The sequence below is a fragment of the Xanthomonas sp. Leaf148 genome (assembly GCF_001423585.1).
Taxonomy (GTDB): domain Bacteria; phylum Pseudomonadota; class Gammaproteobacteria; order Xanthomonadales; family Xanthomonadaceae; genus Xanthomonas.
Genome location: NZ_LMOP01000008.1, coordinates 1551424 through 1608125, shown reverse-complemented (window position 1 = coordinate 1608125; position 56702 = coordinate 1551424). Strand labels below are relative to the sequence as shown.

The following is a 56702-nucleotide window of genomic DNA, read 5'->3' as shown; positions in this document are numbered from 1 at the left end:
CGCATGCCCTCATCGCCCGGCACGAAGTATGGCGAGATCACCTTCAACTCGCGCTGCGCATGCGCCATTTCGCCGATCAACACCGGCGTCATCCAGTCCGCTTGCGGCTGGGCGCCATCGGCTTTTTCCGGCGGGTCGGACACGATGCGCGCATGGGCAAGCCAATGCACCGGGCGGTCGCCCTGCATCAAGGCCTGCACGCTGGGCGACCGGCGCAAGCGCTCCACATACGGATGCGCGCGTGCAGACGCCATACCGGCATCCAGGCTGCCACGCAGCGCTTCCAGTGCCTGCGGCGTTGCGGTCACCAGCGCGGCCAGCGGCAAGGCGTTCGGGCTGTTCCAGTACGCATCGAAGTTGCGTTCGGCCTGCTGCACCGTCGGCCCCATCACGGCCGCGTCCATGTCCATGAAATTGGTATCGCGCGCGGCATCGAAATATTCGTCGCCCACATTGCGCCCACCCACCACCGCAATGCGTCCATCGGCAATCCAGGCCTTGTTGTGCATGCGTCGGTTGATGCTGAACATGCGCAGCACCATCTCTACGCCGCGCATCAGCGTGCCTTCGCGCGCGCGGGTGGGATTGAACAGGCGGATCTCGATCATCGGGTGGCTGTCGAGCGCCGCCAATACCGAATCGCTGCCATGGATATTCATGTCGTCCAGCAGCAACCGCACGCGTACACCGCGGTCGGCCGCGCGCAGCAGCTCGTTGTGCAACAGATTGCCGGTGAAATCGGCATGCCAGATGTAGTACTGCAGGTCCAGGCTGCGCCCGGCCGCACGCGCGGTGAGCGCACGCACCGCAAATGCATCGATGTTGTCGGACAGGATCACCATTCCGGTCTGGTCGGCATGCGCGTGCTGCAACGGCGCAACCACCCGGTCGATCGGTGTCGCCACGGCGGTCGCCGGTAACGCGTGACTCACCGGGCCGCGTTGGCGATCGGCAAAACGGCCATAGCCGTACAACGACAGCGCGCTGCCCAGCACAAACACCAGCATGCCGATGCCGGTCCATTTAAAGACGTTACGCTTGGTCACTGCCGGGCCCGGAATTGCCAGCGCCGCAGTGTAGATGCTGCACAGCGAGCTGCGTGTGCAGAGGCTGACACGCAAGCGAGCTCAACAACCCTGCAAAACAAGCGGTTTTGCGTTGGAGGCCATCGCTGCGACTGCTGCCAGGCCACCTCTGCGCCGACGAGCAAGCACCGATTCCGCCGACATATTCTGTGGCCCACCTTGACGGTTGATGTCGGCACGGCAAACAAGCGACCGCTTGATCACTGCCGCGATCAGGAAACGATTGCGCACACACAGGCGGGCGCAATCGTTCAAACACCTGCGCTTACCAGATCGCCACGCGATCCTTGTCCGCACGCACCATCGCATCGCCGGGCTTGCACTTGAACGCCTGCGCAAACGCCGGCATGTTCGACGGCGCGCCATTGGCACGGAAATTCGCCGGCGCATGCGGGTCGGTGTTCAAGCGCACACGCAGTTCGCCATCGGTGAAGTTGCGACGCCACACCGTTGCCCAGTTCATGAAAAAGCGCTGATCCTGGGTATGGCCATCGACGTCCTTGTTGGCCTCCGGCTGCGCCTTCAGCGCCATCTGCAAGGCATCGTAGGCGACGGTCAGGCCGCCCAGGTCGCCGATATTTTCACCAAGCGTCAGCTTGCCTTTGACGTGCTCACCGGGGATCGCTTCATAGCCATCGAACTGCGCCACCAACTGATCGGTGCGCTGGGTAAACAGCTTGCGGTCCGCGTCGGTCCACCAGGTGTCGAAGTTGCCCTTGGCATCGAACTGGCTGCCCGAGTCGTCGTAGCCATGCATCATCTCGTGGCCGATCACCGCGCCGATGCCGCCGTAATTGAGCGCCGGGTCGGCCTTGGGATCGAAGAACGGCGGCTGCAGGATCGCCGCCGGGAACACGATCTCGTTGCGGGTGGCGTTGTAGTACGCGTTGACCGTCTGCGGGGTCATATGCCACTCGCGCTTGTCGACCGGCTTGCCGATCTTGTCCAGCATGTAGCGATAGTTGAATGCCTGCGCAGCCTGCATGTTGGCCAGGAATCCATCGCCGCGCGTCTCCAGGCCCGACCAATCGCGCCATTGATCCGGATAGCCGATCTTGGGCGTGAAGCTGGCCCATTTTTCCAGCGCGCGTTGCTTGGTGTCCGCGCTCATCCAGTCCAGCTTTTCCAGCCGTGCCTTCAAGGCGGCCGACAGGTTCTGCACCAGCTGCTGCATCTGCTCCTTGGATTCGGCGGGGAATGCGGACTGCACATACAGCTGGCCCAGCGCCTCGCCCATCGCTTCGTTGACCGCATTCAAGGTGCGCTTCCAGCGTGGCAGCATGTCCTGCTGGCCACGCAGCGTTTTCGAATAGAAATCGAAGTTGGCCTGCTCGAACGGCTTGGCCAGATACGGCGCCGCCTCGTCGATGCTGTGGAAACGCAGGTACGCCTTCCAGGTCTCCACCGGTGTGTCTGCAAACATCGCATCGAGCTCGGCGAAGTAGCCCGGCTGGCTCAGTGAGAAGGTGCCGGCTGGTACCTTGAGCGCCTTGAAGAACGCCTGCCAATCGAAGTGCGGCGTCACTGCGTTGGCACCGGCCACGTCGACCGGGTTGTAGCGCTTGGCCGGGTCGCGCAACTCGATGCGCGACAGCGAGGCGGCGGCCAGCCGGGTCTCGAATGCCATCACCGCCTTGGCCTGCGTGGCCGCCTGCGCGGCGGGAATGCCGGATAGCTCCAGCACGCGCGCGATGTAGGCCACGTACTGCTCGCGGATCTTGGCCTGCGCCGGATCGGTGTAATAGCCCTTCTCGGGCAGGCCCAGACCACCCTGTCCTGCATAGGCGATCATCTGTTCGGAATTCTTGTAGTCGGCATTGGCACCGAACGAGAACATGAAGCCCTGGCCCTGCGCGTAGCTGTCGCGCAGCCACGCCGCGATGGCAGGCGCATCGGTCAGCGCATCGATAGCCTTCAATTGCGGCTGCAACGGCGTGATGCCGGCCTTATCGATGGCGGCCTCGTCCGAGCCAGTCCGCCACAGGTCGGCGATCTTGGCATCCACCGAGCCAGCCGACAGATTGCCGCGCGCCAACTGCTCCACCAGCGCGTGCTGGATGGTCAACGAGCGCTCGGCGAGCACTTCGAAGCTGCCCCAGCTGCTGCGATCGGACGGCACCGGATTGGCCTTGAGCCACTTCGCGTTGACGAACCCGTTGAGGTCCTGGCACGCGTTGATGGCCGGATCCAGATCGTTGATGCCGAACGCGACGATCGGCGCGTCGAGTTTGGAGACATCCACACGCGCCGGCGCGGTCCGGTTGGCCTCCGGCGCTGCCTTGGCGGTGTCCTCGGAGGCACCACAGGCCGACAGCGTGACCGCAATGGCCACCGCAAGCGACAGCGGTGCGAACTTGCTCAACTTCATTCAATTCTCCAAGGCATGACCGCGCATGCGCGGTCGAAAAAAGTCGGCAGCCCGCCAGGATTCGCTGGCGAAAGGAGGCGCATCAAACAGCGCTCGCATCATCGTCAGTGACTCCGTAACCGGCCGCACCAGATCACTGCAGCGGCACCGCAACGCCCTAACGTCCGCTGCCGCGCTTTATCGAAAGTCATTGCAACCACACACTGCGTGCGCGTCCGTCACCGACGCCGCAACACGCTGCTTCAAGCATCAAGCACCATCGCATGCAGTCAACGCCGCGCGTAGAACGGCGCCATCAATAGGTACACCGGATACGCCAACAGCATGAGTACCAGCGCTACCTCATGCCCGGATGCCGCATCGGCCCACGCCTCCATCTGCGGCGATGGCCCGAACAACCCGAACGCCAGCAACACCACACCAATCACACAGATCAGCAGCGCCACCAACAAGGCGTTGCTGGAGACGCTACCAGCGGCCAACGTCCCGAATGCGGCGCTGGCGCCTGCCAGCAATATCCCCACCGTGACCAGATAGGCGCGGCAGTAGGTGGCGCTCATTTGCTGGTGCTTACGTCTGGCAGACATCCTGTCGTCCCTGCATACGTGATACGCCGGGCGCTGATCCACGCAGCACCCGGCGTACCGGATCGAATCACCGCAGCGCGCTAGCCGCGCTGTGGACACTCCACACCGCGCATGCGTGCGCGGCATTAGGAACAGGTCTACTTCGCCTTGCCCTGATTGGCCACCGCTTCGGCAGCGCGCTTGGCCGCCTCCGGGTCGCCCAGGTAACGGAAACTCTGCACCTGCAGCTCGTCGTCCAGCTCGAACAGCAACGGAATGCCGGTGGGGATGTTGAGCTCCAGGATCTGCTCGTTGGAGACAGCGTTGAGGTATTTGTACAGCGCGCGCAGCGAGTTGCCGTGCGCGGTCACCAGTACGGTCTGCCCGGCCTTCAACTGCGGCGCGATCGCGTCGTGCCAGTACGGCAACACGCGCACCAGCGTGGTCGCCAGCGACTCGGTACCCGGCAATGCATTGCGATCCAGCGTGGCATAGCGACGGTCGTGGCACGGGTGCCCCGGATCGTTGACGTCCATCGCCGGCGGCGGGATGTCATACGAGCGGCGCCAGATCTTGACCTGCTCTTCGCCGTGCTTGGCCGCGGTTTCGGCCTTGTCCAGCCCCTGCAGGCCGCCGTAATGGCGCTCGTTGAGGCGCCAGCTCTTGGACACCGGCAGCCAGTCCTGATCGAGCTCCTTCAACGCGCCCTGCAGCGTGTGGATGGCGCGCTTGAGCACCGAGGTGTGGGCGACATCGAACTGCAGCCCTTCGTCCTTCATCAGCTTGCCGGCCGTCGTGGCTTCCTGGCGGCCCTGCTCGGTGAGTTCCACATCCACCCAGCCGGTGAAACGGTTGTCCAGGTTCCATTGGCTCTGGCCATGGCGCAGCAGTACGAGTTTGCGGGTCACTACGGTTCTCCGATTGGGGGCCGATCAACCTGCGATTGTAGCGGCAGCCAGCGCATCGCTGGCGTGCACGACCCGCCCACGTGCGGCGCGCGATGCTGCGACCATGTCGAACATCGCTCCCGTATTCGCCGATTGGGACGGCAGCGCCGCACAGGCGCGACAGTTGCAGCAGCAACTGGCACACCGCGTGGTGTTGCAGGACGAGGTCGTCGCACCGCCGCAGCTGCTGGCCGGCTTCGATGTCGGCTTTGAAGACGATGGGCAGACCACGCGTGCCGCAGCCGTGCTGCTGGATGCGCAGACCTTGCTTCCGTTGGAAACGCATGTGGCGCGCGTGCCTACCTCGATGCCGTATGTGCCTGGCCTGCTCAGCTTCCGCGAATTGCCGGCATTGCTGCAGGCGCTGGCACTGCTGTCTCGCACGCCGGATCTGGTGTTCGTCGATGGCCAGGGCATCGCGCATCCGCGCAAGCTCGGCATTGCCGCGCACTTCGGCGTGGTGACCGGCTTGCCGAGCATCGGCGTGGCCAAGCAGCGGCTGGCCGGCAGCTTTGTCGACCCCGGCCCGGAGCGCGGCGCGCATAGCCGCATCCTGCTCGGCGGCCTGCAGATCGGCTGGGCATTGCGCAGCAAGCCGCGCTGCAATCCGTTGATCGTCTCGCCCGGGCATCGCGTCTCGATGCAAGGCGCGCTCGACTGGACCCTGCGCACGCTGCGCGGCTATCGCCTGCCCGAACCCACGCGCCTGGCCGATCGGCTGGCATCGCGGCGTGGCGAGATCGATCTGCCTGTACAGGCCAGCCTGCTGTAACACCGATCCAGCGCGCCAGCGCCGTGCAGTCGATCTCGCCACCGCTGCACTATCGCGGCGGCGCACGCAGAACATTCCGTCTTGATCGACGGCACTGCGAGGCTGCCGCGTGCATGCGAAGCTTTGGCTCCCATCGTCACGAGCCACCGCCATGACAACTCTGATCGCCCCACGCGTCCACGACATCGGCGGGCTGCAAGTGCGTCGCGCCGTGCCCACCTTGCAGGCGCGCAGCGTGGGCCCGTTCGTGTTCGTCGACCATATGGGCCCGGCGGTGCTGGAGCCGGACCATGGCATCGACGTGCGCCCGCATCCGCATATCGGCCTGGCCACCGTGACCTTCCTGTGGGCGGGCGAGATCGGCCACCGCGACACGCTCGGCTCGGATCAGGTGATCCGCCCCGGCGACGTCAACTGGATGACCGCCGGCCGCGGTATCGCCCACTCCGAACGCACGCCCGGCCCCGAGCGCGCGCGCGAACACGCGCTGCATGGCATGCAGACCTGGATCGCGCTGCCGCGCTCGGCCGAAGAAACCGCACCGGCCTTCCACCACCATGCCGCCGCCAGCCTGCCGCAGCAGCGCCGCGATGGCGTGTGGCTGCGGGTGATCGCTGGCCGCGCCTATGGCGAAGAATCGCCGGTGCAGGTGTTCAGCGGCACCCTCAATGTGGCGCTGGATCTGGCCCCGGATGCCGAAATCGACCTGGACACCGGGCACGCCGAACGCGCGTTGTACATCCTGGAAGGCGAGGCGCAACTGGATGGTGCCGACGTGCCGGCGCGCCACCTGATCGTGCCCTCGCCCGGCGCGCGTGGGCGCCTGCGCGCCAAGACCCCGCTCAAAGCCATGCTGCTCGGCGGTGAGCCGCTGGATGGCCCGCGTCATCTGTGGTGGAACTTCGTGTCCAGCTCCAAGGAGCGCATCGAACAGGCCAAGGACGACTGGCAGGCCGGGCGCTTCGGCAACATTCCCGGCGACGACAAGGAATTCATTCCGCTGCCCGAAACGCCGGCACCCAACCCGGTCAATTACCCCTGAAACCATGCGCGAATTTGGTGTGGCGAACACAACCGCACCAGGTCTCGCAACGGAGGTGCCCCGCTACACAAGCGATGCCAGCCAGGGATGCGACCCATCTTGAGAACGCCCACAAAACTGTGATAGTGATATCTCCGTAGTCGGAGCACGTCGCGTGGACGGCACGCTCGAGCGGGGAGCTTGAGACGGTGCAGCGGCACGAAAAGACGACGTCGCCCCGCATTGTCATCCATCGCCGGGGAACACTTGAATGAAGTCCGCATCCTGCCTGTTCGGCCTGTCATTGCTGTTGGCCGCCGCAACCGCCCACGCCCAAACCTCGCCGGTCTGCCCGCCCTTGCCGCCCGCGTCGGGACTGCAGTGGAACGAGCTGGCCGGTGCCGACTATTTGGTCTGCAAGGCGGTCACCGCCGACGGCCGCCAGGTGGTTGGCGTGATGCTCACCACCCGCGACCCGGCAATGACCCTGGCCCGCGACCGCCGTGCCGAAAAAGGCCAGCTCCAGCAGGAAGACTTCTACTGGTACAAGCTCGATCTGGGCGGCCGCGAGATTCCGGGCATGGAATCGCGCCGCGTCACCGTGGTGGAACTGGGCAAGAAGCGCTACGCACAACTCTGGATCGACGGTGCCAGCACCGAAGAACTCGCCTCGATGCAATCGCTGGTGCAGGCGATGGACCTGCAGCCGGCCAGTCTTGCGTTGCAGCGCTGAGGCAACGCGGGTCGCTGCGTGGCGTGATGCCGCGCGTGCATCGCGCAGTAGCTGCGCGGCAGTTTAGCGCCTGCCGTGCTGGTGGCCTGACTAATGGCCGCGAGTCACCGCATCCAGACGAGATGCGGTGACGCTCGACACACTCAGGCCGCGGGGTTGCCGGCAGCTTCCGCCGCCTGCAAGCGACTGGAAATACGCACCTCGCCAGTCAAGAGCCGATGGATCGGGCATTTATCGGCCACTTCCATCAAGCGCGCGCGTTGCGCGTCATCCAGTGCGCCTTCGAGCACGATCTCACGGCTGATGTCGGTGCCTGCTGCACCACGTTGGGTGTAATGCAGATGCACGTGCACCGCCGTCAACGGCCACTGTTTGCGTGCCGCCACCATCGACACCGTGATGGCGGTGCACGCGCCCAACGCCCCGAGCACTTGCGACTCCGGATCCGGCCCGGCATCGGTGCCGCCGTTTGCCGGCTGGGTATCGCCCACCCAGCGGTGCTGCCCGTCGTGAATGGTGACGGTGTACGGCACCGCTTCGGTACTGACATGGACGGGGCGGTCACTCATGACACTCTCCTGCGCTGTATGAGGTGGACACGGTTAGAACCGTCCTTCCTGAAAATCGACGAACGCCTGCATCAATTCCTGCTTGGTGTTCATCACGAACGGGCCATGCCGCATCACCGGTTCGTTGAGCGGGCGGCCGGCCACCAGAATCAGCTGCGCGCCCTGCCCACCAGCGCGCAGCGTCAACCGCTCGCCACCGCCCAGCACTGCCAGTTCCTGCGCAGGCAGCGTGCGCGAAGCATCGCCTTCGCCCACTGCAACGTCGCCTTCAAACGCATACGCAAACGCGTTGTGTCCGCCGGGCAGCAGGTAATCCCACGCCGTATCCGGTGCCAGGGCGATATCCAGATACACCGGGCTGGTCGCAGGTTGCACGATCGGGCCGATCACCTCGCCCACGGCGCCGGCAATCACCTTGACCGTCACGCCGGGCGCAGGCTGCGCCACCGGGATATGGTCGGGCGCGTATTCCTGGTACTTGGGCTCGGTCATCTTGTCGCGCGCAGGCAGGTTCACCCATAGCTGAAAGCCGCGCATGCGCCCGGATTCCTGCTCCGGCATTTCCGAATGGATCAGGCCGCGGCCGGCGGTCATCCACTGCACGCTGCCCGGTGTCAGCAGGCCTTCGTTGCCGTGGTTGTCCTTGTGGCGCATGCGCCCGTCGAGCATGTAGGTCACCGTCTCGAAGCCGCGATGCGGGTGGCTCGGAAAACCGCCGATGTAGTCCTCGGCCTTTTCGGTGCCGAACTCGTCGAGCATCAGAAACGGGTCCAGATCCGGCAGCTGCTGGGTACCGATGACACGGGTCAGCTTGACGCCGGCGCCGTCGGAGGTCGGCATGCCGCGGATGGTGCGCAGCACATGCGCCGCGGTCGTGGTGGTGGTGCTCATTGCGTTGTCCCTGTGCAGCGTGTCGGTGCGCCAATGATGGGTGCGCGTGCTGCAGCGCCCAACCACGACGGTTGCAACCGATCGTTCCAAACATCGGCCCCGTGCGGCGGGCGCTAGCGCACCGTGTGCCCGGACACTCTACGACCAAAGTTTTACCCCGCTACAGAACGCTGCCATTGACCGCAGCCGGGCACGGGGGGACCCTTGGGCGAATCGTTGCTGAAGGGGCATGCATGAAAGGGTTCTCGAAGCTGGCCTGGGGCGCGCTCGCGCTGCTGGCCGCGTTCTGTCTGGGTACCGTGGCGCTGCGGCGTGGCGAGCACATCAATGCGCTATGGATCGTGGTGGCGGCGGTGTCGATCTATCTGATCGCCTACCGGTTCTATAGCTTGTTCATCGCCGACAAGGTGATGCAGCTGGACATCACCCGCGCCACCCCGGCGGTGAGCAACAACGACGGCCTGGACTACGTGCCCACCAACAAGCATGTGCTGTTCGGCCACCACTTTGCCGCGATTGCCGGCGCCGGGCCACTGGTCGGCCCGGTGCTCGCCGCGCAGATGGGCTACCTGCCCGGCCTGCTGTGGCTGGTGGTCGGCGTGGTGTTTGCCGGCGCGGTGCAGGACTTTGTGGTGCTGTTTTTGTCCAGTCGCCGCAACGGCCGCTCGCTGGGCGATCTGGTGCGCGAAGAGATGGGCCAGGTGCCCGGCACCATCGCGCTGTTCGGCGCCTTCCTGATCATGATCATCATCCTGGCGGTGCTGGCGATGGTGGTGGTCAAGGCGCTGGCGGAAAGCCCGTGGGGCATGTTCACGGTGATCGCCACCATGCCGATCGCGCTGATGATGGGCGTGTACATGCGCTACATCCGCGTCGGCAAGATCGGCGAGATTTCGGTGGTCGGGCTGATCCTGTTGCTGGGCGCAATCTGGCTGGGCGGCAAGGTCGCCGCCGACCCGACCTGGGGGCCGGCCTTCACCTTCACCGCCAAGCAGATCACCTGGATGCTGATCGGCTACGGTTTCGTCGCCTCGGTGCTGCCGGTGTGGCTGCTACTGGCACCGCGCGATTACCTGTCCACCTTCCTCAAGATCGGCACGATCCTGGCGCTGGCCATCGGCATCCTGGTGGTCATGCCCGATCTCAAGATGCCGGCCCTGACACAGTTCGCCTCCACCGGCGACGGCCCGGTCTGGAAAGGCGGCATCTTCCCGTTCCTGTTCATCACCATCGCCTGCGGTGCGGTGTCCGGCTTTCATGCGTTGATCGCCTCCGGCACCACGCCCAAGCTGCTCGCCAACGAAGGCCACATGCGCTACATCGGCTACGGCGGCATGCTGATGGAATCGTTCGTGGCAGTGATGGCGCTGGTGGCGGCCTCAATCATCGAGCCCGGCATCTACTTCGCCATGAACAGCCCCGCCTCGCTGGTCGGTACCGACACCATTGCGGTTGCGGCCAAGGTCTCCGAATGGGGCTTTGCGATCACCCCGGAGGTGCTGGAAGCCACCGCCAGGGACATCGGCGAGCACAGCATCCTGGCCCGCGCCGGCGGTGCGCCCACCTTGGCGGTGGGCATCGCGCAGATCCTGCACCAGCTATTGCCGGGCGAAGACACCATGGCGTTCTGGTACCACTTCGCCATCCTGTTCGAAGCCTTGTTCATCCTGACCGCGGTGGATGCCGGCACGCGCGCGGGCCGCTTCATGCTGCAGGACCTGCTGGGCAACTTCATCCCGGCGCTGAAGAAAACCGAATCGTGGACCGCCAACATCATCGCCACCGCTGGCTGCGTGGCGCTGTGGGGCTATCTGCTCTACACCGGCGTGATCGATCCGTTCGGCGGCATCCAGACGCTGTGGCCGTTGTTCGGCATCTCCAACCAGATGCTGGCGGGTATCGCGTTGATGCTCGGCACCGTGGTGCTGTTCAAGATGAAGCGCGACCGCTATGCGTGGGTCACCATCGTGCCGGCGCTGTGGTTGTTGCTGTGCACGACCTACGCCGGGCTGATCAAGATCTTCGACAGCAACCCGGCGCAGGGTTTCCTGGCACAGGCGCACAAGTACCAGGCCGCCATCGCCAGCAACACCATCACCGCACCGGCCAAGACCGTGCCGCAGATGCAGCAGATCGTCACCAATGCCTACGTCAACACCGGGCTGACCGTGCTGTTTCTGTTCGTGGTCGGCTCGATCCTGATCTATGCGGTCAAGACGATCGTGATTGCGCGCCGCAACCCGCAGCGCAGCGACCGCGAAACCCCGTACGTGGCCTTGCAGCCACATCAGATGGCGGATCTGTAATGGGCACCCAACTCGTTCTTGCCAGCCAATATCAGGTGCATCGCCGCATCTGGCGGCGGCTCATCCAAACCGCGCGCCTGTGCTGCGGCATTCCCGACTACGACAACTACGTGCGGCACATGCTGGAAAAACACCCCGACAAACCGGTGATGGATTACCCCGCGTTCTTCCGCGAGCGGCAGGACGCACGCTACGGCGGCAAGAGCGGGTTTCGCTGCTGCTGATCGGTTGATCGACCGATGCAAATGCAACAGGGCGCGATGCGAATCGCGCCCTGTTGCGTTCGGGGCTTGCGCGTTACTGCAGGCCTTCTTCCGCCAAACATCGTGAAACTGCCGAGGGCGGAGCGGCTGATCTGCGACGTCGCTACAGGGCGACTCTCGCCCACTGTCGGGGCACGCCTCAAGACAGGACGGCTGATCTGCGATATCACAAAAAGGCGACTGCTCGACTGCTCTTGCAGGACAGTCCATAAAGCAGAACGCTTGATCTGCAGTATCGCTCCAGGCCCCTTGCCCGCTCACCGTCGCGGGACACGCTGCAAGTACGTCCTTGTAAGCTCTTACGCGGCATCCATGCCGCGTAAGGTCCCGCGACGGTGAGCGGGCAAGGACCAGTCGAGATGGTCGATGTGCAAGATGCAAGCAATGCATGAGGTGCTTCTAATTCGCTAACTCTCAATGGAGTTGCGACCCGCAGCAGCAAGCCAATGCAACCAGCGAGATGGCCCGCTTTTCACCTAGCGACCGACCAACGTTCTGGTGCGGTGTCCTCACCGATTGCGGGACCGTGTGGCGGCATGGATGCCGCCACCGAGCCCCCAGGGACGGGTTGACGACGTGTCCCGCAAGCGGTGAGGGCATCGCACGCTCGACCAACTAGGCTTTCGATCCAAGCATTTGACCGCAGCCAAACGATGCTGCGACTCGACATCCTCAACCAGCGCGCTCTTGCGCGAGCCGCGCGAACAACGCGGGCAAATCGCGCATATTGTCGAACACCTCCAGCACGCCGATCCGTCGCAAGGTGTCGCCGTGCCCCTGCGGAATATGGCTGGCACCGGTAAAGCCCAGCACCTGCATGCCTGCCGCCAGCGCAGCGGTCGCGCCGGTGGGGCTGTCTTCGATCACCAGGCACCGCTCCGGCGCCACACCGGCCGTGCGGGCGGCCAGCAGATACACATCCGGTGCCGGCTTGGGTCGCTCCACCATGTCGGCACTGAAGACTCGCCCTGCCGCACGCGCCGTGAGCCCGGCCCGCTCCACCGATGCGATCACGTTGTGGCGGCGGCTGTTGGAGGCCACTGCCAGCGGCAGCGAAATCTGCTCCAGCGCCTCGCGCACGCCGGGAATCGGTTGCACCTCGGCGCTGATCAAGGCCTCGCTGTGTGCCTGAATCTGCGCCAGCAAGGTCTCGGGCAACTGCAGCGCAAAGTGCTCTTCCACCCGCCGCAACACCTCGCGTGTGGTCTGCCCGAAGGTGGTTTCCAGTAGATGTTCCAACGGTTCGGCCGGCACGAACGCCGCCAGCGCCTCGCGCATCACCCGGTCGGCCAGTATCTCGCTGTCGACAAGAACCCCATCGCAGTCACTGATCAGTAGCTCGTACGCCATTGCACCCATCTGCTCGCAAAGCGCCATTATGCCGGCCGTGTCGTGACCGTCGGCTGTGGCGCACTGCACCTGCAGGTGACGAATACGCCCGTACGTTTACATCAAACCGGCCGTCATCAAGCAGACCCGACCGCCCAACCATCCTCCGCGCCATGTCACGAAATCTTACCGCTTGCGATTTTTACAGCTGGTAGGATCGGCCCCGCTGCGGCCGGACTTGCCGCAGCGCCACCAGGAATGCGATCAGGAGAAGGAGATTTCGATGCAGACGCGATTCCCCACCCTGCTCGTTCTTGCGACCTCGTTTTTCGCGGTCTCATGCACCGCCTCGCCGGGTGCCAAGGAGCAAACCACCATGTCAGCTACGCTGCAGGACCACACCGTCGCTTTCCGCGACCCCGGTCTGACCGACATCGCCAACGCCATCGCGCACGGCGACGTTGCGCGGATCAAAACACTCGCCCCCACCGTCGATCTGGCCGCACATGGCGATCAGAACGTGACCTTGCTGGAATGGGCGATCTGGAACGAACAACCACGCGCATTGGACGCCCTGCTCGACGCAGGCGCGGACCCATCGGTGCCGGGCATGGACCAGGAAACGGTCGTGCACATGGCCGCCATGGCGCAGGACCCGGAGTATCTGAAGATTCTGCTGCAGCACAAGGCGCCGATCGATGTGGTCAGCGCGCGTGCCGGCTGGACTCCATTGTTTCGCGCCGTACAGAGCAAGCGCGATGCGCAGATCGGCCTGTTGCTCGATGCAGGCGCCGACGTGAAGCGTGTCGACCACACCGGTAACAGCCTGCTGCATCTGGCCGCACAGAGCGGCGCCGCTAGTCCTGCAGTGCTGCAATTGCTCAAGGCCGGTGTAGACCCCACGGTGCGCAATGCACAGCAGAAAACCTTCCAGGCGTATTTCTTCACCACGCCGGATCGGCTGCTCAATGCCACCGGACAACAGGTCAGATCGGATGTGCGCGCGTGGTTGAGCGCCCACAACATTCCCGTGGAAAGCAGCCGCTAAGCGCGCTTTCCATACGACGCACGCAAGGAGCCGCGCATGCCCCCGTCAGAATCCACTTCATCCACTGCTGCATCCACTCCGTTCGCAGAGTCGATGCGCGGACAACAACCGCAACCACAGGACCGGCAGTTTCCAGAGCTGCTGCAAGATCTCTACGCCACTGCCAATCAACGCCGCGAAGGTGGCGCTGAAACCTTCGCGCCGCTGGCCAACGGCTGGTCGCGCATGGACGACAGCGCGCTGCAGCAGGCCGGTATCGATCCGGCACTATTGCACGACGCCAAAAGCGGCTTCGATGCCGCGTTTTATCGCAACGATCAAGGCCAGGTGGTGCTCGGTTTTTGCGGCACCGACGAAGGCAAGGACTGGAAGCACAACATCGGCCAGGGCTTGGGCTTCGACGATGCGCAATATGCATCGGCCATCCAGCTCGGCAGCCAGGCCAAGCAGGCGTTCGGCGACCAGGTGGTGATCTCCGGTCACTCGTTGGGCGGTGGTCTGGCGTCGGCGTCGGCAATGATCAACGACATTCCCGCAGTGACGTACAACGCCGCCGGCGTCAACGACCGTACCCTCGAACGCCAGGGCCTGGATGCGTCGGCAGCCAAGCAGTACGCCAGCGAGGAGCTGATTCGCGGCTACCACGTCAAGAACGAGATCCTCACCCACTTGCAGGAAGACAGCATTCCGCTGAAGTGGACCATGCCCAATGCGGCAGGTCATCAGATCGAATTGCCGGAGCCGGATCCGCTGTCGTTCGGGCAACGCCTGGTGCCCGGCATGATGCTGAAGCATCGTCTGGACCTGCACGGAATGGACTCGGTGATCAAGGCACAGGACATGCAATCGCCCGATCAGGCACGCGGCGCGGCGCTGCAGCCGGGCAGCCAGTTGTTCAACGACGCTGTGGTGCAACTGGACGGCCAACGCGAGCGGCTGGGGTTGCACGATGACACCGCGTTTATCAACACCGCCGCCAGCGTGGCCGTGCGTGCAGGCAACGACGGCCTGCAGCGGATCGATTACTTGGTCCCTAACCGCGATGGCGACAGCCTGATTGCGGTGCAAGGCCGCATGGACGACCCAGCGCATCTGCGCAGCCATGTGCAGACCGCGTCCGCTGCCAATGAGCCAGCGCAAGGCAATGTCAGTCAGCTGCAGCAGCAGAACCAGCAGCACACCCATCAGCCTGCCCAGCAGCAGGAAGAGCAGCGCCGCGCGATCCAGCAATAACGCACGCGGCAAACCGTGCCGCACGCCGTCTTCGTCAGGCAGACGCGTGCGGTGCGGGAGGGTCGCGCAAGTGACAATCTCGTTGTTGCAGTAAACCGACCGGAGAGGTCATGGAGCTGTTCCAAGCAGCAGCTCCATGACTCTGGCCGCCACGGCACAACGCGGCACTAGCCTGCGCCGGCCATCGCCCGCAAGGTGATGCCGACCAGATACGCCAGATAGGTGCCGGTGGCGTAGCCCATCGTGCCCAGCAACACGCCCACCGGGGCCAACGCCGGGTGGAACGCCGCAGCGACGACCGGCGCGGACGCCGGGCCGCCGATGTTGGACTGCGAGCCGATCGCAAAATAGAAGAACGGCACCCGCAACCAGCGGCCCAGCGCCCACAGCAAGCCGATGTGCACGGCGATCCAGATCAGCCCGAGCAGGAACAGCCATGGCCGATCCAGCAGCGCCAGCAGGTCCATCTGCATGCCAATGCAGGCAATCAGGAAATACAGCAGCAGCGAGCCGATCTTGGACGCGCCCGCGCCTTCCAGGGTCCGTGCACGGGTGAAGCTCAGCAGCAATCCCAGGCTGGTCGCCAGCACCACCACCCACACGAACGGCGCATCCAGACTGAACTGGCCGGCCCAGCTCAGGTGCGCCTTGCACCAGGCCGCCAACGGGCTTGCGAGCGCATGGGCAAGGCCGATGCCGCCGAATGCCACTGCCACGATCACCATCAGGTCGGCCAGGCTGGGGATGCGCGCATGTTCGGCCTGGAAGCGCGCCATGCGCTCCTGCAAGGCGTCCAGCGCACGGGTGTCTGCACCGCTGCGCTCATCGATCTTGCGCGCGCGTCCGGCCAGGAAGATCAGCGCCGCCATCCACACGTAGCCGACGCCCACATCGACCACCGCAAACTGCCCGAACGTGGTCGCATCGACATTGAACACTTCGCGCATCGCCAGCATGTTGGCGCCGCCGCCGATCCAGCTGCCGGCCAATGCCGCCATGCCTGCCCAGGTGTCGCCCGCGACGGTGGCCGGGTGCAGCCATCGCATGACCCAGAAGGCGACCACAGCGCCCAGCATGATGCTCGCCGAGGCGCCCAGATACATGGCGACCAGTTTGGGCCCCAGCCCAAGGATCGCGCGCAGATCGATGCTCAGGGTGAGCAGGATCAATGCGGCCGGCAACAGCACGTCGCGGGCGATGGGGTTGTACAAGCGCGTGTTGGCACCATCGATCAACCCGACGGTGTTGTAGATGCCGGGCAGCAGATAGCACAGCAACAAGGCCGGTACCACGGCATAGAAGCGCCGCCACGGGCCTTGCTCGCGCGATGAAGTCCAGAACACCGCACCCAGGGTGGCGGCAATCAGGCCGAAGACGACGATATCGTTTTGAATCAGTGCAGACGCAGGCGCATTCACCGCAGGCGGTCATCCGGACAGAGGGCCGCCAACGCGGATCGAACCAGGAGCGGCCGATAACAACGAATCTAGCCGACCGCGTTGGTGGCGCAAACCCCACCGACGCATCCGACAACGGCCGTGTGAGGTGATCGAGCACGGTCCATGCGCTACCGCGGTGCCTGGCTAGGCAGGGACGACCTGGCGATATTGCACGCTCGGTTGAGCACGACGCTCCTGCCTCAGGCCGCAAGACGGCAGCCACTTGAACTCAGCACAGCGTCGTCAGCATGCGGCTCCATCCACACCGATCAGGCAGCCCTGCCGGCCTGGCCCCGGCAATCGACGCTGGACGCAAGACCAACCCTCAGCCGTAGCGCCGCACCACGCGTTCGCCGTCGGCGGTATCCAGCACCACGCCGCTGGGCTGGCCAGTGGTCAGGCAGTGCAGTTTGGCCATGAGTTCGGCATTTTCCAGGGCGCCCTGCTCGCGCAGGTAGCGCAGCGGCGACCATTCCGGACGGGTCACCCACCAGCCGCCTTGTTCGGGATGAATGCGTACGACGTAGCGGGACTGGTCCATGTGGCCTCCGGCCGGTGGGTACAGCGGTCAAGCACAGGTGCGAGTGCGCCGAACAGGCGCATCACGCGAGAGATTGCGGCAAGCCATGCCGATCCGTAAGCCAACAGGCCCTTACTCAAGGGGCCGCGGGAGAGTGGCCGGTGGCCCCGCGTTTGGCATAGCCAGCATGCGGTTTTACGCATTTCCCGACTGTCGGGCGGACACTGGCATCCGAGTAAGAAAATTCTTACGTGACACAGTTCACGTCGAGCGCTACATTCGGCTGCAAGGGTGAAGAAATCTTCACAAGCGGCCGTCACAAGAGCGCAGACGGCTTGCAGGGGATCACGGCGCGCTCGGACGAGACCTTGGGGAGGGTTGGCATGTATCTGCTCAGAAAGTTCCAGTTTCCGGTCAAGACCGCGATGGTGGTGGGCTACGTTCTGGTCGTCAGGGAAGCCTTGGTGCTCTGGTCCTGATCGGCGTCGGCGATTTGCCTAATAGGGTGTCGGGGATCGCTGGCCGATACCCGTCATCGCGTCTCAATCTTGGTCCACCCACCCGCGTTGTTGCGCTGCCGCCAGATCGGCAGGCGTATCCACATCCAGCGCCAGCGCCGGTGCGCTGACGCAGCCCAGCGTTTGGACATCCAGGCTGGCGAACAGCGCGCGCAAGCCGTTATCGCCCTGCAGCGCAACGTCCGCCCAGGCAGTGTGCGTTACCACCGCGGGAATACCGCGCACGCCGGCGTAGCCGCTGGTGGCGCACCCCGACGCGGCACGGTCGGCTTCGTCCAGCAAGGCACGCAAGTGCGGCGCCTCCAGTGCCGGTTGGTCGCACCCCAGAATCAGGCTGCGTCGCAACGTCGCATCGTCCTGCACATGCCGGCGCAGCGCTGCCAGGCTGGAGCCCATTCCAGCAGACCAGTCGGCGTGCCGCAGCACTTCCACGTCCAGTCCCTGCAGCACAGCGGCCAGCCTGTCGGCATCGGCGCCCAGCACGACGACGCAGCGGCGTGGTGCGGTTTGCAATGCGATACGTGCAGCGCGACGCAGCAACGGTTCGCCATCGCGCATCAGCAATTGTTTTGAGCGGCCGAGCCGGCTCCCCGCACCTGCTGCCAACACCAGTGCGGCGTGGTCGCTGCTCATATGCAAGGCCTGGTCAGCGCGTGACAACTGCCGCATGCACCACCGTGACTGCGCGCAGGATGCAACCTGCGTGCGTCGCTAAGCATTGCGTGCAAAAAGCCACCAATACGAGGCGATTCCACAATGGACATGTCGCAAAACACGGCGTCATCAGAGAAGAGATCAGGAGACATGGCGACGTCGTGCGTAATGGAGACCGCCTCAGCGTAGAGGCCGCGTTGTGCGTGCGGAGTGACTGCACGACGCATCGACTGCGTGAAGCGCACGCGCCATGCGTTCATGCGTCGCAAGCAGCAACGCGCGACAGATGCATCACCGGGATTTTATCGACGTTGTCGAAATGACCGATGCGCTATGCGTAGTGCAGATTCCTATGAATCGCGCGCACGCGCATGGCTTTTTCCAGAAGCATCGCTTGCACGAAGCACAACTGCTGGCGAAAACCAAAGGCGCACAAAGCGCGACGCAACAAACCAGACAGCAGACCCACAACGGCCTAAGAGCGGCTAAAAAAACAGAGCGAGCAGTCGTCAGGTGGGTGCGGACGGCGCGAAGAAACCGGAGTGTACAAGTGGTACATGCGGATTCCGAGCACCGGCGGCGCCCGCTAGCGGCTGCACAGTGGTTTTGTAAGCTGCTCTAAGCCGTAGCCGCAACGATCTGCAGATCCGCTACAGCCTGCGTCGCTTCGGCGATGATGCCCAGTGCGATGGTGTGCGGCGATGAGCGACCCATCCGCCAACCCGCAGGCAAGCGCAGACGCGCAAGCGCGGCATCGTCATGCCCCAGCGCGCGCAATGCCTGCAGACGGGTGTCGCGCTTGTTCCGGCTGCCCAGGATGCCGATACATGCCGCATCGGATGCCAGGCCGCGGCACGCGACCTGCAAATCGACCTCGCTGTCGTGCGCCAGGCTGTACAAGGCAGTGCCGGCATCCAGCTGCACATCGTGCAACGCATCGCGTAGCGCACGGCGATCGTAGTGTTCCGGCGCAAGACCGGGCGGCGGCTCGCTGGGGCCGTGCGGGCGCAGCACGCGCGTCTCGATGCCCATTTGATTTGCCAACGCCAGCAGCACCAGCAATGCCGGGTCCGCGCCGACCAGGACCAGCCGCAGTGGCGGGCGATGGACGCGCAGAAATTCGCCTGGACGGGCGTCATGCACAGTCGATAGGTAGCGCACGCTTCCGGTACTGTGATCCAGCGCCACATGAAACGCGCGGCGGTGGTGGCGCGCATTGCGCGAGCGCGCCAGATATTCGGACAGATCCGGCACCGGCCAGACCAGCACACCGATGCGACCGCCGCAGCTGAGCTGGATGTCCAGCACCTCGCTACCCTCGCCGTAGTCCAGCCACCGCGGCTGCCCGTCGCGCAACGTGGCCATGGCTTCATGCGCCACGGCCGCTTCGACGCAGCCGCCGGACACATAACCGGCAACCCGGCCATCTGCCCCGATCGCCATTTCGCTGCCCAGGGGGCGCGGCGAGGAGCCCTGCACCTCCATCAATGTCGCAATCGCAACCCGCTGACCGGCGCGGTGCCACGCCGTCAGCACCGGCAGCAGATCGTCATGCAATGCGTAGCTCGGCCATGCCGGCCACGCCGGCTCGGCCGGCGCTGCATGCGTGGCCGGAGCGACGACCGCGCTCACGCGCGCAGCTGCTCGGGCAGGTGCGGCAGCAATTTTTCCAATGTCACCGGGTAATCGCGCACGCGCACACCGGTGGCGTTGTAGACCGCGTTGGCAATCGCCGCCGCCACGCCGCAAATCCCCAACTCGCCCACGCCCTTGGCCTTCATCGGCGAGGACATCGGGTCGCTTTCTTCCAGGAATATCACTTCCTGGTGCGGGATGTCCGCATGCACCGGCACTTCGTAACCGGCCAGGTCGTGATTGACGAAGAAGCCGAAGCGCTTGTCCACCGCCAGCTCTTCCATCAATGCCGCGCCCGCGCCCATGGTCATGCCGCCGATCACCTGGCTGCGTGCCGATTTGGGATTGAGGATGCGTCCGGCCGCGCAGACCGCGAGCATGCGGCGGATGCGCACCTCGGCCGTGGTGACATCCACGCCCACTTCGACAAAGTGCGCACCGAAGGTCGACAACTGATGGGTTTTGGACAGGTCACCGAATTCGATCTTGTCCTCCACCACCAAGGCGCCGTTCGCTGCGGCATCGCCGAGTGGGATGCGCTTGCCGCCGGCACGCACGTGACCGTCGGCAAACTCGGCCTTGGCCGGGTCCAGCCCTAGTCGACCGGCGATCGCTTCGCGCAGCTTGACCGCTGCCGCGTACACGCCGGCGGTGGAACTGTTGGCGCCCCACTGTCCACCGGAACCGGACGATGCGGGGAAGCTCGAATCGCCCAGCCGCACGTCGACCCAGTTCAACGGCACACCGAGCATCTCGGCAGCGGTCTGCGCAATGATGGTGTAAGAGCCGGTACCGATGTCGGTCATGTCGGTTTCCACCACCACGCGGCCGCCTTGCTCCAGGCGCATGCGCGCCCCGGAAGTCATGGCGATGGCGTTGCGGAATGCAGCGGCCACGCCCATGCCGACCAGCCAACGTCCATCGCGGGTACTGCCAGGCGTGCGCTTGCGCTTGGACCAACCAAACTGCTTTGCCCCATCTTCCAGACACTTGACCAGCTGCCGCTGCGAAAACGGCCGCTGCGGATTTTCCGGGTCCACCTGGGTGTCATTGACGATGCGGAATTTGACCGGGTCCATCTCCAGCTTCTCGGCCATTTCGTCCATCGCCACTTCCAGCGCCATCAACCCCGGCGCCTCGCCGGGCGCACGCATGGCGTTGCCCTCGGGAAGATCCATCACCGCCAGGCGCGTTGCGATCAGGCGGTTGGCCCCGGCATACAACAATTGCGTTTGCGAGGCAGCGATTTCCGGCGCACCGCCGGCGAGATCGCCCGACCAGCTTTCGTGTGCGATCGCGGTGATCTTGCCATCGCGCTCGGCACCGATGCGGATGCGCTGCACGGTGGCCGGACGATGAGTGGTGTTGTTGGCGATCAGCGGGCGCGGCAGCATCACCTTGACCGGCCGTTTGACTTCGCGCGCAGCCAGCGCGGCCAGCACCGCATCGGCACGCAAAAACAGCTTGCTGCCAAAACCGCCACCGACGTACGGCGACATGATCCGCACGTTTTCGCGCGGGATGCCCAACGTCACCGCAAGGTCGCGCGCGCCCCAGTTGATCATTTGGTTGGATGTCCACACGCTGAGCTTGTCGCCGTCCCACATCGCAGTGGACGCGTGCGGCTCCATCATGGCGTGCGAGTGATCGGGTGTGGTGTATTCGGCATCCAGCTGCACCGGCGCTGCAGCGAAGGCGCCATCGAAGTCGCCGACGGCGCTATTGGGTGCGCCGCCTTCCTTGGTGACCTTGGCGCCATCGCGCGCTTTTTTCAGATCGTATACGCCGACCTGGCGGCCGTATTCGACCTTGATCAACTGACCCGCTGCGCGTGCCTGCTCGAAGGTCTCTGCAACCACCACCGCAATCGCCTGGTGGTAGTGCTGGATCTCCGGGCCGCCCAGCAATTTGGCGGTATTGAGCTTGCCCTTGTGCAGCTTGCCGGCGTTCTGCGCAGAGACGATACCGAGCACACCGGGCGCGTTGCGCGCCGCGCTCAGGTCGATGCTACGGATCGTGCCCTTGGCGATCCCCGCCCCCACGACGTGGCCGTAGGCAGCGCGGCCTGGCAGATCGTGATGTTCGTAGGCATACGGCGCTTGGCCGGTGGTCTTGAGCGGCCCGTCGATGCGATCGACGGGCTTGCCGACGACCTTGCCTTGATCGATGGGATTGGTACCGGCAGGAGTGTCGAATTTCATATCAGGCCCTCGCGTCGGCCAGGATCGCGGTCAACGTGCGTTCCACCAGCGGCACTTTGAATGCGTTGTGTTCGGTGGGCTGTGCGCCGTCCAGCAGCACAGAAGCGATGGCGCGTGCACCCTGGCGCGACTGCGCTTCGGCAGCTTCGCTGCGCCACGGCTTGTGCGCCACGCCACCGACGCCGATGCGCGCGGCGCCGTCGCGCTGCACGACAGCGGCAACCGAGACCAAGGCAAAAGCGTAAGACGCACGGTCGCGCACCTTGCGATAGACATGCGTTCCGCCAAGCGGCTTGGGCAAGGTGACGGCGGTGATCAGCTCGCCACGTTCCAGCGCGGTCTCCATATGCGGCGTCGTACCTGGCGCGCGATAGAAGTCGGCCAACGGCAGCGCGCGCGTCTGTCCATCCGGGCGCACCGTTTCCACCGTGGCATCGAGCACACGCATGGCGATGGCCATATCGCTGGGATGGGTGGCGATGCAGGCTTCGCTGGTGCCAATGATGGCCAGCTGACGGTTGAAGCCGCCGATCGCCGCGCAGCCACTACCAGGCAGGCGCTTGTTGCACGGCTGATTGGTGTCGTAAAAATACGGGCAACGCGTGCGCTGCAGCAGATTGCCCGCCGTGGTCGCGCGATTGCGCAGCTGGCCGGACGCACCTGCCAGCAGCGCGCGCGACAGCACCGCGTAATCGCGACGAACACGCGTATCTGCCGCAAGATCGGTATTGCGCACCAGCGCGCCGATGCGCAAACCGCCGTCCGGCGTTGCGTCGATGGTGTCCAGGCTTAAGCCATTGACGTCGATCAGATGCGATGGCGTTTCGATCTGCAACTTCATCAGATCGAGCAGATTGGTGCCGCCGGCGATGAACTTGGCGCCCGGCTGGCGCGCGGCTTTGGCCGCGGCATCTGCCGCCGAGGTAGCGCGCTCGTAACTGAAAGCCTTCATGCGCGTTCTCCGGCAACTTCGTTGATCGCTTCGACGATGTTGGAATACGCACCGCAGCGGCAGATATTGCCGCTCATGCGCTCCTGCAGTTCGGGCGTGGTGAGCCGGGTCTTGGCCGTCAGGTCCTCGGTCACATGGCTGGGAATGCCGCGTTTGACTTCATCCAGCACGGCCACTGCCGAACAGATCTGCCCCGGCGTGCAATAGCCGCACTGATAGCCATCGTGTTTGACGAAGGCCGCCTGCATCGGATGCAGTTTGTCCGGTGTGCCCAGGCCCTCGATGGTGGTGACCTTTGCGCCCTGATGCATCACCGCCAGCGACAGGCAGGAATTCATGCGCTGCCCGTCGACGATGACCGTACACGCGCCGCACTGGCCGTGATCGCAGCCCTTTTTGGTGCCGGTCAACTGCAGGTGCTCGCGCAATGCGTCCAGCAAGGTGGTGCGGTTATCCAGTGTCAGCGTCACCGGCTTGCCATTGACTTCAAAGGCAACCTGGCTGGACGCGTTGGCAGGCTCCACTGCCTGACGTTGCGACACGGCAGTGGCAGCCATCGATTGGGTTGCGGCAACACCGGCTGCCGATGCCGTGCCAGCGATCAGTACTTCGCGACGGGTCATCTTGATGTTTCTCATGGCTGGCATCTCCAACAATGCTGGCTAATACAGTTCTTTATCAATGTGCAGGGCCGTCGGTCACAAGCGCGTGAGTGCGGCACTTGGGAGCGATGCAATCGGTCGTTACCCGATTCTAGTTGTCGCCTGCCCGTGCATTGGCGTTGGAGCTGGCATGCGTCTATGAAACGTGCTCATCACTGTGCGGCGTGATTGGAGCGCGCCGCAGCGATACAACGGATTTCTGCATCATCCGCTGCGCGCGTGATCACATGCCGACCGCGACGCGCACCACCACCCCACCGTTATGAAACCGTGTTCGGCATCAGCAGATGCGTTGCGGGTGCTGATGCTGCAACGCATGAAAACGTGCTTGCCTGGGCGCGCTGGCGTCGGCGTTGCAGCCAGCGCGCAGGAATCCATTCTTAAAACTCCAGCACGATCTTGCCCAGATGCCCGCCGGCCTTCTGCAAGGCAAACGCCTCGCCGATCTCATTCAACGCATAGCTGCGGTCGATGACCGGGCGCAGCGGCAGCCCGTCCAGTGCGCGCACCAGCGCTTGCTGATGCCGGCGACTGCCGACCACCAACCCTTGCAGACGCTGCTGACGCCCCATCATCTCGGCGGTCGGCACCGGGCCAGCCGCACCGGTCAACACGCCGATCAAGGCGATGTGCCCGCCCACCCGCGCGGAACGGATCGATTGCGCCAGCGTGCCGGGTCCACCGACCTCGACCACATGATCCACCCCGCGTCCGTCGGTGATCTCCAGCACCTGCCGCGACCACTCGGCGTGCTGCCGATAGTTGATGACGTGATCGGCACCGAGCGTGCGGACCTTTTCCAGCTTCTCGTCGGACGAGGATGTGGCGATCACGCTCGCGCCCATCGCCTTGGCGAACTGCAACGCAAAGATCGATACCCCGCCGGTGCCCAGCACCAGCACGGTATCGCCCGCTTTCAGGCCGCCGTTGACAACCAGCGCCCGCCAGGCGGTAACGCCAGCGGTGGTCAAGGTGGCCGCCTCGGCGTGGCTGTAACCGACCGGCGCATGGGTAAATGCCTGCGCAGCGGCCACAACCGCGGTACGTGCATACCCATCGACGCCATCGCCTGGCGTGGTCGCAAAACCGGCGTGCAGCGGCTCGCCATCCAACCACTGCGGGAAAAAGGTGGACACCACGTGGTCGCCGACGGCGAACTCGTCGACCTCCGGGCCGATCGCTTCGATCACGCCGGCACCGTCGGACATCGGGATGCGTCCATCGGCCGTCGGCATCTGACCGAGCACAACGCCCAGGTCATGGAAATTGAGCGAGCTCGCATGCAGACGCACACGGATCTGCCCGCGTGCAGGCTGGCCCGGATCGGGCAATTCGACCGACTGCAGTGCGTTCAGACCGGCGGGATGCGAGAGACGAATGGCGCGCATGGGGGAACTCCTCAGATGATGATTCGAGCCCAGGGATAGCACGCGTACCGTGATGCGAATGCAGTCGAGCTGGCTTGAAAAGGCTGCAGCATGTTGCCTGTCGGTGACTCGCTGCCGATGGCGCGATACCAGGACCCGCAACGGGATCTGCGTGCTGCGCCGCATTGCCGCGTACCGGTTTGCCGCGCTCCAATGCGCTGCAAATCACAAAATCGCATTGCGCAACCGCGTTTGCACGCGGTAGCGACCGCAGCGACGCGTAGGCTGGCACACCGGTTGCATCGCTCAGGTGTCTGGACAGGTAGCCACAGTGACATCACCCACCAAGCGGCGGCGGCAACGTGCACAACGCATTGCGTTGCACTTCGTGCTGACCATGGCGTGCATGCTACTGCTCGGTTCGGAGTACTGGTCCATCCATGAAGAACGTGCATCCGCGCTGCGCGGTGCCGAAGCGCAGTCGTTGAACCTTGCTAACTCGCTGGCGCAGCATGCCAGCGACACCATGTCGATCGCCGACGCAGTGCTGTCCGGCCTGGTCGCGCGCGTCGAGCACGACCAGGGCAATACCAGCGCGCGCGCAGCAATGCACGAATTCCTGGTGCGCGAGGCAAGGCGTTCGGACCGCCTGCATGGCATCTTCATCTACGCGGCAGATGGCAGCTGGGTCAGCTCGTCGCTGGATAGCACCCCCAAGACGCATAACAACGCCGACCGCGCCTACTTCAAGTATCACCGCGACCATCGCGATGCGTTGTCGCTGGTCGGCGCACCGGTCAAAAGCCGCTCCGATGGCAGCTGGGTGCTGACACTGAGCCGCCGGCTCAACGGCCCGGACGGCGACTTTGCCGGGGTGGTGCTGGTGACGCTGCAGCTGAAGTATTTCCAGCAGCACTACAGCACCTTCGACGTCGGCCCGCACGGCACCATCGGCATGATCAACGACGATGGCATCGTGCTGTTACGCCGGCCCGACAAGCAGGGCGTGATCGGCAGCTCGATTGCCGGCACCTCGATCTACGTCAACATGCGCGCGCGCCGACATGGCACGGCGACCTATCGCTCGCCGATCGATGGCGTGGAGCGCATCTCCAGCTTCGCCCCGGCACGGCCGTATCCGCTGAGCGTGCTGACCGGCGTGTCGGTGGACGATGCGCTGGCCAATTGGCGGCATGCCGCGGACCAGCGCATCGTGATCGCCACGCTTGGCTGCGCCCTGCTGCTGGGCGTGGGCATCTGGCTGGACCTGCAGCTGCGCCGCATGCATCGCAACGAAGCCAAACTCAGTTCCGAGGCCTGGGTGGATGCATTGACCGGCGTCGCCAACCGACGCGCGTTCGATTATCGGTTGTCGCAGGCCTTGCAGGATGCGGTACGCCTGCAAGCGCCGTTATCGGTGCTGATGATCGATGTCGATCACTTCAAGCTCTATAACGACACCTATGGCCATGTGAATGGCGACGCCTGCCTGCGCCTGATTGCCGGCGCCATCGCCGGCTGCTCGCGGCGCAGCAGCGACGTGGCGGCGCGGTATGGCGGCGAAGAGTTCGGCATGATCCTGCCGCATACCGATGCCGCCGGTGCGCTGCGCCAGGCCGATGCCGTGCGCAGCGCGGTGGCCGAACTCGGCCTGATGCATCTGCCGAGCCCCACCAGCGCGCACGTCACCGTTAGCGTCGGCGCCGCCACCTTCGAACCCGGCGAAGCACCGTTGACCCCCGACGCCATCGTGCATGACGCCGATTCGGCGCTGTATCGCGCCAAGCAGAGCGGGCGGGATCGTACGTCGGCCTGATCCAGATTACGGCTCTGCCGCGTTGCCCGGCCTCACTCCACTGACTGACCCTGCCGTCACCTCGCCCTCGGCGCACCCGTGGATCCGCGCAGCATCAAGCTGAAATCCAGCGTCTGCTGCAGCGGCACGTCCACCCTTTCGATGATGGCGAGCAGCAGGTTGACCGCGCGGACACCGATCTCTCGCATGGGTTGCCGGATGGTCGTCAATGGCGGCGTGAGGTAACTCGACGACGCCAGGTCGTCGAAGCCGACAATGGACAGGTCATCCGGCACGCGGATACCCAGGTCCCGGCAAGCGGCCAGGGCGCCCAGCGCCATTTGATCGCTGAAGCAGAAGATCGCGGTCGGCGCGGGCACACGGGCCAATAGCGCCATCGCAGCCGCATGGCCGGATTCTACGGAGAAGTCGCCCGGCACGACGGTCAGTTTGCGCAGACGGCCGCGTGCCTTGCCGGAGGCCCGGACCCCTTCCAGGCGTTGCTGGTGCAGCGGATTGTCGGGCGGGCCGCCCACCACGGCGACCCGCTCGTGCCCCAGTCCATACAGGTGTTCCATCATGGCGCGCGCGGCGGCCGCGTTGTCGATGTGGACGCTGGGGATGCCAAGCGCCGGGTCGAACTCGCATCCGTTGACCACCGGCGCGGCGGCGCCTAGCTGCTTGACGATCTCACGCGCCGTCGGCGGGAGGCCGTGCCCCAGCACGATCAGGCCGTCTGCCTCGTTACGGAGAAGCATCTGCGCGTAGCGCTCCTCGCGATCGGGCTGGTGCTGGGTATCACCCAGCAGGACGGCGTAGCCGACGGCCTGCGCCGCGTCCTCCGCGCCCTGCAGGATCTGGGCGAAGAATGGATTGGCGATGTCCGGGACGGTGACCAGGAGCTTGCCGCTGCGCTGGGTCTTGAGCGTCCTGGCCACTGTGTTCGGGACATAGCCCAGCGCCGCGGCGGCCTGCTCGATACGCGTGCGCGTGGCGGGCAGGACTTTTTCCGGCCGGGAAAGCGCCCGCGACACCGTGCCGGCGGTGACGCCAACGTGCTTTGCGATGTCGTAGATGGTTGTAGCCATGACCTTGATTCTTCTTTCTGCTGTGCAGTGCACAACGGGTCTTGCGGAAGGCCCATGCTAGGATGATTCAATCGATTGCATGAGGGCGAATTACGTTGAAGACGCTCAAGGGTCCGGCGCTATTCCTGGCACAGTTCATCGCCGACACACCTCCCTTCAATCGCTTGGACACACTGGCCGGTTGGGCTGCGGGCCTGGGGTATTCTGGCGTACAAGTGCCGACCAGCGCGCCGCACCTGTTCGATCTGGCCCAGGCCGCACAGAGCCAGGCGTACTGCGACGACGTCGCCGGCATGCTGGCCGGGCACGGGCTGCAGGTCACCGAGTTGTCGACCCACTTGCAGGGGCAGCTGGTCGCCGTGCACCCCGCCTACGACCAGCTGTTCGACGGATTCGCACCGTCAGACAAACGCGGCAACCCCGCCGCCCGCCAGGCCTGGGCGGTTGAACAATTGCTGTTGGCGGCCAAGGCCAGCCAGCGCCTGGGGCTGACTGCGCATGCCACGTTCTCCGGCGCGCTGGCCTGGCCCTACTTATACCCCTGGCCGCAGCGGCCGCCCGGGCTGGTGGAAGAAGCCTTCGCCGAACTCGGCCGCCGCTGGCGCCCCATTCTGGATGCCTTCGACGCCTGCGGCGTGGACCTGTGCTTCGAGATCCACCCGGGCGAGGACCTGCACGACGGCGCGACCTTCGAGCGCTTCCTCGATGTCGTGGACCACCACCCACGCGCCAAGATCCTGTACGACCCCAGCCACTTGCTGCTGCAGCAGATGGACTACCTGGGCTTCATCGACCGGTATCACGCCCGCATCGGCATCTTCCATGTCAAAGACGCGGAGTATCGCGCCAGTGCGCACAGCGGCGTGTACGGCGGCTACCAGGACTGGATCGATCGCCCGGGGCGGTTCCGTTCGCTCGGCGACGGCCAGATCGACTTCAAGGCGATCTTCTCGAAGTTCGCGCAATACGATTTCCCGGGCTGGGCGGTGCTGGAGTGGGAGTGTTGCCTGAAGCATCCGGAAGACGGCGCACGCGAGGGTGCTGCGTTTATCCGCGACCACATCATCCGCGTGACCGAACGCGCGTTCGACGACTTTGCCGACAGCGGCGCCGATCAGGAATCGCTGCGCCGCATGCTGGGGACATAGAGCGTGTTATGCGTCTCGACGCGCCACAGGACGCTTCGCACTCACCTCAAAGTACATAACACGCTCTAAGCCAATACCGCCTGGGAGGGCAAGCCATGAGGCACACCATGTCGCGCTTGGGCGCGATGATGTTTCTGCAGTTCTTCATCTGGGGAGCATGGTTCGTGACCCTGGGCACGTACCTGGTGCAGGGCCCCCTCAAGGCCAGCGCGAGCCAGGTGGCGACGGCGTTTCTCAGCCAGTCCATCGGCGCCATCTTGGCGCCCTTCCTGGTCGGCTTGGTCGCAGATCGCTACTTCGCGGCGCAGCGCATCCTTGCGGTGCTGCACCTGGCAGGTGCGGCGCTCATGTGGCTGGCGTCCACGGCGACGAGCTTCGGCATGTTCTCCGCCTGCGTCATGGGGTACATGCTGCTGTTCATGCCGACGCTGGCACTGGCCAACAGCGTGGCGATGCGGCACATGCAATCGCCTGAAAAACAGTTCCCGCCAGTGCGGGTAGCCGGCAGCGTCGGCTGGATCGTGGCGGGCGTGATGATCGGCTGGCTGGGCTGGGAACAGGCGCACCGGCTCGAACTGACCTTCCGGATGGCGGCGATGGCATCGCTGGCCCTGGGCCTGTATGCCTTCACCCTGCCGCACACGCCGCCGCTGGCGCAACAGCGCGACGCCGGGCTGGGACAGATGCTGGGACTGGACTCGCTGCGGCTTCTGAAGTCGCGCTCCTATTTGGTGTTCTTCCTGGCATCCATCGCCATCTGCATCCCGCTGGCGTTCTACTACAACTTCACCAACCCGTACCTCAACGATCTGGGCGTGCGCGGCGCGGCCGGACTGCAATCACTGGGTCAGGTGTCCGAAGTGCTGTTGATGCTGGCCATGCCGTTCCTGTTCGTGCGGTTGGGGGTCAAGACGATGCTGGCGCTGGGCATGGCGGCGTGGGTGCTGCGCTACGTGATGTTCGCCTTTGGCGATGCGGGCGGCGGTTTTTCCTTGCTGGTGATCGGCATCCTGCTGCACGGCATCTGCTACGACTTCTTCTTCGTCACCGGCCAGATCTACACCGATGCGCATGCCGGCCCCGCCGCGCGCAGCAGCGCGCAAGGGTTCATCACCCTGGCAACGTACGGCGTGGGCATGTTGATCGGCACGTTCCTGTCCGGCGCGGTCGTGGAGCACTACACCACGGCGGCGGGCCCGGACTGGCAGCAGATCTGGCTGTTCCCGGCAGGCGTGGCGTTGGTCGTGTTGATCGCCTTCCTGTTGCTCTTCCGCGACCGGCCTGTCGTCGCGGCCACGCCCTCCACGCCCTGAGAACCCCACCCGATGAGCAAGCTTGGAATCGCCATCGTCGGCACCGGCATGATCGGCGCCGTGCATCGTCGCGCGGCGCTGCTGGCCGGTGCCGAGGTCCGCGGCATCGCCGCCTCTTCCCCGCAACGCGCACGCGACGTGGCGCAGTCATGGGGTGTGCCGCGCGCCTATCGCGACATCGAGGACGTGGTCGCCGATCCGCAGGTGCAGGTGGTGCACGTCTGCACACCCAACCATCTGCACCGCGCCATGGCGCAGGCGGCGCTGCAAGCCGGCAAGCACGTGATCTGCGAAAAACCCCTGGCCACCACGTTGCAAGACGCCCAAGCATTGGCGGCACTGGCTGCCTCGACCGGGCTGGTTGCCACGGTCCCCTTCGTCTACCGCTATCACCCGGTGATCCGCGAGGCGCGCGCACGCATCGCGCAGGGCGAGCTGGGGCCGCTACGCCTGATCCATGGCAGCTATCTGCAGGACTGGCTGTTGGACCCTGCCAGCAACAACTGGCGCGTGGACCCTGCGCTGGGCGGCGCATCGCGCGTGTTCGCCGACATCGGCTCGCACTGGTGCGACCTGGTGGAATGGGTCGGCGGCGAGCGTTTCGTCGAGGTCAGCGCTGCCTTCGCGACCGTCATCGCCGAGCGCGGCGCCCTCACCGGGCAGAGCTTCAGCACGCCGACGGCGGGCGGCGCGGTGCAGGCGGTCGCGAGCGAGGACGTGGCCGCAGCGATGTTCAGAACCGGCGCGGGCACGCTGGCGTCATTGACGGTCAGCCAGGTCTCGGCCGGACGCCGCAATCGTCTCTGGTTCGAGATCGATGGCGCCAGGGCCAGCGTGGCGTTCGACCAGGAGGACGCCGAACGGCTGTGGATCGGCCTGCCCGACCAGCGCGAGGAAATCTTCGTACGCGGTCCGGGTGCCGGCGGTGCCGAACAACGCCGGCTGTCGACGTTGCCGGCCGGGCATGCGCAAGGCTATGGCAATTGCTTCGAGGCGTTTGTCGCCGACACCTATCGCGCCATCGAAGGGGAGCGGCCGGAAGGCCTGCCTACCTTCGAAGACGGAGTGCGCTCGGCGTTGATCGTCGATCGCGTCATCACATCGGCCAGGACGCGCGCCTGGACGGCCATCGATTGAATCCCGGGAGGACTTCTTCATGCGTACAGCCATATGCAGGACCGCGACCCTCGCACTGCTGCTCTTCGTCACCCTGCCCGCCTTCGCGCGCGACGCCACCGGCCCGCAAAAACCCATCGCAGTGCAGATGTACACGCTGCGCAACGCCGGCTCGCTCGACCAACAGCTGAAGATCGTCCATGACGCAGGCGTGGGCGCGGTGGAAACGGTCGGCATGCACAACGTCAGCGCTGCGCAACTCAAGCAGCTGCTCGACAAGTATTCGATCAAGGCGATCTCGTCGCACGTGCAACTGGCCGAACTGCGCAAGAACCTGGACGCCGTGGTGGCCTTCAACCGGTCGATCGGCAACACGACACTGGTGGTGCCTTACCTGGAAGAGAAGGATCGGCCGACCGATGCCGCAGGCTGGACCGCATTGGGCAAGGAACTAGGCCAAATCGCGAAGCGGCTACGTGCCAAGGGCATGCACCTGGCCTACCACAACCACGACTTCGAACTGGTCGACTTCAATGGCAAGACCGGTCTGGAACTGCTGTTCGCAGCGGCGGGCCCCGATCTCGAGACCGAGTTGGACCTGGCCTGGGTTGCGCGCGCAGGCTACGACCCGGCGGTGATGCTAGGCAAGTTCAAGGGCCGCATGTTCGCGGTACATGCCAAGGACAATGCCCCGAAAGGCCAGGCCGAGGACGAGGGCGGCTTCGCCTCCGTCGGCCAGGGCGTGCTGGACTGGAATGCGATCCTGCCTGCCGCAGCGGGTGCCGGCGTGCGCTGGTACATCATCGAGCACGACCGTCCGCGCGATCCGGCCACGGTTATCCAGACCGGTGCTGACTACCTGCGTGAACACCTGCCCGCCGGCGCGCATCGCTAGCGCGCTAAGGAGCCTCGCTTGAAAACGATCCTGACAATCGCCGTGGCTCTGCTGGGGGCGACGCTTGCGACCACGGCGTGGTGCAAGGACGACCCGACGGCCGGCGCGCAGCTCTACGCAACGCACTGCACGGCCTGCCATGGGGCCAATCGCGCGGGCGTCCCGCCTACGTTCCCCGCGCTTACCGACGTGGGCAAGCGGCTGCCGCCCGCGCAGATCAAGGAAAAAATCAGCAAGGGCGGCGGATTGATGCCACCCTTTTCGCAGCTGTCGCAACAGGAAGTCGACGATATCGCCAGCTTCCTGGCGCAATAAGAGCAACTCACAAAACGACTGCGCAGCCGCGAGGCGGGCGCGGCCTGTGCTCGATGCGGCATGTACCACTCGTACGCTGCGGTTGCTCCGCGCCGCCCACGCCCATCTGACGACTGCTTGCTATGTATTGTTAGCCGCTCTCAGCGACCGGTGCCAACTGCGCGCGGGCGTTACAGCTCGCGCACCCAGATATTGCGGTAGCTAACCTTGGAATCGTGCTCCTGCAGGAAGATCGGCGCGCACGCGTGGGGCGAGTACGACGGGGCGCCGATGTACTCGGTCTTGCCCGACAGGACGGTGTCGTTCTGCACCAGCACGCCGTTATGGAGGACGGTGATGCGGGCGGGTGAGGTGAGCCCGCCCCCCGGCGAGAAGCGGGGCGCCTTCCAAATGATGTCGTAGGCCTGCCACTCGCCCGGCGCACGCGACGCGTTTACCAGCGGAATGGCCTGCTTGTAGATCGCGCCGGCCTGGCCGTTGGCATAGGTCGGGTTGTTGTCGCTGTCGAGCACCTGCAGCTCATACAGTTCCTGCAGGAAGATGCCGCTGTTCCCCCGCTGCTGGCCTTCGAAACCTCGGGTCGCGGTGGGCGTGCGCCACTCGACATGCAGCTGGATGTCGCAAAAGCGCTGCTTGGTCCGGATGCCCTTGCTCCCCGGGACCACGGTCAGCGCGCCGTCGGCAACGCTCCACGGTACCCGACCGCCCTGCTCCGACTCCCAAGCGGAGAGATCTTTGCCATCGAACAGCACGATCGCATCGGAGGGCGCACCGCCAGGGCGCGTGGTCACGATCGCGGGTACGGGCGTCCACGCCTCGGTCTTGGCCGGATCGCGCGACGGGTCGCCGCTGGTCTGCGCTAACGCAGGCGCTGCGGCCAGCAGGCAGGCCACCATCAGCAGGGGCCTGGTCATCGTGTTCCCGGGGAAGTGGCGCATCGGCACATCCTTGCGGTCCATCAGTTGATCGCCCAAGCGGGCGTACCGGGGGTATAGGCCATGTCGCCGTCGTAGCGACCCGGCACGGCGACGTAGCGCAGCACTTCGGTCGCCGCGACCTTCGAGGTGAAGAAGCTGAAAATGGCTAGCTGCTTGATCATGGTGAAGTAATGCGGGATCGCTCCCGCCATTTCGGCGGTGCCGGTATCGGTCGTTTCGACGACATGTTTCCTGGCTTCTGCATCCAGGGCACGCAGCAGCTCGGTGCGCGCCTGCGGCGTCAGCGACACGAATCGGCCGCCGGCGCGTTTATCGATCTCGACCAGCCCGGCGCGGAATGTCGCCTGCTCCCGGGCGGCATAGCAGTCGCTAACGAATTGCGCCATGAACGGGCCAGCGCCGGCGTCCTTCGCCCCCGGCGTTGCGGTCCGCGGCAGGATGGTCTCGGCGATCTCGTCCAGCGTGCCGACCTCGGCGGCGGAGAAGAGCGTCTTCGCCCCCGCGGCCGGCGCCTGCCCATGCACGAGCGCAGGCAGGCCGACCATGGCCGCGCCCGTGGCGGCGACGATCATCTTCAGCAGTTCGCGACGTTCCATCACAGGTTCCCCGCTTTCAGCTCGCGCACGGCGTGATCGGCCGCCCGCGCCGTCAGCGCCATGTAGGTCAGCGAGGGATTCACGCAGGCGCTGGACGTCATGCAGGCGCCATCGGTCACGTAGACGTTCGGCGCGTCCCAGACCTGGTTGTGCTGGTTCAGCACCGAGTTGCTGCGGTCGCGGCCCATGCGGGCAGTGCCCATCTCATGGATGCCCTTGCCCGGGGCGTAGTCGTCATCGTGCATCTGCACGTCCTTGACGCCGGCGGCCTCCAGCATCTCCGCGGCATCCGCGGCCATGTCCTTGCGCATGGCCTTTTCGTTCGCGCGCAGGGACACATCCATCGCCAGCACCGGCAATCCCCATTTGTCCTTGCGCTGCGGGTCCAGGCGAATCGCATTGTCGTGGTGAGGCAGCATTTCGCCGAATCCGGTCATGCCGATGCGCCATTTGCCCGGCAGGGTCAGCGCGTCCTTCAGGTCAGCGCCGATGTTCAGTTCGGCGATCTCGCGCGACCACCCGGTGCGGCTAGCGCTGCCCTGATAGCCGAACCCACGCAGGTAGCCACGTCTGTCCGCGGCGACGTTACGGAAACGCGGAATGTAGAAACCGCAGGGACGACGGCCGAAGTAGTACTTGTCCTCAAAGCCCTCGATCCGGCCGGAGGCGCCCGCGCCGAAATGATGGTCCATCACGTTGTGCCCCAGCTCGCCGGACGAAGAACCCAGCCCGCCTTCCCAGACATCGGTGGCCGAGCTCATCAGCAGCCAGCTCGAGTTGAAGGAGGACGCGTTGAGGAAAATGACCTTGGCCGTGTACTGATAGGTCTGTCCGCTCTCGGCATCGATGATCTCCACGCCCCGCGCACGCTTGCGGTCCTTGTCGTAGAGCACTTCCTTGACGATCGAGAAGGGCCGCAACGTCAGGTTGCCGGTCTTCATGGCCGCCGGCAGCGTCGCCGACTGGGTCGAGAAGTAGGCGCCGAAGGGACAGCCCAGGATGCACTTGTTGCGGTACTGACAGTTGACGCGGCCCTGCTCGACCATGGGCTGGGTGATGTTCGCGGTGCGCGAGTGAATCAGGTGCCTGGTCCCACCGAAGGCCTTCTTGATCCGCGCGGCCACGTCCTTTTCGACGATGTTCAACGGGATCGGCGGCAGGAACTCACCATCGGGCAACACGTCCAGGCCCTCGCGCGTGCCGGCGATGCCGGCGAACTTCTCCACGTAGTCGTACCAGGGCGCAAGGTCGGCGTAGCGGATCGGCCAATCGGTGGCGATGCCGTCCTTGAGATTCGCCTGGAAATCCAGGTCCGACAGGCGATAGCTCTGCCGTCCCCACAGCAGCGAGCGACCACCCACGTGATAGGCGCGGTACCAGTCGAATCGCTTGAGTTCGGTGTAGGGCGATTCCTGTTCGTTTGCCCACATGCCCTGCAGGTTTTCGACCAAGCCGTAGTCGCGCTTCAACACCGGATAGTCGGCCTTCATCGCCTGGGTCGGCCGGTTGTAGTGCGGGAAATCCCACACTTCCTTCATCGCGTTGACATAGTCCTTGACGTGCTCGATGTTGCGTCCGCGTTCCAGCATCAGGACCTTGAGGCCTTTCTCGGTCAGCTCCTTCGCCGCCCAACCGCCACTGATTCCCGAGCCAACGACGATGGCGTCGTAGTGATTGTCTGCCATGGGTTCTACTTCACCTGGGTGGATAGCGTTTCAGACGTCGCAGAGGCGGATTGCCTCGCGCAGCGAGCCAACGGGATCAGGCGCCGTAGGAATGAATTCCTGCGCCAGATAGCCGTCGAAACCGGTATCGCGGATCGCGCGACAGATGGCGGGATAGTGGAGTTCCTGATCGTCTCCGATCTCGTGCCGGCCAGGCACGCCCGCGGTGTGGTAATGCTTGAAGAAAGCGTGATGCTTGCCGATGGTGGCGATAATGTCGCCCTCCATGATTTGCATGTGGTAGATGTCGTACAGAAGGCCGAAATGATCCGAGCCGATGCGCCGGCACAGCTCGACGCCCCATGCCGAGTTGTCGCACAGATAGTCGGGATGATCGACCTTGGAGTTCAGCAGTTCCATCACCAGCACGACGCCGCGCTTCTCGGCATGTCCGAGGATGCGCTTGAGTCCGGCTTCGGCGTGGACCATGCCTTCCTTGGGGTCCATACCGTTGCGGTTGCCGGAAAAACAGATGAGGTTGCGATAGCCGGCATCGGCCACCAGATCGATGTGCCGCGTGTAGCGCTCGACCAGCTGGTCGTGGAACTGGCTGCCGGCGAAGCCCTTGTCCAGGCCCATCTCCGCCCCGTTGCACATCGAGCTGTACACACCATTGGCCTTCAGCGCAGGCCAATCTGCCGGACCGACCAGATCGATGGCGGCGAACCCGATGCCCTTCACCGTCTGGCAAAGCTGGGCGATGGACTGCTGCGGAAACGTCCAGCGGGCCACGGAATGCTTCAGGTTGCTCTTGCGCGGCTCTGCAGCGACAGCGGCAGCCGCAGGCAACATGCCCGCAACGCCGAGGCCAATGCTCCCGGCGACAGCAGCACGCAGCGCATCCCGACGCGTGAACCCCGGGGCCGGCGCCGGCCCGCTCGATTGGATAGACATCCGTTTTCCGGCCTCCCAACCGGTATCAAATGCTAAGGATTCGCCGCGATTCAATCGATTGCACCATAAAGTAGGCAATCGCTTTTTTGCAAGACGCAGTGCACGAAACCCATGCTGCAGAGCAAAACGCCTGTCGCGCCAGCGGTGCATGACGGTGATGGAATGTCGTGCGTCGCAGGAGGTGGACTGCTAGACGATCCCAGTCCATCCAGTCGATGCCGACCGGAGTTTTTGTGTCAACAACGCCGCGCGCAAGCGGGCAACTTGTTAACGCCTACTATCGCTTTAGCGCCGCGTTTCGCCTTCGGTCATCACGCCTATCTCAGCGGACCCTGCCTCGCCCACGAAGCGAAAATTGAGCCGACCTGCTGGAGTTTTCGGTGCGATTCCCCAAGAAACCACCCGGGGCGCCATGAGGATCAGCAACTACTACCAGGGGACTACCGCAGCGGTGACGAGGTCAGCTGCACCTGGAACAGTTCGGGCGGCGCATGGAACCTCCGAATCAGCCATTTTCCGTGGCAATGAACTGTCTAGAAAATCCTGTGCGTGTCAAAGACGAGTCGTCGGACCTTGTTGGAAATCGTTAACAACAAAAAAAGGCCTTTGGCAAACACGCCAAAAGCCTCTGTTTACATATCTAAAAAGGTATCCTCTAGAACGGAATATCGTCGTCCGCAAAATCGTCCATCGGCGGCGCCGACTGCTTCTGGGCCGGCTGCTGGCGACGCGGGGCATAGTCCTGCCCGCCGCCGCCATCGCCACCACCGTAGCCGCCACCTTGTCCACCGCCACCACCGCCCTGCTGCTGACGCGGGGCCTGTGTGCGCTGCGGGCGATCGCCGCCCATGCCACCGCCGCCACCGCCACCTTCACCACGGCCGCCAAGCATCTGCATTTCGTTGGCGACGATGTCGGTGCTGTACTTTTCCACGCCGTCCTGACCGGTGTACTTGTCGTAGCGCAGTTCGCCTTCGACATACACCTGCGAGCCCTTGCGCAGGTACTCACCGGCAATTTCGCCCAGCTTTCCAAAGAACACCACGCGATGCCACTCGGTGCGCTCCTGGTTATTGCCTTCGCGATCCTTGCGCATGCTGGTGGTCGCCAGGCTTACGCGGGTGATCGCCATGCCGGCCTGGGTGTACTTGGTGTCGGGATCGTTGCCGAGGTTGCCGACGAGGATGACTTTGTTGATGCCGCGGGCCATAGGTGCTTCCGAGATGATGCGCTGGCGCCCGGGGGCGCGCAGCGATGAATGTCTGTGCGGCAATGTTACCGCACCTGCCCGTCGGCGGTCCTGGCGGGTTGCCGCGCACGGCTGCCGGGCAAGCGCCCTGCCCGGGGTCGGAAATCCAGCCCGCGCGGGCCTTTGCGGCCCCAATCCCGGCCGCACGCTACCGCGAATGTGAAGGCGCCGGTTGCGCCCGGCGGGACGGATCCGGCCCGGGCACCTATAATCGGCGTACATCACGAACGCCTGCGCATGACCATCGCCGAAGACCTCCCCACCGTCCTGGGCCTGCCCCAGATCCAGTCCCTCGCCGCGCCCGACATGGCCGCGGTGGATGCGCTGATCCGTCGCCGCCTGGCCTCGGACGTCGTGCTGATCAATCAGATTGCCGATCACATCATCTCCGCCGGCGGCAAACGCCTGCGCCCGATGCTGGTGATGCTGGCCGGTCATGCCGCCGGCGGCTCCGGCCCGGAGCACCACCAGCTGGCGGCGATCATCGAATTCATCCACACCTCCACCTTGCTGCACGACGACGTGGTGGACGAGTCGGATCTGCGCCGCGGTCGCAGCACCGCCAACGCGTTGTGGGGCAATGCACCCAGCGTGCTGGTGGGCGACTTCCTGTATTCGCGCAGCTTCCAGTTGATGGTCGAGCTGGACCGCATGGAAGTCATGCAGATCCTGGCCGACACCACCAACCGCATCGCAGAAGGCGAAGTGCTGCAGCTCTTGCACGTGCATAACCCCGACACCGACGAGGCCGCCTACCTGCGCGTGATCGAGCGCAAGACCGCGGTGCTGTTCGCCGCCGGCACCCGTCTGGGTGCGCTGGCCTCGGGCGCAGATGCCGATGTGCAGCAGCACCTGTATGACTACGGCATGCAGCTGGGTTTTGCGTTCCAAATCGCCGACGACGTGCTCGATTACGCCGCAGACGCCAGCGACCTGGGCAAGAACCTGGGCGACGACCTGGCAGAAGGCAAGGCCACGCTGCCGTTGATCCATGCGATGGCGCATTCGGACGCGGCCACGCAGCAACGTCTACGGCAGATCGTCGAACAAGGCGATGCCGCTGCAATGCCGGAAGTGCTGGCCGCCATCCACGCCACCGGCGGACTGGACTACAGCCGTCAGCGCGCCGCCGAATATGCCACCGCTGCCGAACAGGCGCTGGACACCCTGCCCGCCAGCCCGGCGGTGGCCGCGCTACGCGGCCTGGCCCGTTACGCGGTCGAACGCACGCACTGATCCGAAGCGCTGAGCGCTCCGGACGGGAGTGGGAATTTGGGGTTGGGGATGCGCAAAAGCAGCGTTGCTCGCGCTTTTACGCATCCCGGCATGCGATCGCCGAACGATTGAGCGGCGGATATCACTGAGCACAAACGTCAGTGGGTGGATTCGTTGAAGAACGGGACCGCGCTTTGCAAATCCCCAATCCCCAATTCCGGCTATCGCGCAAACCGCTCATCGAAGAAGTCGCCCAGCATGCGGTACGCACGCTTGGCCGCGCGCGGGTTGTACAGGCAACCGGGCGGGCTGTTGGCATCGGCTTCGGCAAAGCAATGCACCGCGCCGCTGAAGTTGACGAACTGCCAGTCGGCGCCCGCCGCATTCATCTCGGTTTCGAACGCGGCGATGTCCGCCTTGGTCACGCTCTTGTCGTCGGCGCCGTTGAGCACTAGCAGCGGGGTTTTGGCTGAGCCGGCAGCGGCCGGGCTAGGCGTGGCGATGCCGCCGTGCAGGCTGACCACGCCGGCCAGCTGCGCACCGGCACGCACCAGTTCCAGCACTGTGGTCCCGCCGAAGCAGAAGCCCACCGCGCCGATGCGCGTGGCATCCAGCGGCGCATTGCCGGCCTGCGCCTTGAGCACGTCGACCGCTTTCAGCGCACGTGCGCGCAGCGTCGGCGGGTCCTTCTTCAACGCGCCGGCGAACTGCCCGGCCTCGCTGTCGTTGGCCGGACGCTTGCCCTTGCCGTACACATCGGCCACCAGCACCACGTAATCGTCGCCAGCCAGTTGCTTGGCCTTGGCCACCGCCGAGTCGTTGACGCCGCGCCAGTTCGGCACCATCACCAGGCCGGGGCGCTTGGCATCGCCGGCATCGTCGTAGACCAGCACACCGCTATAGGTGTCCTTGCCGACCTTCCATTCCAGCGGCTTGGCTTGCATCGCGGCCATCGCCGGAAATGCCAACGACGCCAACACGCCGACCAGACCCACACCGCTCCACGACCATTGCTTGTGCATGCGCTTGCTCCCGGGATTTGCGCGAGTGTAGGCCTAGGCGGCGTGCAGGATTGGTCGCGGCGCACGGAAGACAGTCACCAGCGGATGGACCGCCTAACAATGTGGACTCCGTCCGCCGCCGAGGCGATCGCGTGTCCGCACGCTCTCGTGGCCCTGCTACTGCGTTGAGGCGATCGCGCGCGCGATGGCGTGACAGCCAGAAGCCTTACTGCACGCCCAGCCCGGGGATGGCACTGATTGCCGCCGGGTCGAATCCGGCCAATTGCGCGAAATGCCGGCCGCGTGCAACGTAATCGCGGTAGGCACCGAAGCTGGGCGCGCCCGGCGACAGCAGCACCACACCGCCCTGCGCACCCAGCGCATTGCGTGCCAGTTGTATGGCGTGTTCCAGATCGGTGGCGGCGTGCAGCCCAAAACGGCCGGTGACGGCCAGTGGTTCCAGCAGCGCATGGATACGCGGGCCGTTGGCGCCCATGGTGACGATTTCCAGCGGCGCCTGCTGCGCCATCTGCGCGGCAAACTCCTGCCAATCCAGCCCGCGGTCATGCCCGCCGACCAGCAAGGCGACGCGTCGCTGCGCAAAGCAGGCCAACGCGGCCAACGATGCATGCGGTGTCGTGCTGATCGAGTCGTTGACATAGCTGATGCCGTCCACGCTGCCAAGCAACTGCAGACGATTGGGCAACGGACGAAAGCTTAGCGCCGCCGGTGCCAGCGCTGCGGCATCCAGGCCCAACGCTTCGATTGCGGCCAGCACCGCGCACAGATTGCGGCGATTGTGTTCGCCAGGCAGCGGCACGTTGGCGGTATCGAAGATGGCCTGCTCGCCGCGATACACCACACCGCCGCGCAGATGCCAGCCATCGGCATGATTGAACCAGCGCACTTCGCTGTCCGGCAGCTGCAACCCGCGCAACAGCGGATCGGCGGCGTTGAGCAAGGCGATCCGCGGCCGCCCTTCGGTCACCAGCGACAGCTTGTCGCGCACATAGCGCGCCTCATCGCCATGCCAATCCAGATGTTCGGGAAACAGGTTCAAGACCACGGCCAGTTGCGGTCGCGCGCCGCTGCGTCCGACCTCGCCGGTCTGGTAGCTGGACAACTCGATCGCCCAGTACGCCGGCGGCGGTTGCGGTGCCAGCACTTCCAGCAACGGTTGGCCGATATTGCCGACCAGGGCGGTGCGATGCCCGGCACTGCGCAACAGGTGCGCCAGCAATGCGGTGGTGGTGCTCTTGCCCTTTGTGCCGGTCACGCAGATGGTGCCGGTCACATCACCGTCGGCCTGCGCGTGTTCGGCAAACCACAACGCGGTGCCACCGATGAACTGCGTGCCGTGCGCAGCAGCGGCCGTCAGTGCTTCGGCGCGATACGGACTGATGCCCGGCGACTTCACCACAACCTCGAAGCGGCCCAGCGCCTGCGCGCTGGCGTCGGTTTCCACCTGCAACGCCGCATCGGCCAATGCATCCAGCTCACGCGCTTCTTCGGCGTTGCAAAAGACCGTCAGCGGTTGCGTGGGTAAGGCACTGCGCAGCGCGCGATAGGCAGCGCGTCCCTCGCGCCCCCACCCCCACAACGCAACCGCCCTGCCCTCAAGCTGCGAAATTCGCACGCACGCGCTCCCACAGCGCCGAGGGAATGCGGTGCTCGCCATCGATGGCCATCAGCGATTCCAGTTGCAGGTCCTGCGCATCCAGCTGCGGCTGGATCTCGCGGATGAAACGCTTCACCAGCGCGTCTTCCTTCCACTCCGCGCGCGTTGCCAGCAGCGCCATCGCCGCACGCGATTCGCGGCCTTCGCCCACGCATTCGAATGGCTTGTGGTCCTGAAATTCCAGCAGAGCATCGTAGCCGCCGGCCTGGCTGGCATCGTCGAGCAGATTGCGCCCGAAGATCCTGACCAGACGCGTCTTGGGCATGAACGGTGCCAGCGCCAGGAACACGAAATGGCATTTGGGGCACACGCCGCACCAGCGGTGCACCGGGCGCTCGCCCATGATGTGGAAGTTACGATTGCAGCTGGAAAAATGCGCGTCGTAGTGATCGGTCTTGGCGAACTGCCGCGCCACCGCCAGCTCCGACAGCGGCCGCAGCAGCGAGTAGTAACGCAGATCGGCCGCCACATGCCGCTGCACATACGCGCCGAAGGCCTGCTCGAATGCCCAGCCCTTGGACCACTGGTGATTGACCTCGCCGGTGCCGGGAATCTGGCTGCCGTAGCTGGCCGAGCGTTCGTTGGAGAACACCACTTGGTCCACGCCGGTCAGCAGCGCCGACAACACCAGGATGGCCGAGTTCACTGCCGTCACCGGGATATGGCCGTTCCACGCGCCCTGGCGGTTGAGCTCGAACAACTCCGGCGCCAGCACGCGGCCGATATTGAGCACCGGCAGGCCGGTGCGCTCGGCACAGGCGCGGATCAGTTGCGAGCCGCCGATCCAGCTGACTGTCTGCGCGATACCGGCGTGCCGTAATGCTTCGATGCTGACCAGCGAATCCTTGCCGCCACCGATGGCGACCAATGCATGCTCGCGCAGGCCCAACGCAGGCGCTTGCGCAGTTGCCGGCGCAGCCACCGGAAAGTTGATCTTGCCGTGCAGGTTCAAGCCATTGCGGTAGGCGAATTCGCCCAGGCCGTGCAGATACACGCTTTCCACCAGCGCGGCGGTGTCGGCATCGATGCTGTAACTGTCGATGGCGATGGTCGGCGGCACCGCGGCCTTGTAGTAACTCACGCCCGCAATGAGATGCAGCAGCTGCAAGGCCTGTTGCACGGCAGCAGCACGCGCGCCATCCAGCACGAACGGCGCGCCGGGAACGGCAACGGTTTCCACCAGTTCCGGACCCTGGTCGAAGGCATACACCAGCGTCGCCACGCCGGTCTGCGCGTCGAGTGCGCAGCGCACAAAACGGAAGGTGGAGATCTGGTGTTTGTCGAAAGCGCTCATGGACTACCTGCAAGAACCCGTTGCCGACGCAGATAGCGTCGGCACAGGGCATATTCAATCATGGAAAACGGCACCGCAGCCCACAGCAGCGGCAGGCAGCCGATGACGAACAACAGCAGCAGCACTTGCGAGCCAATGACCCGCGCATCGCCAGTGACCGCCAATGCCACCAGCAGATACAGCAGCAACGCCGGCAGATAGCTGAGCGCGCTCAACACCACCGTGCGCAATGCCATGCCACCGGCATGCTGCGCGGACGCGGTCGCTCGCCTGTCGCGGCGACGCTGCCAGAGCGCCGCGCTCCATGCGCCAACGCCCGCCGCGACCAGCGCCGGCAGCACCCACTTCAGGCTATCGGTCCACTGCACCCGCTGGCCGGCCATGTCGATGGCGGTGGAAAACACCATCGCCACGCCACCGGCCACGGTGCTGAGCAAAACGAACTCAGCCAGCGGGCGCATCGATCACCTCTTCGCGCGGCAGCTCACGCTGGTTGTAGGTGCTGGCCATCGAATAGCCGTACGCACCGGCATCGGCCACCAGCACTACATCGCCGGACGCGGTGGCAGACGGCAGACGGCGGCGCTTGCCGAACACGTCCGACGACTCGCAGATCGGGCCGACGATATCGAAACCGCCATCGGCAACGGCATCGAGCCGGCTGAGGTTTTCGATGTCGTGCCAGGCGTCGTACAGCGCCGGGCGGATCAAGGTGTTCATGCCCGCATCCAGCCCTACGCGCTGCACGCCATCCTTTTCGATCACCTGGGTGACGCTGGCCAGCAACACGCCGGCTTCGGCCACCAGATAACGACCCGGCTCGATCGCCAGGCGGTAGCCCGGATGCACCGCCTTGACCTCGGCCAGCCCCTTGGCCCATACGTCCAGATCGAACGGCTCGTCTTCGGCGCTGTACGGAATCGGCAGACCGCCGCCGATATCGATGGTTTCCACCGTGCCGATGCGGCGCGCGAAGCCGGCCAGTTCGTCGTACATCATGCGCCAGTGCTCGCCGGTCTCCACGCCACTGCCCAGGTGCGCATGCACACCGGTGATGGTGACTTCCAGCGTGCGCGCGACTTCAACGAACTCGTCCACACGCGTGGACGACAGGCCGAACTTGGACGCCTTGCCGCCGGTGTTGACCTTCTCGTGATGGCCATCGCCATGCCCCAGGTCGATCCGCAGCCAGACATTGCGGCCGCGGAATACCTCCGGCCAGTTGCGCAACGCTTCGACGTTGTCCACGGTGACGGTCACGCCCAATGCAAATGCGGCCTCGTATTCGGCCTTGGGCGCAAAGCTCGGGGTGAACAGCACGCGGCGCGGCGACAGCTCCGGCAGTGTCTGAAACACACGGCGCAATTCGCCATGCGACACGCATTCCAGCCCGAAACCGGCCTGTTCCAACGCGATCAAAATGGCCGGATGCGCATTGGCCTTGATCGCGTAATAGCGTTGATCCACCGCCGAAATCTGCGCCAGTGCATGCGCACGCGCACGCACGGTGGGCAGGTGATACGCATAGCGCGGCGTGCCGGCCTTGGACAGCGTCAACAGATGCGCACGCTCGGCATGCCACCACGGCGTGGCACGCGGACGCACCGAGCCAATGATCTCGCGCCAGCGCGGGCCGAACACCTCGCCTTCGCTGACCGGCATCGCGCCGCTGTCGATCAACTCGGCATGCAAAATCGGCAACAGGCCGTCGGCGTCGGCTTCGTCGATGACGAAAGTCAGGTTCAAGTCGTTGGACGACTGCGAAATCATGTGCACACGTTCCTGACCGAACGTGGCCCACACATCCGACAGTTTGTGCAGCAATGAGCGCATGCCACGGCCGACCAGGGTGATCGCCGCGCAAGGAACAATAATCTTGACCTTGCAGATCTGCGACAAGTCCGCCGACAACGCCGCCAGCACATCGGTGTTGACCAGATTCTCGGACGGGTCCAGCGACACGGTGACGTTGGTTTCGGCCGAGCCGATCAAGTCCACCGACAACCCATGCTTCTTGAACAAGGTAAACACGTCGGCCAGAAAGCCCACCTGCTGCCACATGCCGATGCCTTCCATCGACACCAGCACGATGCCGTTGCGGCGGCTGATCGCCTTGACGCCCAGCACCGGCTCGGCATTGCCGTCGATGCTGGTGCCAGGCAACTCCGGGCGCTCGGTATCCAGGATCGCCATCGGCACGCCGGAATCGCGGCACGGTTTGATCGAGCGTGGATGCAGCACCTTGGCGCCGGTGGTGGCAATTTCCTGCGCTTCGTAATAGTCCAGACGGGTCAGCAGGCGCGCGTCCGGCACTTCCTTCGGGTTGGCACTGAACATGCCAGGCACATCGGTCCAGATTTCCACGCGACTGGCACCGAGCAGCGCACCGAAATACGCCGCCGATGTATCCGAGCCGCCGCGGCCCAGAATGGCAGTACCGCCATCGGCGTGCCGCGAAATGAAACCTTGGGTGATCAGCAAGCGCGTGGGCTGCGCATCGAAGCGCGTGCGCCAGTCCGCATCGGACTGCCACTGGCACGACACCGACAAGCGCTTGGACCATTCGCTTTGATTGGGCTGCGGCGGCAATGCCGACAACCACTGCCGTGCGTCCAGCCAGCCCATATCCAGGCCGCTGGCATGCAGATACGCCGCACCGATGGTGGAAGACAGCAATTCGCCCTGCCCCAGCACCTCGGCCTGCCAATCGAGCGTGCGCGTTGCAGCGCGCGCATCGGCAACCAGGGCATGCAAGGCGGCCAGCCGCTCGCCGAGGACCGCATCGGCATCGAGCTCAAGCTCGGTCAGAAACTCACGATGGCGGTGTTCCAGCGCGGCCACGCGCTGCGCGCTATCGGCCGCGCCATCGGCGATGGCGGTGAGTTCGTTGGTCACGCCCGAGAGCGCGGATACCACCACCAGCACGCGGCCGCCGGTTTCGTTCGCCCGTTTGCTCGCCAGTTTTCCAATCGTGTCCCAGCGATGACGACGCGACACCGAGGTGCCGCCGAACTTGAGGACGATCCAGCGATCGGTAGAGTGGGGAGCTGACATGGAGTAGGCGTTTATGATGGGGGAAAGAAGCCGGGATGCCGGGCGGAACCTCCGATTCTACTGCCAATGGCGCGCCTCTGACCCCGCGTGCGGTCGCACTCCGTAGCGCCGCTCTTCATCGCGGCAACGGTTTGCGCTGCAACCATCTGCAATGTTCCTACCACCGAGATCGCACCGCGCATGAGCAAGCACCGCTACCTGCAACTGGATGTCTTCGCCAGCCGCACCGGCTCCGGCAACCCGCTGGGCGTGGTGTTCGACGCGGGCGCGCTGTCAACTGAGCAGATGCAGCAGATCGCGGCATGGCTGAACCTGTCGGAGACGATCTTTTTTGTGCCGGTCAGCGTGCCGGATGCCGACTATCACATCCGCATTTTCACCCCGCGCGCGGAGCTGCCGTTTGCCGGCCATCCCAGCGTCGGCGCGGCGTGGGCCGCCGCAACGCACGGGCTGACCGCATACAAGGCCGATGGCCGGCTGCACCAGCAATGCGCGGCCGGCGTGCTGCCGGTGGACGTGTTCGACCGCCACGGCGCCTTGCAGGTGCGGCTGCGCGCGCCACGCGCGCGCATCATCGCAACCGGCGACACCCACGCGGCGGCAGTGCAGGCAGCTAGCGCCGGATTGCAGGTAGCACAGCATCCCGCAGAACTCTGGAACAACGGCCCGAACTGGTGGCTGCTGGAGCTGGCCGACGCCGCAGCGGTGCGCCAGGCCGCGCCGGATCTTGCCGCAATTACCCGCCTGACCCAGGCCAGCGCTGCCACCGGACTGGCGATTTATGCAGCCGTGCAGGACGGCGACGCAGATCTGGTGGTGCGCGCGTTTTGCCCCGGCGATGGCATCCCCGAAGATCCGGTCACTGGTAGCGCCAATGCCTGCATTGCCGCACGCCTGCATGGCGAGAACCGCCTGCCCGGCGAGGCGTCGCGTTATGTCGCCAGCCAGGGCCGCGAGGTGGGCCGCGATGGCCGCATCCAGGTGGAAGTGGATGATGCAGGCGAAGTCTGGATTGGCGGAACGACGCTGCAGGTGATCGACGGCCGCATCGATTGGTAAGCTGCCGCGCCCTGCTCGCGGATCCGCCACCATGACCACCCGCCGTTTCCTGCAACTGGATGTGTTCTCCGCCCGCCCTGGCAGCGGCAATCCGCTGGCGGTGGTGCTGGATGCGCAGGGTCTGGACGATGCAGCGATGCAGGCGATCGCCCGCTGGACCAAGTTGCCGGAAACCACCTTTGTGTTTCCCGCAGCCGATGCGCACAGCAGCTACCGGCTACGGATGTTTTCGCCGCAAAAAGAGGTTCCCTTCGCCGGCCACCCCAGCGTGGGCACGGCGCATGCGGTGCTCGACGCTGGGCTGGCCGCGCCAGACGAAGGACTGCTGGTACAGGACGGCATTGCCGGCCAGTTGCCGCTGCGCGTGGAGCAGATCGATGGCCACCGCAGCATCGCCATCCGCACGCCGCGCGCGCGCGTTGCCGAACAGGTGGACGCGGACGACCCGCGTCTGCGCGATGCACTGCACGGCTGGTCGCTCGGCGCCCTGCCGCCCGCGTTGATGGATGGCGGCCGCACTTGGTGGGTCGTGGAGCTGGCCAGCGAAGCGGCATTGCGCAGCCTGCAGCCGAGCTGGGACGCGATTGTCGCATTGGCCGAATCCACCGGCAGCATGGGCGTCTTCGCCTACGCGCGTGCCGCTCAGGCCGGCAGCTACGATCTGGCGGTGCGCGCCTTTGTGGGCAATGGCCGGCGTTTTGAAGACGCCGCGTCCGGTGCGGCCAATGCCGTGCTCGCGGCCTGGTTGGACAGCCGCCACGCACTGCCCGGCAAAGAGCGGCGCTACGTGGTCAGTCAGGGACGCGAGATCGGCTTCGATGCCTTGCTGGAACTGCGCATCGACAACAACGGCGACGTGTGGTCCGGCGGCCAGGTACAGACAGTGATTCGCGGGACCTTGGACTGGAGCTGAGCGCAGCCGACATGTTGGTGTTCGCCCAGCTTGATGCGTGCGGTTCACAGACAAAGAACCCATAAAAATTCTTCCGCGCTGCGAACTCGGCCCGATCAACATCCGTCATAAGGTGCACCTGCGTTTAGCGGTCAAACTCAGAAACCTTTGCAGTCTGCCCGATGCGACGTGCCATCAAGTACTAGCAACAAACGCTCACCTGCCGCAGCTCTCGCAAGATAAAAAAACGCTGCGGTTTTCCGCAGCGTTTTTTTACGAACAACCCACACGTAATCAATCAGTCAGGGCGGACATCCACGCGCACACGGATCCGGTCACCCGGGTTGTAATCGCTGCGCGTGTGGTAGGTGCGGCCCGCATATTCATACGTCACGTCGTAGCCATCCACACGCTCGCGCGAAGTGCGGTACGACACAGGTTCGCAGACGCTGACGTTGCCTTGATAACTGCGGTGATTAGCCTCGTAAATTGAGCGGCCCGCCGCGACGCCGGCCATGGTGCCGACGGCAGTGCCGACCAGACGTCCGTTACCGCCACCGACCTGACTGCCGAGCACCGCACCGGCGATACCGCCGATGACGCTGGCAACGCCACGGTTGGAGGCATTGGGCGAGCCGTAGCTGCCGCCGTCGCGGGAGTAGCCATCATTGCTGGTGTAGTAACCATCGGACGGACGGTTGTAGCAGCGCTCGCTGCTGCGTTCGTTGTAGGAGTCGGACACGATGATCGGGTCCACGCGTACGACGCGTGCGTACTCGTAACGGCCGTCCTCGTAGCTGCCACGACCATTGTCGCGGTAGCCGCTGTCGTAGCGCTGCGCCGTTGCATTGCCCGCTACGGCCAGACCCATTACCAGAGCACCAAGCACAAGAGTTTTCATTGCGGCAGCTTCACAGGGAGGACACGTTGCCGATGCTCGGCTTGTTGCAGTGAAACCGCCCTGAACCGAACAGGCCTTACAAAGGCCTATTCAGGTTGCCGCCAGCTGCGCTCGCCGGCATGGTCCGCCGACGCTCCGCAGCCTTGACACACATCAGTTGGAAAATTCGCTTTCCAGGCTGATCGGCACGGCGCTCAGTGCCTTGGATACCGGGCAATTCTTCTTGGCGGTATCGGCCAGCTCGCGGAACTTGGCTTCGTCGATCCCCGGCACCACCGCCTTGAGCTTCAGACGGATCTGCGACAGCTGCGGGCCGCCTTCCATCGACAGATCGACGTCTGCACGGGTGTCCAGCGAGGTCGGCGGAAAGCCGGCTTCGGTCAGCTGCGCCGACAGCGCCATGGTGAAGCAGCCCGCGTGCGCGGCAGCGATGAGTTCTTCAGGATTGGTGCCCTTCTCGTCGCCGAAGCGGCTGCTGAAGGCGTAGCGGGTGTTGTCCATCAAGCCGCTCTGCGGCGTGCTGAGCTGACCCTTGCCGGTCTTGAGGTCGCCTTCCCAGTGAGCGGTGGCGTGACGCGAAATACCCATTGCGATCTCCTGCGATTGAAAGAGACCGCCACCTTAGGCGAGCGGGTGTTAGCGCTTGGTGCTTGTTGCGGGGAATCGGGAATCGGGAATGGGGAATGGGGAATCGCAAGAGCGTGCACTGCTGCATGCGGTTGGTCGCGCGGCTAACGTCAGGTTGGCGGCGACTCAAGACAAGCGACGAGCAGCGGCAACGGGATGCATCGCGAAGGAGGCCCCGCATCGTTACGGTGGAGCTCGATTCGGACGATCGGCCACGCGCGGCTGGTGGCTGCGTAGCGTTGCTGACAGGCGCCCATGCTCGAATACATGACGGTGCCGGGATGCATGCCTGCGTGCAGGAAAAAAGCGGGCGCTGCGACGGCTGTCGCTGCGCCCGGTGTTCAGTGTTCGGTGGATCTTTCGCAGGCACTGCGCTCGCGCGGTGCCTACGAGCGAACGTGCGGGCAATCAGCCCAACAGGGTTTCCAGCACCGCCATACGCACAGCGACGCCGTTGGCGACCTGGCGCAGCACGCACGATTGCGCGCCGTCGGCGACCTCGTCGGTGATTTCCACGCCGCGGTTGATCGGGCCCGGATGCAGCACTGCGGCATCGCGACCGGCGCGCGCCAGACGCTCGCGGGTCAGCCCGTAGTCGCTGTGATATTGCTCTAGCGACGGCACCAGGCCTTCTTCCATGCGCTCGCGTTGCAGGCGCAGCATCATCAGGGCGTCGGCACCTTCCAGCATGGCGTCGAAATCCTGGCCGACCACGCAGCCGTCCAGCATGTCGTCATCGGGCAGCAGGCTGGCCGGGCCGCACACGCGGATCTCGCCAGCGCCCAGCGTGCGCAGTGCATGCAGGTCCGAGCGCGCCACACGCGAGTGCTTCACGTCGCCGACGATCACGACCTTGAGCTTGGAAAAATCGGTGCCCTTGGCCTGGCGCAGGGTCAGCATGTCGAGCAAGCCCTGGGTGGGATGCGAACTGCGGCCATCGCCAGCGTTGATCAATGCGGTGCCCTCGCCTGCGGCAGCGGCCAGCGCTTCCACCGCACCGTCATCCGGGTGGCGCACGACAAACCCACGCACGCCCATCGCTTCGAGATTCTTCAAGGTGTCGCGCGCGGTCTCGCCCTTGCGGGTGGAGGAGGTGGACGCGTCGAAATTGAGCACGTCCGCGCCCAATCGCTGCGCGGCCAGATGAAACGAGCTGCGCGTGCGCGTGGACGGTTCAAAGAACAGCGTGCACACCGCAGTGCCGGCCAGCACGCTGCGCTTGCCAACCCGGCCGACCGCGGCATCGCGGATCTGGCCGGCACGGTCGAGTAGTTGCAGCAGCGTGGTGCGCGGCAGTCCTTCCAGGGTGAGCAGGTGACGCAGGCGTCCGTCCGAATCGAGTTGCATGGTGGTCATCGCAGGTCGGGAATCAAGGGAGAAGAGTGGCTTGGTCGGGCGCGGCCAGCCAGCGTTCGACGATCACGGCCGCCGCCATGGCGTCCAGTGCGTCGGCATCGCGGCGGCGCTTGCGCCCATCGGCGCGTTCGCGCGCAAACCGCTGCGCGGCTTCGACCGAACTGGAGCGCTCGTCGATCAGTACGACCGGCAGCGCATAGCGTTCGCGCAATTGCCGGGCGAAGGCATGCGCGCGTTTACGGGCAGGTTGGTCTTTGTCGTCCAGCGTGAGCGGGTCGCCGACCACCAGGCCATTTGGTCGCCATTCCTTGTGCACGCGATCCAGCGCTGCCCAGTCCGGGCCGTTGGCATGCACATTGATGACCGCGACCGCACGCGCACCGGCACCCAGCGCGGTACCGACCGCCACACCGATCCGGCGCGACCCCACGTCGAAGCCCAGCACCGTGCCATCGGGGCGGAGTGCGCCCGCCTCAGGCATGCCCGGAATAATCCGTGAGCCGGAACAGGTCCACACCGATGCGCCCGGCAGCGGTCTGCCAGCGATCTTCCAGCGCGGTGTCGAACAGCACGTTGGCGTCCGACGGTGCGGTCAGCCAGCTGTTCTCGCCCAGTTCGAATTCGAGTTGGCCCGCTCCCCAGCCCGCGCAGCCCAGTGCCACCAGCGCATTGCGCGGGCCTTTGCCGGCAGCCATGGCTTCGAGGATGTCGCGCGACGTGGTCAGGAACACACCCTGCCCCACTTCCAGGCTGGAATCCCATTCGCGCGCATCGTCGTGGATGACAAAACCGCGCTCCGGGTGCACCGGCCCGCCACTGAGCACGATCTGCTCGCGCAGCTGCGCATCGTCGGTGTCGATGCCCATCTGCGACAGCACTTCGCCCAATGTGTACTCGGATGGCCGGTTGACCAGCACGCCCATCGCGCCGTTTTCATCGTGCTGACAAATCAGCGCGACGCTGCGCGAAAAGGTGGGATCGGACAGCGCCGGGAGCGCGATCAGCAGTTGGTTGGCCAGAGGCGTGGGCAAAACAGACATGGCCGCATTCTAGCCGTTCGTTCCGCCGCGCGCAGAGCCACTGCCATACTTGCCGCCTATTGCATGCCAAGGACAGACGATGCTGCCTACACCTGGAACCGTACCCGCGCGCTCCGACGCGCCACTGCCCCGCCAGACCCGCGTCTTGATCGTACTGGTGGCGCTCTTGCAAGGCTGCCTGCTGTATCTGGCCGCAGTGGGCCAACAACATGGCGCGTGGCCCTTCACCGAACTGGGCGCCCGAATCTGCTGGTACACCGTGGTGGCGATCGTGCCCAGCCTGGTACTGCTGAGCGTGCAGGATCTTCGCGACTGGCGCCTGTGGCAGCACGTGGCGGCAAGCACGCTGGTATTGGCTGCCCTGGGCAGCTGGGCAGCGTGGAGCAGCACCGGCGCGCCGGCCCTGCAGGTCGCGCGGGTCCTTGGTCCGTTCGGCTTCACCATCACGGTCGGCTGGTTCGTCGCGCTGCCCTGGATGCAACATCGGCAGCTGCACGGCCATTGGCGGGCCGGCTACCGCGACCTGTTCGAACACGCCTGGCAGAACGGCCTGACCCTGGCACTGGCGCTGCTGTTCGTGGGCGTGTGCTGGATGGTGCTGGGGCTATGGGCCAGCTTGTTCGCGCTGGTCAAGATCAGGTTTTTTGCCGAACTGTTCCACGAACAGGCGTTCGCCTACCTGGCGACCGGCGCCATCACCGGGCTGGGCATCCTGATCGGGCGCACCCAGCACCGCGCGGTGCAGGTGATGCGGCAGATCCTGTTCGCCCTCTGCACCGGCCTGCTCCCGCTGCTGGCCGGCATTGCGCTGCTGTTCCTGCTGGTGCTGCCGTTTACCGGGCTGCAGGCGCTCTGGCAGACCCGTTCGGCGGCGTCGATCCTGCTGAGCCTGGTGTTCGGGCTGGTGCTGTTTACCAACGCCGTGTACCAGGATGGCAGCGGGCTGCCGCCGTATCCGCGCTGGTTGCGCCGGATGATCGAGGCCGGGTTGCTCAGCCTGCCGCTGCATGCGGCGCTGGCCGCCTACGCAGTGGGTCTGCGCATTGCGCAGCACGGCTGGACCAGCGAACGCATCTGCGCGGCCTTGCTGGCCGCGCTGGCGCTGGCATATGCCATGGCCTACGCGTTCGCGGTGCTGCGGCCGCGCGCCGATCGCTGGCTACCGCAGCTGGCCGGCGGCAACATGGCGCTGTCGTGGGTGGTGATCGGGCTGGCAGTGCTGGTCAATACACCGCTACTCGACCCGTATCGCATCACCGTACGGAGCCAGATACAGCGCCTTGCCAACGACACGCCCGAGACCCTGCAACAGAATCTGGAATTTCTGCGTTTCGACAATGGCCGCCGCGGCTATCTGGCCGTGCAGTCGCTGCGCGCGACGCCCCCCTTTGCCGGCAGCCCGGAGCGCAAGCAGAAGCTGGAGCAGTTACTGGCACGCACCAGCCGCTGGGCAGGCAGTGAGCCAGTAGAAGACCAGAAGGACAAACAGCTGACCGACCTGACCCAAATCCGCAAGCACGTGACCGTAGCTGACGGCCAGGCAGAGCCGCCAGCGGACTGGTGGCACTACCTGGTGCGGTCCAAGATGCTCTGGGGCGCCTGCACGCAGGGCAACAGCAACTGCGTTGTCAGCAGCAGCGACCTCGATGGCGACGGCGAGCTCGATGTGCTGTTGTGCAATCTCGGCGCCGACTATGTGGTTGCCTGCGAGCTGCAGACCCGCAACGGCGGTGGATGGTATCAAGCCGGTACGGCAAAGCTCTATTCCCTGGACGGCGCGGCCATGAGCGAAGTGAGCCAGGCGCTGCGCAATGATCAGCTACAGACGCGGCCCAATCGCTGGCCGGACCTGGCGCTGCCGGGAGGCCGACGCATCCACATCACCCCCAACGAAGTAGGCATCCGGCCGGAACCTCAACCATGAGCGGCTACTGCAGCATCGCGCCCGGCCACCCGGTGCACGGGCATTACCACGACCACGAATATGGGTTCCCGCAGCGCGAAGAACGCGAACTGTTCGAGCGCCTGGTGCTGGAAATCAATCAGGCCGGCCTGAGCTGGGAAACCATCCTGCGCAAACGCGCCAATTTTCAGCAAGCGTATGACCGATTCGACGTGGATACCGTCGCGGCGTATGGCGACGCCGAGATTGCGCGCTTGATGAGCGACGCCGGCATCATCCGCAACCGTCTGAAAATCCTGGCGGCCATCCACAACGCGCAGGTCATCCAGACCTTGCGCCGTTCGCATGGCAGTTTTGCGCAATGGCTGGATGCGCAGCATCCGCTCGACAAGCCGGCCTGGGTCAAACTGTTCAAGAAGACGTTCCGCTTCACCGGCGGCGAAATCACCGGCGAATTCCTGATGAGTCTGGGCTACCTGCCCGGCGCACATCACGCGCAATGCCCGGCGTTCAAACGCATCGCCAAACTCAAACCGGCCTGGATGCAGGCAGCATGAGCGCGCGGATGTTCAAGCACGGAGGCAGGCACGCTTTCGGCATGCTGCCATCGCCTGTCTCAGCAAGGACACGCAACGGCTGCCTGCTCGTGCTCGTCGCCCATGCCGCGCTGGTTTTCCAGGCACATGCGGCCCCGCCAACGACTGCGACGGTCTCGCAGGTGCTGGAACAATTGCGTCGCGAAATCGTCGCCGAGCCAATCGGCAACCCCATCCCGATCGATACCGTACTGCAGCGCCATGCCGACACCACCGGGCTCAGCTTCGATCTCGGCAGGCCGGACGACAGCGACGATGCCGAAGCACTCCCAGCCGTGCAACCAGTGGGTGTGACAGATGCGGAGTGGCTGGCAGTGCAGGCTTACCGCACCACCAGTGCCAGTGCAGAGAACGACATCGCTGAAAATGGCAACCACCACTACACATTGGCCGACCTGGACGAAGACGGTCAGCGCGATCTGATAGACGATGCGTATGTCGGCGGCACCGGGCTCTTCAACGACATCTCCGTGCTGCGCTACGACCGCGCGCAGGGCTTCCGCCCGGCAGTCGCCACTGCAGTTGACGCAGACAGCACGCCGGGCAGCTTCAGCATCAACGGCCGCGGCAGCGATCAGGCTTTGTACTGGCTGCGCATCGATGGCAAAAGCTACGCGGCCTACCGCGATGGCGATTATTTTCAGGACACGGTGACGGTATCGCGCCCGTTGTCCTTGCCCGGCGAACGCGTGGAGACGCAGGTACTGCAGGTGCGCTATCGCTACCGGCACACATTGGCGACACCATCGCGCCAAGCAACCAGTGCCACCGCCGAAGACCAACAGGCATCGCACTGGCTGGCGCAACACCCGCAACTGCAGGCAGCCGTCAACGCGCAGCTGCAGCAGCTTGCGTTCGCACCGGACGGCACGCAGCGTGCACCGGACCCTGCTGCACGCTGCCCGGCGCAGACCAGCGGCGATCCCGACGAAGCCGATCAATGGCCCTGGCACGATGCGGGCCACTACACCTTCGACTATGTCGCCGACTTTCGTGTGCGGCGCGGCCTGGCGTGTTACAGCGCCAGCATTGTGGCCTTTCGCAGCAGCTATCTGACCTCCCCGGAAGGGTGTTGTGCGCTGTGGCTGTACGACGCTCCCGGCACTCAGGTCGCGACCCTGCCGCTGGACTCAAGACGCGAGCGAGCCAGCGTGGCGGTGATAACCGCGACTGCGCAGCCGGAGTAACCGCCGAGCGTGGCCGTCGAGACTGCGAGCGCTGCTTGATGCTGTCCAGGCCAGCTGCCACGCGATAGCGATGCGTCCAATGTCAGCGCTGACTTCGTCTCTCCAGGTCTGCATGGCGATGCGCAACGCTACGCCAGCAGTGATAGCGACGCCGCGCTGGGTCGCGAGGCAACCTGCATCGAGGCCTGGCAGGCACATGGCGAGGAACCGGACGATCCGGCCCGAATAGACGCACGCGCACTCAAACGCGCAGTGCGCAGTGCTACGTAGATAACGAGATGACGTGCATGCGCTCTTCGGCGCACGTGGGCTGATGCAATGCTTGAACTTGCACACCGATTGCCGGTGGAACCCGGGCACCACGGGTTATCGGTAAAGCTGCATCGCGCCCAGGTGCGCTCCTACGTGGTGAGCGACGAGGTCGCCTGCCGGATTACACGCCCATATAGCGGTGCGGGCGGTGGTTGAACATCAGCACCAGGCTCAGCATCAGCGCGCCGAGCGCCGAATACAGCACCTTGTCAGGCGTGAGGATGGCGAACGCCACCAGCATCAGCATGGCATCGAAGCTCATCTGCACCTTACCTGCGCTCCAGCCGCGTTCGCGCTGCAGATACACCGCCAGAATGCCGATTCCGCCCAGGCTTCCGCGGTGGCGGATGAAGAACAGGATGCCCAGCCCGGCCAGCGCGCCACCAGCAATGGCGGCGAACGCCGTGCTGATGTGCGCGTACTCAGCCCAGCGCGGC

Annotated in this window: 52 protein-coding genes, 2 other RNA genes and 1 pseudogene (2 of these 55 only partly in view); 22 read left to right on the top strand and 33 right to left on the bottom strand. The window is 65.0% G+C overall.

What is annotated here, in order from left to right; all coding sequences use genetic code 11:
• The 4 genes from ASF90_RS11325 to gpmA all read right to left on the bottom strand — a co-directional run.
• Nucleotides 1-1046 carry the 5' portion of a phospholipase D family protein gene (locus ASF90_RS11325; RefSeq protein ID WP_055850399.1) on the bottom strand. It extends 517 nt beyond the left edge of the window, so only the first 1046 of its 1563 coding nucleotides appear in the window; it begins with the start codon at nt 1044-1046; its stop codon lies off the left edge, out of view.
• A 304-nt stretch (nt 1047-1350) separates the two neighbouring features.
• On the bottom strand, nt 1351-3453 hold the full coding sequence (locus ASF90_RS11320; protein WP_055849786.1) for a M13-type metalloendopeptidase: 2103 nt from the start codon (nt 3451-3453) through the stop codon (nt 1351-1353).
• A gap of 269 nt (nt 3454-3722) precedes the next feature.
• The gene (locus ASF90_RS11315; protein WP_055849784.1) at nt 3723-4040 is read right to left on the bottom strand and encodes a hypothetical protein; all 318 of its coding nucleotides are present in this window, start codon (nt 4038-4040) and stop codon (nt 3723-3725) included.
• A 137-nt stretch (nt 4041-4177) separates the two neighbouring features.
• A complete protein-coding gene (gene gpmA / locus ASF90_RS11310; RefSeq protein ID WP_055849782.1) occupies nt 4178-4927 on the bottom strand; it encodes a 2,3-diphosphoglycerate-dependent phosphoglycerate mutase in 750 nt (249 codons plus the stop codon).
• A 103-nt stretch (nt 4928-5030) separates the two neighbouring features.
• Here gpmA and nfi point away from each other — a divergent pair, with 103 nt between their 5' ends.
• The 3 genes from nfi (at nt 5031) to ASF90_RS11295 (ending at nt 7492) form a co-directional block, all read left to right on the top strand.
• Entirely contained in the window at nt 5031-5738 is a 708-nt protein-coding gene (gene nfi, locus ASF90_RS11305) for a deoxyribonuclease V (protein WP_055850398.1), read from the top strand.
• A 151-nt stretch (nt 5739-5889) separates the two neighbouring features.
• Nucleotides 5890-6780: a pirin family protein gene (locus ASF90_RS11300; protein WP_055849781.1), complete on the top strand. Its 891-nt coding sequence runs from the start codon at nt 5890-5892 to the stop codon at nt 6778-6780.
• Nucleotides 6781-7030: 250 nt separating this feature from the next.
• Nucleotides 7031-7492 (top strand): hypothetical protein, encoded by a 462-nt coding sequence (locus ASF90_RS11295; RefSeq protein WP_055849779.1) that lies wholly within the window; start codon nt 7031-7033, stop codon nt 7490-7492.
• Nucleotides 7493-7635: 143 nt separating this feature from the next.
• On the opposite strand, the gene ASF90_RS11290 is transcribed toward ASF90_RS11295, so the two are convergent.
• Together ASF90_RS11290 and ASF90_RS11285 are read right to left on the bottom strand one after the other, a co-directional pair.
• Entirely contained in the window at nt 7636-8061 is a 426-nt protein-coding gene (locus tag ASF90_RS11290; protein WP_055849778.1) for an OsmC family protein, read from the bottom strand.
• 33 nt (nt 8062-8094) lie between these two features.
• Nucleotides 8095-8952, bottom strand: a complete 858-nt coding sequence (locus ASF90_RS11285; RefSeq protein WP_055849776.1) for a pirin family protein — start codon at nt 8950-8952, stop codon at nt 8095-8097.
• A 233-nt stretch (nt 8953-9185) separates the two neighbouring features.
• Between ASF90_RS11285 and ASF90_RS11280 the strand changes: the two genes are divergently transcribed.
• Complete coding sequence (locus ASF90_RS11280) at nt 9186-11258, top strand: carbon starvation CstA family protein (RefSeq protein WP_055849774.1); 2073 nt, start codon at nt 9186-9188, stop codon at nt 11256-11258.
• Nucleotides 11258-11482, top strand: coding sequence for a CstA-like transporter-associated (seleno)protein (locus tag ASF90_RS11275; protein ID WP_005926176.1), 225 nt, complete (start codon nt 11258-11260; stop codon nt 11480-11482). Before ASF90_RS11280 ends, ASF90_RS11275 begins: the two co-directional genes overlap by 1 nt.
• Before the next feature lie 711 nt (nt 11483-12193).
• On the opposite strand, the gene ASF90_RS11270 is transcribed toward ASF90_RS11275, so the two are convergent.
• Nucleotides 12194-12898, bottom strand: coding sequence for an HAD family hydrolase (locus ASF90_RS11270; protein WP_055849772.1), 705 nt, complete (start codon nt 12896-12898; stop codon nt 12194-12196).
• 190 nt (nt 12899-13088) lie between these two features.
• Between ASF90_RS11270 and ASF90_RS11265 the strand changes: the two genes are divergently transcribed.
• Nucleotides 13089-13898 (top strand): ankyrin repeat domain-containing protein, encoded by an 810-nt coding sequence (locus tag ASF90_RS11265; RefSeq protein WP_082473493.1) that lies wholly within the window; start codon nt 13089-13091, stop codon nt 13896-13898.
• A 36-nt stretch (nt 13899-13934) separates the two neighbouring features.
• Nucleotides 13935-15131: an XVIPCD domain-containing protein gene (locus tag ASF90_RS11260; protein ID WP_055849769.1), complete on the top strand. Its 1197-nt coding sequence runs from the start codon at nt 13935-13937 to the stop codon at nt 15129-15131.
• 167 nt (nt 15132-15298) lie between these two features.
• Here ASF90_RS11260 and ASF90_RS11255 read toward each other — a convergent pair whose 3' ends face one another.
• Together ASF90_RS11255 and ASF90_RS11250 are read right to left on the bottom strand one after the other, a co-directional pair.
• Nucleotides 15299-16549 carry a DUF819 family protein gene (locus ASF90_RS11255; RefSeq protein WP_055849767.1) on the bottom strand — a complete coding sequence of 417 codons (1251 nt, stop codon included), beginning with the start codon at nt 16547-16549 and terminating at the stop codon, nt 15299-15301.
• A 346-nt stretch (nt 16550-16895) separates the two neighbouring features.
• Nucleotides 16896-17111 carry a hypothetical protein gene (locus ASF90_RS11250; RefSeq protein WP_055849765.1) on the bottom strand — a complete coding sequence of 72 codons (216 nt, stop codon included), beginning with the start codon at nt 17109-17111 and terminating at the stop codon, nt 16896-16898.
• Nucleotides 17112-17341: 230 nt separating this feature from the next.
• Here ASF90_RS11250 and ASF90_RS11245 point away from each other — a divergent pair, with 230 nt between their 5' ends.
• Nucleotides 17342-17569: a hypothetical protein gene (locus ASF90_RS11245; RefSeq protein WP_055849762.1), complete on the top strand. Its 228-nt coding sequence runs from the start codon at nt 17342-17344 to the stop codon at nt 17567-17569.
• Nucleotides 17570-17632: 63 nt separating this feature from the next.
• On the opposite strand, the gene ASF90_RS11240 is transcribed toward ASF90_RS11245, so the two are convergent.
• The 7 genes from ASF90_RS11240 to ASF90_RS11215 form a co-directional block, all read right to left on the bottom strand.
• The gene (locus ASF90_RS11240; protein WP_055849760.1) at nt 17633-18241 is read right to left on the bottom strand and encodes a nucleotidyltransferase family protein; all 609 of its coding nucleotides are present in this window, start codon (nt 18239-18241) and stop codon (nt 17633-17635) included.
• Between the two features lie 504 nt (nt 18242-18745).
• Nucleotides 18746-18821, bottom strand: a non-coding RNA gene (locus ASF90_RS22130) — sX9 sRNA.
• Nucleotides 18822-18880: 59 nt separating this feature from the next.
• A complete protein-coding gene (locus tag ASF90_RS11235; RefSeq protein WP_055849758.1) occupies nt 18881-19894 on the bottom strand; it encodes an XdhC family protein in 1014 nt (337 codons plus the stop codon).
• Nucleotides 19891-22098, bottom strand: coding sequence for an aldehyde oxidoreductase molybdenum-binding subunit PaoC (paoC, locus tag ASF90_RS11230; protein ID WP_055849756.1), 2208 nt, complete (start codon nt 22096-22098; stop codon nt 19891-19893). Before paoC ends, ASF90_RS11235 begins: the two co-directional genes overlap by 4 nt.
• 1 nt (nt 22099) lies before the next feature.
• On the bottom strand, nt 22100-23050 hold the full coding sequence (locus tag ASF90_RS11225) for a xanthine dehydrogenase family protein subunit M (RefSeq protein ID WP_055849754.1): 951 nt from the start codon (nt 23048-23050) through the stop codon (nt 22100-22102).
• Nucleotides 23047-23697: an aldehyde dehydrogenase iron-sulfur subunit PaoA gene (gene paoA, locus ASF90_RS11220; protein WP_269079387.1), complete on the bottom strand. Its 651-nt coding sequence runs from the start codon at nt 23695-23697 to the stop codon at nt 23047-23049. The genes ASF90_RS11225 and paoA overlap by 4 nt, the downstream gene beginning before the upstream one ends.
• A 395-nt stretch (nt 23698-24092) precedes the next feature.
• A complete protein-coding gene (locus ASF90_RS11215) occupies nt 24093-25100 on the bottom strand; it encodes an NAD(P)-dependent alcohol dehydrogenase (RefSeq protein WP_055849750.1) in 1008 nt (335 codons plus the stop codon).
• Between the two features lie 310 nt (nt 25101-25410).
• On the opposite strand from ASF90_RS11215, the gene ASF90_RS11210 reads away from it, so the two are divergent.
• A complete protein-coding gene (locus ASF90_RS11210; protein WP_055849747.1) occupies nt 25411-26895 on the top strand; it encodes a sensor domain-containing diguanylate cyclase in 1485 nt (494 codons plus the stop codon).
• Between the two features lie 56 nt (nt 26896-26951).
• Here ASF90_RS11210 and ASF90_RS11205 read toward each other — a convergent pair whose 3' ends face one another.
• Nucleotides 26952-27962: a LacI family DNA-binding transcriptional regulator gene (locus ASF90_RS11205; protein ID WP_055849745.1), complete on the bottom strand. Its 1011-nt coding sequence runs from the start codon at nt 27960-27962 to the stop codon at nt 26952-26954.
• 95 nt (nt 27963-28057) lie between these two features.
• On the opposite strand from ASF90_RS11205, the gene ASF90_RS11200 reads away from it, so the two are divergent.
• The 6 genes from ASF90_RS11200 (at nt 28058) to ASF90_RS22125 (ending at nt 32885) form a co-directional block, all read left to right on the top strand.
• On the top strand, nt 28058-29110 hold the full coding sequence (locus ASF90_RS11200; protein WP_055849743.1) for a sugar phosphate isomerase/epimerase family protein: 1053 nt from the start codon (nt 28058-28060) through the stop codon (nt 29108-29110).
• 95 nt (nt 29111-29205) lie between these two features.
• On the top strand, nt 29206-30423 hold the full coding sequence (locus ASF90_RS11195; protein WP_055849740.1) for a nucleoside permease: 1218 nt from the start codon (nt 29206-29208) through the stop codon (nt 30421-30423).
• A 12-nt stretch (nt 30424-30435) separates the two neighbouring features.
• Nucleotides 30436-31560, top strand: coding sequence for a Gfo/Idh/MocA family oxidoreductase (locus ASF90_RS11190; protein ID WP_055849738.1), 1125 nt, complete (start codon nt 30436-30438; stop codon nt 31558-31560).
• A gap of 19 nt (nt 31561-31579) precedes the next feature.
• Complete coding sequence (locus ASF90_RS11185) at nt 31580-32434, top strand: sugar phosphate isomerase/epimerase (RefSeq protein WP_055849736.1); 855 nt, start codon at nt 31580-31582, stop codon at nt 32432-32434.
• Between the two features lie 18 nt (nt 32435-32452).
• Nucleotides 32453-32749 carry a cytochrome c gene (locus ASF90_RS11180; RefSeq protein WP_193552602.1) on the top strand — a complete coding sequence of 99 codons (297 nt, stop codon included), beginning with the start codon at nt 32453-32455 and terminating at the stop codon, nt 32747-32749.
• A gap of 60 nt (nt 32750-32809) precedes the next feature.
• Nucleotides 32810-32885, top strand: a non-coding RNA gene (locus ASF90_RS22125) — sX9 sRNA.
• A 34-nt stretch (nt 32886-32919) separates the two neighbouring features.
• Here the strand turns inward: ASF90_RS22125 and ASF90_RS11175 are convergent.
• The 5 genes from ASF90_RS11175 to ASF90_RS11155 form a co-directional block, all read right to left on the bottom strand.
• On the bottom strand, nt 32920-33663 hold the full coding sequence (locus ASF90_RS11175; RefSeq protein WP_193552626.1) for a DUF1080 domain-containing protein: 744 nt from the start codon (nt 33661-33663) through the stop codon (nt 32920-32922).
• Between the two features lie 44 nt (nt 33664-33707).
• Nucleotides 33708-34283, bottom strand: a complete 576-nt coding sequence (locus ASF90_RS11170) for a gluconate 2-dehydrogenase subunit 3 family protein (RefSeq protein WP_055849734.1) — start codon at nt 34281-34283, stop codon at nt 33708-33710.
• Nucleotides 34283-35968, bottom strand: a complete 1686-nt coding sequence (locus ASF90_RS11165; protein ID WP_055849733.1) for a GMC family oxidoreductase — start codon at nt 35966-35968, stop codon at nt 34283-34285. Before ASF90_RS11165 ends, ASF90_RS11170 begins: the two co-directional genes overlap by 1 nt.
• A 30-nt stretch (nt 35969-35998) precedes the next feature.
• Nucleotides 35999-36901 (bottom strand): TIM barrel protein, encoded by a 903-nt coding sequence (locus ASF90_RS11160; protein ID WP_082473492.1) that lies wholly within the window; start codon nt 36899-36901, stop codon nt 35999-36001.
• Nucleotides 36902-37556: 655 nt separating this feature from the next.
• Entirely contained in the window at nt 37557-38111 is a 555-nt protein-coding gene (locus ASF90_RS11155) for a single-stranded DNA-binding protein (protein ID WP_055849727.1), read from the bottom strand.
• A gap of 276 nt (nt 38112-38387) precedes the next feature.
• Here ASF90_RS11155 and ASF90_RS11150 point away from each other — a divergent pair, with 276 nt between their 5' ends.
• Nucleotides 38388-39386 carry a polyprenyl synthetase family protein gene (locus ASF90_RS11150; protein ID WP_055849723.1) on the top strand — a complete coding sequence of 333 codons (999 nt, stop codon included), beginning with the start codon at nt 38388-38390 and terminating at the stop codon, nt 39384-39386.
• 200 nt (nt 39387-39586) lie between these two features.
• On the opposite strand, the gene ASF90_RS11145 is transcribed toward ASF90_RS11150, so the two are convergent.
• The 5 genes from ASF90_RS11145 to ASF90_RS11125 form a co-directional block, all read right to left on the bottom strand.
• Nucleotides 39587-40387 (bottom strand): dienelactone hydrolase family protein, encoded by an 801-nt coding sequence (locus ASF90_RS11145; RefSeq protein WP_055849720.1) that lies wholly within the window; start codon nt 40385-40387, stop codon nt 39587-39589.
• Nucleotides 40388-40592: 205 nt separating this feature from the next.
• Entirely contained in the window at nt 40593-42002 is a 1410-nt protein-coding gene (gene murD / locus ASF90_RS11140) for a UDP-N-acetylmuramoyl-L-alanine--D-glutamate ligase (protein WP_055849716.1), read from the bottom strand.
• Nucleotides 41983-43338: a UDP-N-acetyl-alpha-D-muramoyl-L-alanyl-L-glutamate epimerase gene (gene murL, locus ASF90_RS11135; RefSeq protein WP_055849713.1), complete on the bottom strand. Its 1356-nt coding sequence runs from the start codon at nt 43336-43338 to the stop codon at nt 41983-41985. The genes murD and murL overlap by 20 nt, the downstream gene beginning before the upstream one ends.
• Nucleotides 43335-43799 (bottom strand): hypothetical protein, encoded by a 465-nt coding sequence (locus tag ASF90_RS11130; RefSeq protein WP_055849711.1) that lies wholly within the window; start codon nt 43797-43799, stop codon nt 43335-43337. The genes murL and ASF90_RS11130 overlap by 4 nt, the downstream gene beginning before the upstream one ends.
• Entirely contained in the window at nt 43783-46392 is a 2610-nt protein-coding gene (locus ASF90_RS11125) for a bifunctional aspartate kinase/diaminopimelate decarboxylase (RefSeq protein WP_055849709.1), read from the bottom strand. The genes ASF90_RS11130 and ASF90_RS11125 overlap by 17 nt, the downstream gene beginning before the upstream one ends.
• A gap of 180 nt (nt 46393-46572) precedes the next feature.
• Between ASF90_RS11125 and ASF90_RS11120 the strand changes: the two genes are divergently transcribed.
• Together ASF90_RS11120 and ASF90_RS11115 are read left to right on the top strand one after the other, a co-directional pair.
• Nucleotides 46573-47451, top strand: a complete 879-nt coding sequence (locus ASF90_RS11120) for a PhzF family phenazine biosynthesis protein (protein ID WP_055849705.1) — start codon at nt 46573-46575, stop codon at nt 47449-47451.
• A gap of 31 nt (nt 47452-47482) precedes the next feature.
• Nucleotides 47483-48364, top strand: a complete 882-nt coding sequence (locus tag ASF90_RS11115; RefSeq protein ID WP_055849702.1) for a PhzF family phenazine biosynthesis protein — start codon at nt 47483-47485, stop codon at nt 48362-48364.
• Nucleotides 48365-48641: 277 nt separating this feature from the next.
• Here the strand turns inward: ASF90_RS11115 and ASF90_RS11110 are convergent, their stop codons facing one another.
• The 5 genes from ASF90_RS11110 to ASF90_RS11090 form a co-directional block, all read right to left on the bottom strand.
• Nucleotides 48642-49244: a glycine zipper 2TM domain-containing protein gene (locus tag ASF90_RS11110; RefSeq protein WP_055849699.1), complete on the bottom strand. Its 603-nt coding sequence runs from the start codon at nt 49242-49244 to the stop codon at nt 48642-48644.
• A gap of 153 nt (nt 49245-49397) precedes the next feature.
• On the bottom strand, nt 49398-49832 hold the full coding sequence (locus ASF90_RS11105) for an OsmC family protein (RefSeq protein WP_005992502.1): 435 nt from the start codon (nt 49830-49832) through the stop codon (nt 49398-49400).
• A 447-nt stretch (nt 49833-50279) separates the two neighbouring features.
• A complete protein-coding gene (locus ASF90_RS11100; protein WP_055849696.1) occupies nt 50280-51227 on the bottom strand; it encodes an aspartate carbamoyltransferase catalytic subunit in 948 nt (315 codons plus the stop codon).
• Nucleotides 51228-51240: 13 nt separating this feature from the next.
• Entirely contained in the window at nt 51241-51708 is a 468-nt protein-coding gene (gene ruvX / locus ASF90_RS11095; protein WP_055849693.1) for a Holliday junction resolvase RuvX, read from the bottom strand.
• On the bottom strand, nt 51701-52267 hold the full coding sequence (locus tag ASF90_RS11090; protein ID WP_055849691.1) for a YqgE/AlgH family protein: 567 nt from the start codon (nt 52265-52267) through the stop codon (nt 51701-51703). The genes ruvX and ASF90_RS11090 overlap by 8 nt, the downstream gene beginning before the upstream one ends.
• Nucleotides 52268-52346: 79 nt before the next feature.
• On the opposite strand from ASF90_RS11090, the gene ASF90_RS11085 reads away from it, so the two are divergent.
• The 4 genes and pseudogenes from ASF90_RS11085 to ASF90_RS24250 form a co-directional block, all read left to right on the top strand.
• The gene (locus ASF90_RS11085; protein WP_055849689.1) at nt 52347-54191 is read left to right on the top strand and encodes a DUF4153 domain-containing protein; all 1845 of its coding nucleotides are present in this window, start codon (nt 52347-52349) and stop codon (nt 54189-54191) included.
• Entirely contained in the window at nt 54188-54727 is a 540-nt protein-coding gene (locus ASF90_RS11080; RefSeq protein WP_055849687.1) for a DNA-3-methyladenine glycosylase I, read from the top strand. Before ASF90_RS11085 ends, ASF90_RS11080 begins: the two co-directional genes overlap by 4 nt.
• Before the next feature lie 41 nt (nt 54728-54768).
• The gene (locus ASF90_RS11075) at nt 54769-55953 is read left to right on the top strand and encodes a hypothetical protein (protein WP_236699244.1); all 1185 of its coding nucleotides are present in this window, start codon (nt 54769-54771) and stop codon (nt 55951-55953) included.
• Between the two features lie 81 nt (nt 55954-56034).
• Nucleotides 56035-56329, top strand: a pseudogene (locus ASF90_RS24250) (DUF72 domain-containing protein); the annotation flags it as partial.
• 57 nt (nt 56330-56386) lie between these two features.
• On the opposite strand, the gene ASF90_RS11070 reads toward ASF90_RS24250, so the two are convergent.
• On the bottom strand, nt 56387-56702 hold the end of the coding sequence (locus ASF90_RS11070) for a YitT family protein (RefSeq protein ID WP_055849681.1). 359 nt of this gene lie beyond the right edge of the window; 316 of the gene's 675 nt are visible here — the last part of the coding sequence; its start codon lies beyond the right edge, outside the window; its stop codon occupies nt 56387-56389.

What these genes read in the sequence shown, in the direction of transcription:
- ASF90_RS11280 (WP_055849774.1), top strand. Translation starts at nt 9,186, where the DNA reads ATGAAAGGGTTCTCGAAGCTGGCCTGGGGCGCGCTCGCGCTGCTGGCC.
- ASF90_RS11145 (WP_055849720.1), bottom strand. Translation starts at nt 40,387, where the DNA reads ATGCACAAGCAATGGTCGTGGAGCGGTGTGGGTCTGGTCGGCGTGTTG.
- ASF90_RS11185 (WP_055849736.1), top strand. Translation starts at nt 31,580, where the DNA reads ATGCGTACAGCCATATGCAGGACCGCGACCCTCGCACTGCTGCTCTTC.
- ASF90_RS11160 (WP_082473492.1), bottom strand. Translation starts at nt 36,901, where the DNA reads ATGTCTATCCAATCGAGCGGGCCGGCGCCGGCCCCGGGGTTCACGCGT.
- ASF90_RS11110 (WP_055849699.1), bottom strand. Translation starts at nt 49,244, where the DNA reads ATGAAAACTCTTGTGCTTGGTGCTCTGGTAATGGGTCTGGCCGTAGCG.
- paoA (WP_269079387.1), bottom strand. Translation starts at nt 23,697, where the DNA reads ATGCCAGCCATGAGAAACATCAAGATGACCCGTCGCGAAGTACTGATC.
- ASF90_RS11315 (WP_055849784.1), bottom strand. Translation starts at nt 4,040, where the DNA reads ATGTCTGCCAGACGTAAGCACCAGCAAATGAGCGCCACCTACTGCCGC.
- ASF90_RS11275 (WP_005926176.1), top strand. Translation starts at nt 11,258, where the DNA reads ATGGGCACCCAACTCGTTCTTGCCAGCCAATATCAGGTGCATCGCCGC.
- ASF90_RS11155 (WP_055849727.1), bottom strand. Translation starts at nt 38,111, where the DNA reads ATGGCCCGCGGCATCAACAAAGTCATCCTCGTCGGCAACCTCGGCAAC.
- ASF90_RS11115 (WP_055849702.1), top strand. Translation starts at nt 47,483, where the DNA reads ATGACCACCCGCCGTTTCCTGCAACTGGATGTGTTCTCCGCCCGCCCT.
- ASF90_RS11215 (WP_055849750.1), bottom strand. Translation starts at nt 25,100, where the DNA reads ATGCGCGCCATTCGTCTCTCGCATCCCGCCGGTCTGAACGCACTGCAG.
- ASF90_RS11090 (WP_055849691.1), bottom strand. Translation starts at nt 52,267, where the DNA reads ATGTCTGTTTTGCCCACGCCTCTGGCCAACCAACTGCTGATCGCGCTC.
- paoC (WP_055849756.1), bottom strand. Translation starts at nt 22,098, where the DNA reads ATGAAATTCGACACTCCTGCCGGTACCAATCCCATCGATCAAGGCAAG.
- ASF90_RS11270 (WP_055849772.1), bottom strand. Translation starts at nt 12,898, where the DNA reads ATGGCGCTTTGCGAGCAGATGGGTGCAATGGCGTACGAGCTACTGATC.
- ASF90_RS11150 (WP_055849723.1), top strand. Translation starts at nt 38,388, where the DNA reads ATGACCATCGCCGAAGACCTCCCCACCGTCCTGGGCCTGCCCCAGATC.
- ASF90_RS11165 (WP_055849733.1), bottom strand. Translation starts at nt 35,968, where the DNA reads ATGGCAGACAATCACTACGACGCCATCGTCGTTGGCTCGGGAATCAGT.
- ASF90_RS11205 (WP_055849745.1), bottom strand. Translation starts at nt 27,962, where the DNA reads ATGGCTACAACCATCTACGACATCGCAAAGCACGTTGGCGTCACCGCC.
- ruvX (WP_055849693.1), bottom strand. Translation starts at nt 51,708, where the DNA reads ATGCCTGAGGCGGGCGCACTCCGCCCCGATGGCACGGTGCTGGGCTTC.
- ASF90_RS11120 (WP_055849705.1), top strand. Translation starts at nt 46,573, where the DNA reads ATGAGCAAGCACCGCTACCTGCAACTGGATGTCTTCGCCAGCCGCACC.
- ASF90_RS11170 (WP_055849734.1), bottom strand. Translation starts at nt 34,283, where the DNA reads ATGGAACGTCGCGAACTGCTGAAGATGATCGTCGCCGCCACGGGCGCG.
- ASF90_RS11290 (WP_055849778.1), bottom strand. Translation starts at nt 8,061, where the DNA reads ATGAGTGACCGCCCCGTCCATGTCAGTACCGAAGCGGTGCCGTACACC.
- ASF90_RS11320 (WP_055849786.1), bottom strand. Translation starts at nt 3,453, where the DNA reads ATGAAGTTGAGCAAGTTCGCACCGCTGTCGCTTGCGGTGGCCATTGCG.
- ASF90_RS11085 (WP_055849689.1), top strand. Translation starts at nt 52,347, where the DNA reads ATGCTGCCTACACCTGGAACCGTACCCGCGCGCTCCGACGCGCCACTG.
- ASF90_RS11125 (WP_055849709.1), bottom strand. Translation starts at nt 46,392, where the DNA reads ATGTCAGCTCCCCACTCTACCGATCGCTGGATCGTCCTCAAGTTCGGC.
- ASF90_RS11250 (WP_055849765.1), bottom strand. Translation starts at nt 17,111, where the DNA reads ATGGACCAGTCCCGCTACGTCGTACGCATTCATCCCGAACAAGGCGGC.
- ASF90_RS11100 (WP_055849696.1), bottom strand. Translation starts at nt 51,227, where the DNA reads ATGACCACCATGCAACTCGATTCGGACGGACGCCTGCGTCACCTGCTC.
- ASF90_RS11240 (WP_055849760.1), bottom strand. Translation starts at nt 18,241, where the DNA reads ATGAGCAGCGACCACGCCGCACTGGTGTTGGCAGCAGGTGCGGGGAGC.
- ASF90_RS11300 (WP_055849781.1), top strand. Translation starts at nt 5,890, where the DNA reads ATGACAACTCTGATCGCCCCACGCGTCCACGACATCGGCGGGCTGCAA.
- ASF90_RS11080 (WP_055849687.1), top strand. Translation starts at nt 54,188, where the DNA reads ATGAGCGGCTACTGCAGCATCGCGCCCGGCCACCCGGTGCACGGGCAT.
- ASF90_RS11195 (WP_055849740.1), top strand. Translation starts at nt 29,206, where the DNA reads ATGAGGCACACCATGTCGCGCTTGGGCGCGATGATGTTTCTGCAGTTC.
- murL (WP_055849713.1), bottom strand. Translation starts at nt 43,338, where the DNA reads ATGAGCGCTTTCGACAAACACCAGATCTCCACCTTCCGTTTTGTGCGC.
- ASF90_RS11285 (WP_055849776.1), bottom strand. Translation starts at nt 8,952, where the DNA reads ATGAGCACCACCACCACGACCGCGGCGCATGTGCTGCGCACCATCCGC.
- nfi (WP_055850398.1), top strand. Translation starts at nt 5,031, where the DNA reads ATGTCGAACATCGCTCCCGTATTCGCCGATTGGGACGGCAGCGCCGCA.
- ASF90_RS11295 (WP_055849779.1), top strand. Translation starts at nt 7,031, where the DNA reads ATGAAGTCCGCATCCTGCCTGTTCGGCCTGTCATTGCTGTTGGCCGCC.
- ASF90_RS11260 (WP_055849769.1), top strand. Translation starts at nt 13,935, where the DNA reads ATGCCCCCGTCAGAATCCACTTCATCCACTGCTGCATCCACTCCGTTC.
- ASF90_RS11130 (WP_055849711.1), bottom strand. Translation starts at nt 43,799, where the DNA reads ATGCGCCCGCTGGCTGAGTTCGTTTTGCTCAGCACCGTGGCCGGTGGC.
- ASF90_RS11075 (WP_236699244.1), top strand. Translation starts at nt 54,769, where the DNA reads ATGCTGCCATCGCCTGTCTCAGCAAGGACACGCAACGGCTGCCTGCTC.
- ASF90_RS11175 (WP_193552626.1), bottom strand. Translation starts at nt 33,663, where the DNA reads ATGACCAGGCCCCTGCTGATGGTGGCCTGCCTGCTGGCCGCAGCGCCT.
- ASF90_RS11190 (WP_055849738.1), top strand. Translation starts at nt 30,436, where the DNA reads ATGAGCAAGCTTGGAATCGCCATCGTCGGCACCGGCATGATCGGCGCC.
- ASF90_RS11105 (WP_005992502.1), bottom strand. Translation starts at nt 49,832, where the DNA reads ATGGGTATTTCGCGTCACGCCACCGCTCACTGGGAAGGCGACCTCAAG.
- ASF90_RS11225 (WP_055849754.1), bottom strand. Translation starts at nt 23,050, where the DNA reads ATGAAGGCTTTCAGTTACGAGCGCGCTACCTCGGCGGCAGATGCCGCG.